The organism is Pseudomonas sp. GW821-FHT09C09 (assembly GCF_059418105.1).
On sequence record NZ_JBWKPF010000004.1, the window covers coordinates 56593 to 114263 of the forward strand.

General features: G+C 62.5%; 53 protein-coding genes and 1 pseudogene (2 of these 54 only partly in view). 34 read left to right on the forward strand and 20 right to left on the reverse strand.

The window, feature by feature from the left end; genetic code table 11:
• The 5 genes from AC07NR_RS13810 to AC07NR_RS13830 form a co-directional block, all read right to left on the reverse strand.
• Positions 1-1254, reverse strand: partial view of a pilus assembly protein TadG-related protein gene (locus tag AC07NR_RS13810; RefSeq protein WP_495078778.1) — the 5' portion only. 744 nt of this gene lie to the left of the window's left edge; the window shows 1254 of its 1998 coding nt (coding positions 1-1254); it begins with the start codon at positions 1252-1254; its stop codon lies off the left edge, out of view.
• A gap of 146 nt (positions 1255-1400) precedes the next feature.
• The gene (locus tag AC07NR_RS13815) at positions 1401-1958 is read right to left on the reverse strand and encodes a DUF4136 domain-containing protein (RefSeq protein WP_085711244.1); all 558 of its coding nucleotides are present in this window, start codon (positions 1956-1958) and stop codon (positions 1401-1403) included.
• 54 nt (positions 1959-2012) lie between these two features.
• Entirely contained in the window at positions 2013-2624 is a 612-nt protein-coding gene (locus tag AC07NR_RS13820; RefSeq protein ID WP_085732749.1) for a DUF4136 domain-containing protein, read from the reverse strand.
• A gap of 12 nt (positions 2625-2636) precedes the next feature.
• On the reverse strand, positions 2637-3386 hold the full coding sequence (locus tag AC07NR_RS13825; RefSeq protein WP_085711242.1) for a methyltransferase: 750 nt from the start codon (positions 3384-3386) through the stop codon (positions 2637-2639).
• Positions 3386-3688: a MazG-like family protein gene (locus AC07NR_RS13830; protein ID WP_011332275.1), complete on the reverse strand. Its 303-nt coding sequence runs from the start codon at positions 3686-3688 to the stop codon at positions 3386-3388. Before AC07NR_RS13830 ends, AC07NR_RS13825 begins: the two co-directional genes overlap by 1 nt.
• A gap of 145 nt (positions 3689-3833) precedes the next feature.
• Here AC07NR_RS13830 and AC07NR_RS13835 point away from each other — a divergent pair, with 145 nt between their 5' ends.
• Both AC07NR_RS13835 and AC07NR_RS13840 read left to right on the forward strand, forming a co-directional pair.
• Positions 3834-4127 carry a hypothetical protein gene (locus tag AC07NR_RS13835; protein ID WP_085711241.1) on the forward strand — a complete coding sequence of 98 codons (294 nt, stop codon included), beginning with the start codon at positions 3834-3836 and terminating at the stop codon, positions 4125-4127.
• A 37-nt stretch (positions 4128-4164) separates the two neighbouring features.
• The gene (locus AC07NR_RS13840) at positions 4165-5514 is read left to right on the forward strand and encodes an MATE family efflux transporter (RefSeq protein ID WP_495078779.1); all 1350 of its coding nucleotides are present in this window, start codon (positions 4165-4167) and stop codon (positions 5512-5514) included.
• On the opposite strand, the gene AC07NR_RS13845 is transcribed toward AC07NR_RS13840, so the two are convergent.
• From AC07NR_RS13845 to AC07NR_RS13895, 11 genes and pseudogenes are all read right to left on the reverse strand, one after another.
• Positions 5508-6383 carry an alpha/beta hydrolase gene (locus AC07NR_RS13845; protein WP_495078780.1) on the reverse strand — a complete coding sequence of 292 codons (876 nt, stop codon included), beginning with the start codon at positions 6381-6383 and terminating at the stop codon, positions 5508-5510. The genes AC07NR_RS13840 and AC07NR_RS13845 overlap by 7 nt on opposite strands.
• A 17-nt stretch (positions 6384-6400) precedes the next feature.
• On the reverse strand, positions 6401-7195 hold the full coding sequence (locus tag AC07NR_RS13850) for a DUF4123 domain-containing protein (RefSeq protein ID WP_495078781.1): 795 nt from the start codon (positions 7193-7195) through the stop codon (positions 6401-6403).
• Positions 7192-8535 carry a type VI secretion system Vgr family protein gene (locus AC07NR_RS13855; RefSeq protein ID WP_495078782.1) on the reverse strand — a complete coding sequence of 448 codons (1344 nt, stop codon included), beginning with the start codon at positions 8533-8535 and terminating at the stop codon, positions 7192-7194. The genes AC07NR_RS13850 and AC07NR_RS13855 overlap by 4 nt, the downstream gene beginning before the upstream one ends.
• Positions 8536-8767: 232 nt before the next feature.
• Positions 8768-10681 (reverse strand): arginine decarboxylase, encoded by a 1914-nt coding sequence (speA, locus tag AC07NR_RS13860; RefSeq protein ID WP_248738462.1) that lies wholly within the window; start codon positions 10679-10681, stop codon positions 8768-8770.
• A 219-nt stretch (positions 10682-10900) separates the two neighbouring features.
• Positions 10901-11272 carry a translation initiation factor Sui1 gene (locus AC07NR_RS13865; RefSeq protein WP_065260252.1) on the reverse strand — a complete coding sequence of 124 codons (372 nt, stop codon included), beginning with the start codon at positions 11270-11272 and terminating at the stop codon, positions 10901-10903.
• A 187-nt stretch (positions 11273-11459) separates the two neighbouring features.
• Positions 11460-12017, reverse strand: coding sequence for an NUDIX hydrolase (locus AC07NR_RS13870; protein WP_114881278.1), 558 nt, complete (start codon positions 12015-12017; stop codon positions 11460-11462).
• 3 nt (positions 12018-12020) lie between these two features.
• Positions 12021-13088, reverse strand: coding sequence for a DUF2333 family protein (locus AC07NR_RS13875; RefSeq protein WP_495078783.1), 1068 nt, complete (start codon positions 13086-13088; stop codon positions 12021-12023).
• A 136-nt stretch (positions 13089-13224) separates the two neighbouring features.
• Positions 13225-13701 carry a hypothetical protein gene (locus AC07NR_RS13880; protein WP_495078784.1) on the reverse strand — a complete coding sequence of 159 codons (477 nt, stop codon included), beginning with the start codon at positions 13699-13701 and terminating at the stop codon, positions 13225-13227.
• Positions 13698-14203 (reverse strand): annotated as a pseudogene (locus AC07NR_RS13885) (Hcp family type VI secretion system effector). Before AC07NR_RS13885 ends, AC07NR_RS13880 begins: the two are co-directional and overlap by 4 nt.
• A complete protein-coding gene (locus AC07NR_RS13890) occupies positions 14182-14901 on the reverse strand; it encodes a hypothetical protein (protein ID WP_495078785.1) in 720 nt (239 codons plus the stop codon). Before AC07NR_RS13890 ends, AC07NR_RS13885 begins: the two are co-directional and overlap by 22 nt.
• On the reverse strand, positions 14901-16049 hold the full coding sequence (locus AC07NR_RS13895; RefSeq protein ID WP_495078786.1) for a DUF2515 family protein: 1149 nt from the start codon (positions 16047-16049) through the stop codon (positions 14901-14903). The genes AC07NR_RS13890 and AC07NR_RS13895 overlap by 1 nt, the downstream gene beginning before the upstream one ends.
• A gap of 324 nt (positions 16050-16373) precedes the next feature.
• On the opposite strand from AC07NR_RS13895, the gene gcbA reads away from it, so the two are divergent.
• From gcbA to AC07NR_RS13960, 13 genes are all read left to right on the forward strand, one after another.
• Positions 16374-18044, forward strand: a complete 1671-nt coding sequence (gcbA, locus tag AC07NR_RS13900) for a diguanylate cyclase GcbA (RefSeq protein ID WP_085711233.1) — start codon at positions 16374-16376, stop codon at positions 18042-18044.
• A 954-nt stretch (positions 18045-18998) separates the two neighbouring features.
• Positions 18999-20042, forward strand: coding sequence for a methyl-accepting chemotaxis protein (locus tag AC07NR_RS13905; protein WP_412546962.1), 1044 nt, complete (start codon positions 18999-19001; stop codon positions 20040-20042).
• 174 nt (positions 20043-20216) lie between these two features.
• On the forward strand, positions 20217-20672 hold the full coding sequence (aroQ, locus tag AC07NR_RS13910) for a type II 3-dehydroquinate dehydratase (protein WP_064585783.1): 456 nt from the start codon (positions 20217-20219) through the stop codon (positions 20670-20672).
• 24 nt (positions 20673-20696) lie between these two features.
• Entirely contained in the window at positions 20697-21164 is a 468-nt protein-coding gene (gene accB, locus AC07NR_RS13915; protein ID WP_007951023.1) for an acetyl-CoA carboxylase biotin carboxyl carrier protein, read from the forward strand.
• 17 nt (positions 21165-21181) lie between these two features.
• Complete coding sequence (gene accC / locus AC07NR_RS13920) at positions 21182-22540, forward strand: acetyl-CoA carboxylase biotin carboxylase subunit (RefSeq protein ID WP_085711231.1); 1359 nt, start codon at positions 21182-21184, stop codon at positions 22538-22540.
• 166 nt (positions 22541-22706) lie between these two features.
• Positions 22707-23585: a 50S ribosomal protein L11 methyltransferase gene (prmA, locus tag AC07NR_RS13925; protein WP_495078787.1), complete on the forward strand. Its 879-nt coding sequence runs from the start codon at positions 22707-22709 to the stop codon at positions 23583-23585.
• Positions 23586-23615: 30 nt separating this feature from the next.
• A complete protein-coding gene (locus tag AC07NR_RS13930) occupies positions 23616-24887 on the forward strand; it encodes a DUF3426 domain-containing protein (protein WP_248738469.1) in 1272 nt (423 codons plus the stop codon).
• Positions 24888-25072: 185 nt separating this feature from the next.
• Positions 25073-26083, forward strand: a complete 1011-nt coding sequence (dusB, locus tag AC07NR_RS13935) for a tRNA dihydrouridine synthase DusB (RefSeq protein WP_085711228.1) — start codon at positions 25073-25075, stop codon at positions 26081-26083.
• Positions 26080-26400, forward strand: coding sequence for a DNA-binding transcriptional regulator Fis (fis, locus tag AC07NR_RS13940; RefSeq protein WP_003186237.1), 321 nt, complete (start codon positions 26080-26082; stop codon positions 26398-26400). The genes dusB and fis overlap by 4 nt, the downstream gene beginning before the upstream one ends.
• An 82-nt stretch (positions 26401-26482) precedes the next feature.
• Positions 26483-28090, forward strand: coding sequence for a bifunctional phosphoribosylaminoimidazolecarboxamide formyltransferase/IMP cyclohydrolase (gene purH, locus AC07NR_RS13945; protein WP_102688348.1), 1608 nt, complete (start codon positions 26483-26485; stop codon positions 28088-28090).
• A 189-nt stretch (positions 28091-28279) separates the two neighbouring features.
• Positions 28280-29572, forward strand: coding sequence for a phosphoribosylamine--glycine ligase (purD, locus tag AC07NR_RS13950; protein ID WP_248738471.1), 1293 nt, complete (start codon positions 28280-28282; stop codon positions 29570-29572).
• A 102-nt stretch (positions 29573-29674) separates the two neighbouring features.
• Entirely contained in the window at positions 29675-32452 is a 2778-nt protein-coding gene (locus AC07NR_RS13955) for a hybrid sensor histidine kinase/response regulator (protein ID WP_495078788.1), read from the forward strand.
• Between the two features lie 97 nt (positions 32453-32549).
• Positions 32550-33143, forward strand: coding sequence for a MarC family protein (locus AC07NR_RS13960; protein WP_119429392.1), 594 nt, complete (start codon positions 32550-32552; stop codon positions 33141-33143).
• Positions 33144-33200: 57 nt separating this feature from the next.
• On the opposite strand, the gene cobJ is transcribed toward AC07NR_RS13960, so the two are convergent.
• From cobJ to cobG, 4 genes are read right to left on the reverse strand one after another with little or no spacing between them, the layout of a single operon-like run.
• Entirely contained in the window at positions 33201-34904 is a 1704-nt protein-coding gene (gene cobJ / locus AC07NR_RS13965) for a precorrin-3B C(17)-methyltransferase (RefSeq protein WP_495078789.1), read from the reverse strand.
• The gene (locus AC07NR_RS13970) at positions 34904-35638 is read right to left on the reverse strand and encodes a precorrin-2 C(20)-methyltransferase (protein WP_372238685.1); all 735 of its coding nucleotides are present in this window, start codon (positions 35636-35638) and stop codon (positions 34904-34906) included. The genes cobJ and AC07NR_RS13970 overlap by 1 nt, the downstream gene beginning before the upstream one ends.
• Positions 35635-36261 (reverse strand): precorrin-8X methylmutase, encoded by a 627-nt coding sequence (locus tag AC07NR_RS13975; protein WP_423204816.1) that lies wholly within the window; start codon positions 36259-36261, stop codon positions 35635-35637. The genes AC07NR_RS13970 and AC07NR_RS13975 overlap by 4 nt, the downstream gene beginning before the upstream one ends.
• Positions 36254-37552, reverse strand: coding sequence for a precorrin-3B synthase (cobG, locus tag AC07NR_RS13980; protein ID WP_423204815.1), 1299 nt, complete (start codon positions 37550-37552; stop codon positions 36254-36256). Before cobG ends, AC07NR_RS13975 begins: the two co-directional genes overlap by 8 nt.
• A gap of 144 nt (positions 37553-37696) precedes the next feature.
• On the opposite strand from cobG, the gene cbiE reads away from it, so the two are divergent.
• The 19 genes from cbiE to AC07NR_RS14075 all read left to right on the forward strand — a co-directional run.
• On the forward strand, positions 37697-38908 hold the full coding sequence (gene cbiE, locus AC07NR_RS13985) for a precorrin-6y C5,15-methyltransferase (decarboxylating) subunit CbiE (RefSeq protein ID WP_423204814.1): 1212 nt from the start codon (positions 37697-37699) through the stop codon (positions 38906-38908).
• Positions 38901-39998 carry a cobalt-precorrin-5B (C(1))-methyltransferase gene (locus tag AC07NR_RS13990; protein WP_495078790.1) on the forward strand — a complete coding sequence of 366 codons (1098 nt, stop codon included), beginning with the start codon at positions 38901-38903 and terminating at the stop codon, positions 39996-39998. The genes cbiE and AC07NR_RS13990 overlap by 8 nt, the downstream gene beginning before the upstream one ends.
• Positions 39995-40723 carry a cobalt-precorrin-6A reductase gene (locus tag AC07NR_RS13995; RefSeq protein ID WP_495078791.1) on the forward strand — a complete coding sequence of 243 codons (729 nt, stop codon included), beginning with the start codon at positions 39995-39997 and terminating at the stop codon, positions 40721-40723. The genes AC07NR_RS13990 and AC07NR_RS13995 overlap by 4 nt, the downstream gene beginning before the upstream one ends.
• A 128-nt stretch (positions 40724-40851) precedes the next feature.
• On the forward strand, positions 40852-41163 hold the full coding sequence (locus AC07NR_RS14000) for a hypothetical protein (protein ID WP_134825329.1): 312 nt from the start codon (positions 40852-40854) through the stop codon (positions 41161-41163).
• A 47-nt stretch (positions 41164-41210) separates the two neighbouring features.
• On the forward strand, positions 41211-41612 hold the full coding sequence (locus AC07NR_RS14005) for a DUF2946 domain-containing protein (protein ID WP_262159158.1): 402 nt from the start codon (positions 41211-41213) through the stop codon (positions 41610-41612).
• A 48-nt stretch (positions 41613-41660) separates the two neighbouring features.
• Positions 41661-42140, forward strand: coding sequence for a copper chaperone PCu(A)C (locus AC07NR_RS14010; RefSeq protein WP_248738477.1), 480 nt, complete (start codon positions 41661-41663; stop codon positions 42138-42140).
• A 21-nt stretch (positions 42141-42161) separates the two neighbouring features.
• Entirely contained in the window at positions 42162-42602 is a 441-nt protein-coding gene (locus AC07NR_RS14015) for a DUF2946 domain-containing protein (protein ID WP_248738478.1), read from the forward strand.
• 84 nt (positions 42603-42686) lie between these two features.
• Complete coding sequence (locus AC07NR_RS14020; RefSeq protein WP_248738479.1) at positions 42687-44807, forward strand: TonB-dependent copper receptor; 2121 nt, start codon at positions 42687-42689, stop codon at positions 44805-44807.
• An 80-nt stretch (positions 44808-44887) separates the two neighbouring features.
• Complete coding sequence (locus AC07NR_RS14025; RefSeq protein ID WP_495078792.1) at positions 44888-46267, forward strand: PepSY-associated TM helix domain-containing protein; 1380 nt, start codon at positions 44888-44890, stop codon at positions 46265-46267.
• A 161-nt stretch (positions 46268-46428) separates the two neighbouring features.
• Complete coding sequence (locus tag AC07NR_RS14030) at positions 46429-48555, forward strand: TonB-dependent receptor (protein WP_495078793.1); 2127 nt, start codon at positions 46429-46431, stop codon at positions 48553-48555.
• Positions 48556-48567: 12 nt separating this feature from the next.
• The gene (locus tag AC07NR_RS14035; protein ID WP_495078794.1) at positions 48568-49356 is read left to right on the forward strand and encodes an ABC transporter ATP-binding protein; all 789 of its coding nucleotides are present in this window, start codon (positions 48568-48570) and stop codon (positions 49354-49356) included.
• Positions 49353-50300 (forward strand): ABC transporter substrate-binding protein, encoded by a 948-nt coding sequence (locus AC07NR_RS14040; RefSeq protein ID WP_495078795.1) that lies wholly within the window; start codon positions 49353-49355, stop codon positions 50298-50300. The genes AC07NR_RS14035 and AC07NR_RS14040 overlap by 4 nt, the downstream gene beginning before the upstream one ends.
• The gene (locus AC07NR_RS14045) at positions 50297-51307 is read left to right on the forward strand and encodes a FecCD family ABC transporter permease (protein WP_495078796.1); all 1011 of its coding nucleotides are present in this window, start codon (positions 50297-50299) and stop codon (positions 51305-51307) included. Before AC07NR_RS14040 ends, AC07NR_RS14045 begins: the two co-directional genes overlap by 4 nt.
• Positions 51308-51513: 206 nt before the next feature.
• Positions 51514-52779, forward strand: coding sequence for an urea ABC transporter substrate-binding protein (gene urtA, locus AC07NR_RS14050; RefSeq protein ID WP_085711205.1), 1266 nt, complete (start codon positions 51514-51516; stop codon positions 52777-52779).
• Between the two features lie 157 nt (positions 52780-52936).
• Positions 52937-54439: an urea ABC transporter permease subunit UrtB gene (gene urtB / locus AC07NR_RS14055; protein WP_248738486.1), complete on the forward strand. Its 1503-nt coding sequence runs from the start codon at positions 52937-52939 to the stop codon at positions 54437-54439.
• On the forward strand, positions 54439-55518 hold the full coding sequence (gene urtC / locus AC07NR_RS14060) for an urea ABC transporter permease subunit UrtC (protein WP_248738487.1): 1080 nt from the start codon (positions 54439-54441) through the stop codon (positions 55516-55518). Before urtB ends, urtC begins: the two co-directional genes overlap by 1 nt.
• Positions 55515-56387, forward strand: coding sequence for an urea ABC transporter ATP-binding protein UrtD (urtD, locus tag AC07NR_RS14065; RefSeq protein ID WP_248738488.1), 873 nt, complete (start codon positions 55515-55517; stop codon positions 56385-56387). The genes urtC and urtD overlap by 4 nt, the downstream gene beginning before the upstream one ends.
• Before the next feature lie 14 nt (positions 56388-56401).
• The gene (urtE, locus tag AC07NR_RS14070) at positions 56402-57100 is read left to right on the forward strand and encodes an urea ABC transporter ATP-binding subunit UrtE (protein WP_248738489.1); all 699 of its coding nucleotides are present in this window, start codon (positions 56402-56404) and stop codon (positions 57098-57100) included.
• A gap of 30 nt (positions 57101-57130) precedes the next feature.
• Positions 57131-57671: the 5' portion of an urease accessory protein UreD gene (locus AC07NR_RS14075; protein WP_248738490.1), read on the forward strand. The gene runs 299 nt beyond the window's last position; only the first 541 of its 840 coding nucleotides appear in the window; the start codon lies at positions 57131-57133; its stop codon lies off the right edge, out of view.

Below are 57671 nucleotides of genomic sequence, written 5' to 3' on the forward strand. Positions count from 1 at the left end.
ACCCACCGAATTCAGGGTGGCGACCAGGTTCAGACTGAGCAGCGCATTGAGCGTCGGGGTCAGGGTTCCGACCAGTCCCAGCACGGCGTTGGTCAACCCGGCCACCCCGGTCAACACCGGCAGATTCACCGAGAGCATCGTGCGAATCTGCGCAGTGCGCACATAAATCCGGTTCGGCCCGGTGGGGTTGGCCTTGGCCAGTGCCGGATCGCCAATGGCGGAAAACTGCGGCGGTTCGACGACCTTGACCCGCACCGTGACATTCGCCAGCCCCAGCACGCTGATCGGCAGGGTGGCGGCCACCGCGCTGTTGCTGTTGGCCAGCTGGATCACGCCCTGGATCAGTTGCAGCAATTGCAGATTGGCGTCGAGCCCGGCCGCCGTGGTGCCGGTCTGCAACTGCAGGATATCGCCCAGCTTGAGCGGCGCGGCATTGATCGCCGCCACTTGCAGTTGCCCCAGCGCGGTAATCACGTCGGCGGTTGCGCCATTGAGCTGGACCACCGTAATCGCGGCCTGGATCAATTGCGTCACGGTGGTCTGAGTATTGAGCAACTGGGTGTAATTGCCGGCGGCGACGTTGAGGTTGATCGCCAGTTGATTCAGGTAGCTGAGCAGGTTGATGTCGGTGTTGAGCAGGCCGTTCCAGCCCACCGCCGTCAGATTCACACTGCCGCCCAGCAGGCCGGAGACCAGTGGATTGAGGATGCTCGACTGGGCGGTGCTGATGTTGGCCAGGTTGCTGCGGATGTTCAGTTGGGCCACGGTCGGCTGGGGTTGCGCGGCCACGGCCGAGGCATAGAGCACGGTGTTCAGGCTCAACGGCGTGCCGCTGAAGAGTGACTGCACGCCGCCGGCGAAACTGGTGGTCACGGTGTGGTTGGCCGCGACCTTGACCGCCACCGCCTGGGTGGCGTCCACGCTGAACGTGCGCAAACCGCTGGAGGCCGTTACCAGCTTGCCGCAGTCGACCACCAGCACGTTATTCGCGTCCGTTACAAAACCGTTGCGTGTCGCACTTTGCCCCGCATAACTGGCCGCTGTAAGGCCCGGCAGACAATTGCCGCCACGGCTGACCGCTTCCAGTGCCGCGTTATCCACCAGTCGCTGCAACTTGCGTTGTTCCATGTACAGACGGCCGGTGTCCACCACCAGCAACATCAGGATCAGCGCGAGGCTGAGGGTCGCGGCCGCCATCAAGCCGATGGCCCCGCGCTGTCGGGCGGGGCCGCGACACTGCGAAAGACGCGACATGGCGCACTCCTTTGCCGGCGCACGGCCGGGCGCAAGCTCCATTGGTGGATGTCAGTGTAGACCCGGCGCAACGACACTGCTGGCAACGCGCCAGCCGCTTCTCCATAAAAAACGGGAGCCATTGGCTCCCGTTTTTGTGCGCAGGCTCAGCGCGGAGGGTAGTTCGACAGTATCCGCGTCACCGTTTCATGGATGGCGCTGCTGCGATCCGCCGGGTTCGGCGTGCGGCTGAGCATCTGTTCATCGCTGCCGCGCCATACCAGTTTGCCGTCCTTGCCGTCGAGCAAGTCGATCTGGATCGTCGCGACCTTGTAGGTGATGTTGCGGGTTTCGTTGTACATCGGTGCGCCCCAGTAACCGTTCCATGGGCCACCCCAACCACCGCCATAGTTGGTGGTGACCTGCTGCTGGCGATCCTCGACGATCAGGTAGGTTTGCACATTCAAGTCACCCTTGGTGCCCGCAGCGGCAGGACGCAGGCCGCGCTGGTCCAGTTGATCGGCGACGGACTGGCGAATCCGTTGTTCGGTCAGGTCGCTCTTGATCCGTGGATCGTCGGGGCGGTATTGCAGGGCGGGTTCTTTCCAGCTCCAGCTGCGGTAGGCGGCAAAGTCGCGGCTGGCGTCGAAGTCATGATTGACCTGGTTGGCGGCGCAGGCACTGAGCAGCGCGGCCATGGCCAGTAAAGCAAAACGGCGGAACATGGTTTTTCTCCGGTGGAAAACATGAACCTGAGGGAGCTTCCGGTTCACGGGAAGCTAACTGGGAGGATACGCCGACATGGCCTTTTCGACAGCCTCGCGGATCGCATCGGCCCGGTCACTCTGATTGCCCTGGGTGCCGGTTTCGGCGCTGGCACTCCAGACCGGCTGACCGGTGCCGGCGTCGAACAGATCGACCCGTACCACCACGACCTGCTCCTGATAAGTACGGACAATCGGCACGGTGTTGTACATGCCGTAACCGCGGCCGTAACGGTCATAGCCGCCGTATCCGCCGTAGTAACCGTAATCGTCCTGGACCTGACGCAAGCGGGTTTCCAGGCTCAGGTTGGCGCTGACAAAAAGGTCGGCCGGGCGATTGTCGTGCAACGGGCGCAAGCCCCGTTGATCCAGCGCACTGCTGACCGCCTCGGCCACTTGCGCCGAATCCGCCCAGGCACTGCCGGGTGGCAGGCGCCCGTTGAGCCACGCCCAACTGCGGTAGCGCCCGTAATCCCGTGGTGGCGCGGGGTAGGCGCTGCGGTCGAAGGTGGTCGCGGCTTGCGGTGGCGCCGGCGGCAACGGCCGCGACTGCGCCACATAAGGGTTGCTGCCCTGGCACGCGGCCAACCCCAGACAGATCAGCAATAACCCTGAATGACCTTTCATTTCACGCTCCGATCAGATCGGCCGGCAGATCCAGTGCAAGTAGCGCCCAAGCCCGGCGAAGCTTGGGTGACGACGGTGAGCGAGCTCCATCTCGAGCAAATCAATCAACTCGGCACGGGCCTGGAACTCCACCGGCATGTAATCGTGGAAAACCCGGATCCCGCTCTGGGTTTCGACCTGCCACAACCCGTCGAGTTGCGTGGCCAGTTCCCGAGGATCGAGCGGCTGCTGCGGGGTCAGGCTCTGCTTTTCGCCGGCCATGTCGTTCCTGCGCATTTTCTTGAAATGGCCTTTGAGCAGGTTGCGATAGACCAGCGCATCCCGGTTGTAGAACGCCAGCGACAGCCAGCCGCCGGGTTTGGTCAATTGATGCAGCACCGGCAGGATCGCGTGGGGTTCGGCGAGCCACTCAAGCACCGCATGGCAGATCACCACGTCATAGGGTTCGGTGAGTTGACCTAGCAGTTCCTGCCACGGCGCCTGAATGAACGTTGCGGTCTGCCCGGCCTCGGCGAAACGCTGGCGCGCGCCTTCGAGCATCGGCTCGGCCGGCTCGGTAAAGGTCACGTCGTGCCCGCGCTCCGCCAGCCACAGCGACATGTGGCCCAGGCCGCCACCGATGTCCAGCACCCGCAACGGACGATCCGGCAAGGCTTCGGCAAGATCGGCCTGCAACACCGCGAGGCGGATCGCGCCTTTGGCACCACCATAGATTTTTTCGGCGAAGCGGGTCGCCAACTGATCGAAATGACGGTCGCTCATCAGCTGAACCGCCGTTCGCTGTCGGCGAGCTTGCTGCGCACCACTTCATTCATGTCCAGCCCCAGCTCGCTGCACAGCAGCAACAGATAGAGGACGATGTCACCGACTTCCTGGCCGGCGTGGGCCAGTTTGTCCGCCGGCAGTTCGCGGGACTGGTCCTCGGTCAGCCACTGGAAGATTTCCACCAGCTCGGACATTTCCACGCTGGCGGCCATGGCCAGGTTTTTCGGGCTGTGAAATTGCCGCCAGTCATTGCGGTCGCGAATGGCGTGCAGGCGTTCGGTCAGTTCAACAAGGTTCATCGGGTTCTCCTGAAGGCGTATAGCTTCGGGGGGAAGCTGCGCGAAGGCAAGGGGCAGCCACCACCCGGCAAACCCTCTATGCTTGCAGGGAACTCGGCCGCCCCCGGCGCGGCCCAAGGCTCAGCTCTTTCATCAGGATGCAAACATGCAGGTAGAAAGCTTTTTCGAATGGCTGGGCCAGGCGCTCGGCTCGATCATCCGCTTCATCGTCGACGGCCTGAGCGGCCTGTTCAACGTGTTGAGCCATGCCGGCGGCAACTTCGTCGACGGGCTGGCGAAGGCCCTGGGCATGGACACCTCGATCATCAGCATCATTGCGTTGATCGTCGGCCTGATGCTGCTGTGGTCGGCAATCCGCGCGTTCATGAATGCGTCGATCATTGCCGGGATCATCTGGCTGCTGCTGGGCCTGTGGCTGCTGAGCTGGATCATTCACTGACGCCTCCCGCTACAATGCCGCTCCCCAAGGAGCCCGCATGTCCAACCTGATCGCCGACTGGCGCGACCGCCCGACCCATCGCCGGGTCTGGGCCCTCGCCGCCCCCATGATCCTTTCCAACATTTCCGTGCCGCTGGTGGCGCTGGTCGACAGCACCGTCATCGGTCATCTGCCCCACGCCCATCAGTTGGGCGCGGTGGCGGTCGGGGCCAGCCTTTACACCGTTCTGGCCTGGGCCATGGGTTTTCTGCGCATGGGCACCACCGGGTTCGCCGCGCAGGCCGCCGGACGCAGCGATGGTGCGGCGCTGCGGCAAATCCTGCTGCAAGGTTTGTTGCTGGCGATGGGGCTGGCGTTGCTGCTGGGAGCTGTGGGCGTGCCGCTGAGCGGGGTCGCCCTGCACTTCATGCAGCCGTCGCCAGAGCTCAATCAGTTGACCCGCGATTTCTTCCACACCCGCCTGTTCGGGCTGCCGGCGGCGCTTGCCAGTTATGCACTGGTCGGCTGGTTCCTCGGCACCCAGAACGCCCGGGCACCGCTGGCGATTCTGCTGACCACCAACCTGATCAACATCGTGCTGAACCTGTGGTTTGTGATAGGTCTGGACTGGGGCGTGGTCGGCTCGGCCCGGGCCTCGGTGGTCGCCGAATGGTGCGGCGCCCTGCTCGGTCTGGCGCTCACCCGCAAGGCCTTGCGCGCTTACCCCGGGCATATCGTCTGGGCGGCATTGAGGGTTTGGCAGAGCTGGCGGCCGCTATTGGGGGTCAACCGCGACATCTTCATCCGCAGCCTGGCGCTGCAATCGGTGTTTTTCCTGATCACCGTACAAGGCGCACGGCTGGGTGACGCTACGGTCGCGGCCAATGCGCTGCTGCTCAACGGTCTGCTGCTGACCGCCCATGCGCTGGACGGTCTGGCCCACGCGGTCGAGGCCTTGTGCGGGCATGCCATCGGCGCCCGAGACCGCATGGCCCTGCGGCGTTCGCTGGTGGTGGCCGGCGGCTGGTCGTTGCTGGCGAGCCTGGGTTTTGCTGCGTTGTTTCTGTTCGCCGGGCACTTGTTCATCGAAATGCAGACCGACATTCAGAGCGTGCGCGAAACCGCGTTCATCTATCTGCCCTACCTCGCCGTGCTGCCGTTGATTGCGGTGTGGAGCTACTTGCTCGACGGTCTGTTCATCGGCGCCACCCGCGCCCGGGAAATGCGCAATGGCATGCTGCTGACGGTCGCTCTGCTGCTGCCGTTCGCCTGGGCGTTGAGCGGGATGGGCAATCACGGGTTGTGGATATCTTTCCTGCTGTTCATGGTGCTGCGCAGCCTGACCCTCGGCACATTGGCCTGGCGACTGCGGCGCAACGACGGCTGGTTTGCCGGCGCAACTCACTGAGACGGCGTGTGCCGGATAAAACCAACAACCTGATCCAGTACCGGTGCCAGCCAACGTAATGGCCGAGACATTGTGGCCACCAGCGTCGCGTGGTTGGGCCGGGCATAGTACAAATCCTGTGCCGGCACGCCGGCCTCGCGCAGTGTTCGCGCCAGGCCGCCGGTATTGCGGGCCGGATCGACCAGGCTGTCGCGGCTCGCGGCAATCAACAGTGCCGGTGGCGCGCCGTGGCCGACATGCCGGATCGGCTGCGATTGCGGCGGTGAGTCCGGCCAGAAAAACACCGGACGCACCTCGGGATTCTTGATCGGCAGAAAGTCGTAAGGCCCGGCCAGACCGATCCAGCCACTCAGGTCGGCGGGGGACATCCCGACCGAGCCCAGCAGGCGCGAATCCAGCGCCAGCATCGATGCGTTGTAGGCCCCGGAACTATGCCCCATCAGGTACAGCCGCCGGGGATTGCCGGAATATTCATGGATATGGGCCTTGGTCCAAGCGACGGCGCGGGCTCCGTCCTCGAGAAACAATGGGTAACGCACCTGCGGGTACAACCGATAGTCCGCCACCACCGTCACGATGCCCCGGGAGGCCAGCGCCTCGCCGACAAACCGGTAATCGCCACGGTCGCCGCTGTTCCAGCTGCCGCCATAAAAAAACACCACCACCGGGGCGTCTTCGAGCAGATGGCGCGGCACGTAGACATCGAGCTTCTGACGCGGATCGTCTCCATAGGCAATGCTCGCGGTTTTGACGTAGCTACCGTCCGGTGTCAGGCCGTTGAGCATTTTCAGCGGCGAGCAACCACTGAGCAGCAACAGCAGAAAACCAGCGGGGATCGCGCAAAACCAATGCCGTAAAGAGTGGGCCATGCGCGCGAAACCTCGTCTCAGGGTGGGTTGTTCTGCCAGCGGCGACGCAGATGATCGAGCCGCTCTTGCTGGGTCAGCCCTTGTGGCGGTTGCACCAGTTCTGCGCGCGGATGCAGCAAGCGTAGCCACAACCAGTCGTCCAGCACCGTCCGTTCGCTGAAACCCAATGTCAGGCCTTGTTCAACGTGGGAGGACAGCGTGCGGTAAGAGGTTCCCGTCGATTGGCTCCAGCGCCAGATATGCTGTTCCAGCAGGCAGCGATGCAGGCGCTCGCGTTGATGACGGGTCAGCCCCTGTTCAACCTCCAGCGGCTCTACGTCCAGGCCCGGGTTGCGCAGTTGTTGCCAGCCCAGGCTGCCGCTTGCCCGATCGGCCCAGGTACCGCCGAACCAGCGCAGCCAGTTGATCGGCCCGAGCCAGCAGCTCAGTTGACGAGCATCGCAGGCGTCGAAAAAGTAGCTGGCTGTCTGCCGGTCGTAGTAATTGAGCAGCGCACGATGATTCAGGCCCACAGAAACTGTCAGCATCCGCTGTAAATGCGCACGCAGCGATTCGATCGTGGCATCGCTGCCCAGCAACAGCCCGCACCAGGTGTGCGGATCGGTGTGGCACAACGCCGACAGCACCGGGCTATCGCGCAGATCGATCAACAATGGCCCTTGCTCGCACACGGGCTGAAACTCCGTACCGTCAAACAGCCGCGAACTCGGCAAGCCAGCGAATCCCTGACGCAACACGCTCAACGCCTGTGGAGTGTGCACGGCATCCAGCAACAGCCATTGCGCACGCTGCCCCGGTACCTTGCCGCTCATCGTCCATCGCCAGGACTGAGTCCGGCGACCAGCCGGCAGCTGCAGACCGACTCCCGACAGTGCCGGTAGCTGCCGCCCCCTGGCATCAGACATAACAGCAGCAAAGGCTCGCGCGCACTCAGCCATGGCGCCAGGCCTTCAGTTGCCAGGGTGTCGGGCAGCGGCAGCGGCTCCTCATCCCCATGGACCTCGGCGGTTGCCGTCGGCTGCAGAACACCACTGATCACCGGTTGCTCGGGATCACCTTCGATAAAGCTCACGACCACCTCGACGCCTTCATGCAATGACCCCAATGCCGTCTCCGCCAACGCGGGCGCCAAAGGCAGCCAACAGTGGCTGGGCGCCGCGCCTTCGCCCTGATAGAGCCAGTCGAACTGCACCGCGACCGGGCGCGAGCGATCAGGCTGAGGTTCATCGACCGCCACCACCCAGGCCCGCTGCAGACTGCCCATGCTCAACACTGGGCGCTCGACAACCGGCCCGCACGCCTGCAGACCGTCGACCGCACGGAGCCGGTTGCTGTAGGGCGGTTCTAGCATCTGATCGGCCCGGTGCTCGATACGCGTCAGCAACCAGTGCCTGTCGCACTCGGCAAACGGCCGCGGGGACAGATTCAGCCACCGACCGCAACGCAAGGTTGGCATGTCCGAATGCCCCTGAGCCGTTCGGGAACGCATGGCAGCTTCAGAGGCCCCGCTGGCTTGCTCTCGAATCAGCCAGCGGCGTACCGCCGGTGCCGACGCCTGAGCATCGAATGGCACCTCCCCCGCTCGCGGCAACCGCGCCGGGTTGTCTCCAAACACCAGACAATGGCTATCGTGCCCATGCTCGAAGTGATAGTGGATCCGCGACTGCGCACACAGACGCTGCACCAGTTGCAGGTCCGATTCACCGTATTGGGTACAGAATCTGCGGGCCGGATGATCGGCCTGCAATTCGAACCGGCGCTGATGGCCGGTAATGCCGTGCTCCCTGAGCACTTGATCGAGAATCTGCGGCACCGATCGGCCACTGAACATTCGCTGGCTATGGCGCAGTCCCAGACAACCCAGCTTCGGACCCAGCCGCGCCCGGCACAACCGGACTCCGTCGCCATGTTCATGCTGGACGAGACTCTGCAATTGTCCGTGCACCCCATTGCCAGGAGGCCCGAAGCACAGGCGTGCCGAGCGATACAACAGACCGGCAAGGTCGAGATGAGGATCGTCGATCAACAGATCGATTTCGAACACAAAAGGCTCGCTGATCGCCTCGCAACCGGTAAAGGCCAGGACTTCGAGGGGGGCGGACAGACCCGCGACATCGAGACGAAACGACGACTCGTCGACTGGATCGAACATGGGCGATTCTCTACAGGAGGGGCGGCCGGGGATTCTCGCCGAGAGCCATGGCCGAGTAGAGAGCCGAAGTACAAATTAGGAAATGGCCTACGCGAAAAGCAGACGACATCACTTTTCTTGTGAGGATGAAGGTCATTTCGCTAACAGAAAAAGAGAAGTCGCATCAGGTCATCTGAAACTTCCGCTGCGTGCGGAACAATTTCAGACAACCTGATGGATTCGGAACCTGCCGTCAGGAAGACAGGTAGGAGGAACGGGTCAGACCCAGGCGCAATGCATCGAGGAACTGGGTGCGCTCGCTGGCACTGATACGGGCACTGGCGCACTTGTCGCGGTAGTGGGTCATCAGCTCTTCCGGCGACAGGTGCACGTAGCGCAGCATGTCTTCGATGGTGTCGTGGGTCTCGATCCCGGCGTGGTACACGCTGCCGTCGGCGTTCTGGTAGATGTTCACCGAGTCGGTGTCACCGAACAGGTTGTGCATGTCGCCGAGGATTTCCTGATAGGCGCCGACCAGGAACACGCCCAGCAAGTAGTCTTCACCTTCGTTCAGCCCGTGCACCGGCAGGCTGGTCTCGATGCTTTGCTCGTCGACGTACTGGTTGATCTTGCCGTCGGAGTCGCAGGTCAGATCCTGCAGCACCGCGCGACGCAACGGCTCTTCGTCGAGACGGTGCAACGGGATGATCGGGAGCACCTGATCGATCGCCCAGGTGTCCGGCAGGCTCTGGAACACCGAGAAGTTGCAGATGTACTTGTCGGCCAGCTTGTCGTTGAGCTCGTCCAGCACCTGACGGTGAGAACGCTGACGCGCCTTCAGCGAGTTGTGCAGGCGACGGCACACGGCGAAGTAGCACTGTTCGGCCAGGGCTTTCTCGGCCAGAGTCAGCTTGCCGTCGGCGTACTGGGCCGCCACGTCGCTCATGTAGTGGGTGGCGCGCCAGTAGGTTTCGGTGACCATTTCGATGTCGGTCGGGCCGAGCAGGTCGACCAGCCATTGCACGGTTTCCGGCAGCGACTCCTTGTTCTCGATCTGCGGCACGTCGTCGTTGTGCTTCTCGACGTCGGTCACCTGCACCACCAGCATCGCGTGGTGGGCGGTCAGCGAACGGCCGCTCTCGGAGAAAATGTGCGGATGCGGCAGGCTCTGCGCATCGCAGAACTCCTTGAGCATGCCGACCACGACACCGGCGTAGTCATCCATGTCGTAGTTGATCGAACTGGCGTTGCGCGAGTGGGTACCGTCGTAGTCCACACCCAGACCGCCGCCGACGTCGATGTGATCGACCGGCAGACCGAGGTTGCGCAGCTCGCCGTAATAACGGATCGCTTCCTTGAAGCCGTGCTGGTAGTCGGCCAGGTTGGCAATCTGCGAACCCATGTGGAAGTGCAGCAGACGGATGCCCTGATCCAGACCCGCCGCGCGGAAGCGCTCGACCACCGACAGCAGTTGCGCCGCCGACAGACCGAACTTGGATTTCTCGCCACCGGTATCCGCCCACTTCGACGAGGCCAGCGACGACAGGCGCACCCGCAGGCCGACCTGTGGCTTGACCCGCAGCGATGCGGCTTCTTCGATCACCAGACCGACTTCGGATTCTTTCTCGATCACGATGAACACGTTGTGGCCGAGCTTCTGGCCCATCAGCGCCAGACGGATGAACTCGCGGTCCTTGTAACCGTTGCAGACGATGGTGCCGCCCTTCGGCGCCAGCGCCAGCACGGCCAGCAGCTCAGGTTTGGAGCCGGCTTCCAGACCGATGGAGACGTTCTGGGTGGCGATGATGTTTTCGATCACCGCTTCCTGCTGGTTGACCTTGATCGGGTACAGCGCGGTGTATTTGCTCTGGTATTCCAGACGCTCGATGTTCGAGTCGAAAGCACCGGTCAGCTGACGCACGCGGTCTTGCAGGATGTCGGGGAAACGCACCAGCAACGGCAACGACAGGCCGCTCTTGCGCAACTGGTCGACCTGTTCGAACAAGTCGATCGGTGAACTGCTCGGGCCGTTCGGACGAACTTCGACGCGACCGGCGTCATTGATCGCGAAATACCCGGCCCCCCAATGGCGAATCCCGTAAACACTGCGGCTGTCCGCAACTGTCCATTGGCTGCCATCGTCTTTGCGTGTGCGTCGTACGGACATCGAAGTCCCCTATAAAGAAGTCATAGTGCGTCGCCTGATTGCAGGCCGGCGCAGTCTAAAGAATGAAAATGACGGTTCGTCAGCGGGGCGGTAGACCGCGCTGACAGCGTTGAGTTTAGAAACCGGTCATGAACAGGCTCTGTGAAAACCATGGAGACGCTGCCGGGACTGATGACAATCAGAGCCGGATCGAGCCGCTGGTGGTTTTCACAGAGGCTGCTAGCCGCCGGACTTCTTCGCCTTGAAACCGTGCTTGACCAACTCGGCCAAGAGTAGCTCGACATGATCGCCCTGGATCTCGATGACCCCGTCTTTCAACGCACCGCCGGTGCCGCAACGTTTCTTCAACGTTGTCGCCAGCTCTTTGAGTGCGTCTTCGGCCAGCGGCACGCCGGTGATAGTGGTCACCGTCTTGCCGCCACGACCCTTGCTCTCGCGGCGCACGCGGGCAATGCCGTCGCCGGCCGGGATCACGGTTTGTCTGCAGATACAGGCGTCCACCGGTTTACTGCATTCCGGGCAATGACGACCTGCGTCGGTGGAAAATACCAGGCCGCCCAGGGCGGCGAAGGATGCGGCTTTTTTGGCCACCGGCAATCCTCTCGGGAGGACAAAGACTGATCGCAGCCTTGGGCAAGGCTATCGACCGCGAAGCCCCACTCAGGCAGGGGCAGCGCTACTGCACCGGTTGCTCCTGTAAAGCAGGCCGGCACAGCTTGAAAAGGTCGCGCAGTGTAACGGCAAAAACGCCGATTGCTAAGTGCCAATCGGCGCCAATTTATGAGTTCTTTGCGACGTCGCTTCGTTGAGCCTTCAGATAGCGCTTCAAGGCTGCCAGAGAGTCCGGGCAATAAGGCTTTTGCTCGATTTCCAGCATCACCTGATCGACCGGAATGAAGCGTGCTTCGAGCACCTCTTCCGGCTGCAGGATCAGCGGCCCGTCCCACACGGCCGAGAACGCCGAACACCACAGGCGATTGCCGGGGTCCTCGAAGTAAAAATGGTCATGGGCCGTCAGCTCGACGCCGCTCACCCCCAACTCTTCTTCCAGCTCACGGGCCGCCGACTCGGCGTAGGTCTCGTTTGCCTGCACCATGCCGCCGGCCGCCACATCCCAGTAGCCGGGATAAATGGCTTTGCTCAGGGTCCGCCGATGGACACAGAGTTCACCGGCAGAGTTGAACAGCATGATGTAGGTGCCGCGCCCGATCAGCCCGCGCTCGCGCAGATCGGAACGGACAAGGGATCCGAGCAGGTTGTCCTGCTCGTCAACCCAGGCGATCTGTTCGGCATCCGAGGCGGCGCGGTGGGCCGCCTCTCTGGCGTTGTCGCTCATGACTCAGCCTTGATTGAGCAGTTGACGAAGATCGATCACGGCGGCGTTGGCCCGGGAAATATAGTTGGCCATCACCAGCGAGTGGTTGGCCAGAATGCCGAAACCGCTGCCGTTGAGAATCATCGGGCTCCAGACGGTTTCCTGGGAAGCCTCCAGCTCACGGATGATCTGACGCACGCTGACCGTGGCGTTCTTCTTCGCCAGCACGTCGGCGAAATCGACTTCGATGGCCCGCAACAGGTGCGACAACGCCCAGGCCTGGCCACGGGCTTCATAGAACACGTTGTCGATCTGCATCCACGGGGTCTCGACGACTTCCTCGTCGACCTGCGGCACTTCACCCACCGCCGGGACTTCGGTTTTCAGCGCTGTATTCAGTTTGACGCGACCGACACTGGCCGACAATCGTTGCGACAGCGAACCGAGACGCGTACCGACGTCGCCCAGCCAGTTGTTCAGGTTGTCGGCGCGGGCATAGAACAGCGCATTCTTTTGCGTCGGGTCAGACAGGCGTGCCTGATATCGGCTCAGGGAGTTGATGCCTTCCTGGTATTCCGACTCGCTGGACGGCAGGATCCAGCTCTTGTTGTCGAAGTTGAAGCGCGGCTCGGCCTTGGCCAGATCGGCGTCTTCAGCCGATTGCGACTGCGAGCGGGCGAAGTCCTTGCGCAAGGCACGAGTCAGGTCGCGGACCTGGACCAGCACGCCATATTCCCAGCTCGGCATGTTGTCCATCCACAGGCCCGGCGGGAAACGGTCGTTGGAAATGTAGCCGCCCGGCTTGTTCAGCAGGGTGCCGGCGACGGTCTTGAGGGTTTCGACGGTGGTGTAGCCGACCACCATCTGCTTGCCTTCTTTCTCGGCAGCCAGCTGGGCGTTCTGCGCCACGGGGAACAGGGCCGGCTCTTCGCTCCAGTACCAGCCAAGGGCGATGGTCACCAACAGGTAAATACCGACCAGCGTGGCCAGCGCGCGGCTGAACAACAGGCCGCCCACATAGCTGCGGGCGGCGGATTTCGGCTCGGCGGTACGTTCGGGCGCACTGCCCGCGCGATTCTTCCAGTCCAGCATGGCGATATCCTTTCAATCTTGGGTTCAACGGTTCGACAGCAACCATACAACAACGTGCCTCGACCCGGCACCCACGATCGGGCATCGAATTGAAACAACCGGGCACTGCCGGTGAGCGAAAGGATAGACGCACGCTTCAGATGTTGAAGATCCGCATCGAAATCTGCCGGACATCATCCGCCGTGAATAGATGTGCAATGCCCGAGGCGTCAGTGCGGCGCTGGGTGGGAATCCCGTCAACCGTTGCAATGTACGGCTGCTGTGCCAGCGGCTCGCCCGTCATGCTGTCGACCAGGCGAAAGATCCGCGGGGTTCGGGTTGGCTGAGGCGGAGGATTGTTCATCAGATCCAGCACCGCCTGATCGAAGACTGCCGCGGCGACCGGCCAGTCGCCAACCTCTGCGTCGACCATGAGCAACAGCCATTCACCCTGTTCGACCTGCTCCAGCACTTCGCTGTCCAGATCGATCGAAAGGCCGGCCCGCAACTGATCCAGACCTTCGAGCGGTTGCCGGTCAAGCAACACTTTGCATACCCTCTCCAGCGCCTGATCCACCGGATAAACCTGCCGGCGCTCGAGCGGGGTAACCTGCGAGCGATGAACCAGTCTCACGCCTGTCCCTCGCTCTGCCACTCATCGGAGCCCATCGTCCGGCTGATCTCGTGCCGCCAGTAGATGCGTCGATAGCTGAACTGGACCTTTTCCCGTTGCGTCAGGTGGGAAACGCCCGGGTCCTGACAATCCGGCATCAATACTTCGGCACTGACGATCAGCGCGTCCTCCAGCTCTATCGTATAGAAGTGCTCCTGAGTGCCGTGGGCCGATGTGCGATACAACTCCACACGACACTTGCTCAGCAGTTCACCGGAACACATTGCGATCTGGATCAACGGCGATGCCTTGTCGAGGGTTTTGGTGATGACCAGAGGCTTGTGCAGCCGTCGCCCGGCACCGGCGCCTCTGGGCACGACAATGCCATGACTCAGGGACTGAAGATGATCTTGTCCTCGCGCCCGGTCTGATAGCTGTTGCCCACCGATGCTTCGGTAAAGGCGCCGGCGCTGATCAGACCCTGGCGGCTGCCGTGGAGGGTCATGAAGGCAGGGGTTGGCATGGGAGCGCTCCTTTTTGCGGTTGAGGTGGGGGAAAGGGGTGAGGTACTACGTCGACGTGTTCCATTTCCCCGAATCGCCAGGGTTTGCTGAGTTCCAGGGTGATGAGATAGCGCTCCTGGTCGGGGTGTCTGGAATCGGCGAATCGTCCAAGGAACAACATCGCTTCGTACTGGTCGCCGGCCTTCCAGTAAGTGGTTCCAGTCCGTATCCCCGGTCTTAGATAGGCTCGCCACTCCGGGGTGTCCGCGATGGTGGGATGTAACGGGGTCCCCAGCGGCCTCCACCCTTTCGCGCACCATTGGGCTTGCAGATCGAGAACGACCTTCAAGGCATCATCGATCAACAGGGGCTCGACCTGAGGAGACATGCGGATATCACCGACCAGGTTGCCCTCGAACGTGAACGTAAAGAACCGCGCCTTCGGCGTTTCGAACCCGTACTGCGGATCGACAAATCGCAGGCGCGCATCAGCCTTGGAAGCTCCCCCCCAGATGCGCCTGCCAACATGGCCCCATATAACGAGGGGAGCGTTCGAATGGTCACGCATGTATTCATAGGTTCCGCCTATGGACATGGCGATCATGGAGTCGCCCCATAACGGCTGCGTCAACTGGCGTGCGGCTGCCACTGCCAAAACACCACAGAGCAGCAGCCACGCCCAACAACGCCATCTGGACAGACAGGATCGCCAGCGCATCAAGCGTCCTCCATGGCAGCGATCTCACGGATGGATTGCGCCAGTGCGTCTCTGTTGCTGTCATTGAGCATCTGGTGAAAACGGGCGGCAGCCCGCAGGACAAACGCCATTCGCTGATCGAGATCGGACAGGTCCGCCAACGGGTTGCGGCCGAAATCGATGGTGCGACCGTCATCGACTCGCTGACATTGACTGGTGAGCGTCAACTCGATTGCCTGGGCCACACCGGAAGGAAAGCCGGTCACGTAGGAAAAGTGGTTGCCACGCAACAACATCACTAATTGGCGGTTTTCGTAGATGCTCGGCTGGAGAATGTTTCGCTGTTCGTGCCAGGCCAGAGACTGCACGCTTGAGGCAATTTCCCCCGCCTCTATTGCCTTGAAGGCTTTCAGGATTTGTTCAAACGCTTGCCCAAAAGGAAGCGTTTCCTGGCCCACCGGCCAAAGCACTGGAAACTTTGCATGCCCATGAATGCCTACCCGTGTTTCCAAACACTTCTTCAACTCCTCCAACCCACGCACCGCATAAAACCGATGCAGCGGATAGACATCCAGAAACAATGTGGTATTGCCCATCGCCATCATGTCGTACACGTGGCGGTACTGTTGCTGCACCAACGACAGCTCTTCACCCGGTAAGCGCAGATCCAGCGCAGACACGGGATTGCGGCTCCTCGCCTCTTCGTAGTCACTCAAGGCCTCGGCCTGCCCGGGCATTCTCGCGGGGGTCAGCAGTCCGGACTCGCGGCGCCCGTCTCGCACTCGTTGCCGTGCTTCGTGCTCCTGACGAATCAGTTCGATGCTGTCGGCCGCATGCAGCAACCCGCAGCCCACCTGCTTCGAAGCAAACGCTGCAAGACCTGCCCACTGGAATCGCGCGTCATGCAGCCACAGCCGGGCATAGGCGGCGTTGATCGCCCGGTTGCGTTGCACCGGATCGGCAATCAGCACGCCATCGGGGGCGACAACGGCTTCGGCCTCCTGCTGAAAGCGGCGCCAGATGCACTGGCACGTCAGCACGGGTACCTCAGTCACCCGCATCTTCTCGCCATACAACGTTTCTTCGTTGCATTCACAATCTGCAACTGGCCGGGTGCTGTGATTCAGACGTTGGTTATCGCTGGTGTGCTCGTTGAAACACTGGCTCATATTCGGGGAATTTTTTGTAGGGGTTTCCCTGACCCTACCAGTCCGAAACTCTGTCGAAACCGACTTGGAGAAAAATCAGAATGCCCTGACAGACGAAGACCGCCAGGCACAAGGAAGCCTCCTCAAAAGCCTTGGGAAACGTCCTGAAGAACCCCGTTCACGGGTATTTGAGCGACGACAGAGTCCAAAATAAAACCAAACGGTCAGAAACTGAATAGTGACGTACCGCAGATTATTGACGTACGACACTCATGTAAGGGAAAAGAGGTGCTAGCATAGAGCCACCAGTCGATCTCAGCATGCACCCTAACTAGTAGTCAGGATATGACCGAGCCAGAAGACCCCAGCCGTGAGCGCCTCAAGCACCACTTTGCCCAGCGGGTAATTCATCAGGCACGTCAGATTCTTGAGATATGGCAGCGCCTGCAACGCAGTGAGTGGTCCACTGCCGACCTCGCCGAACTGAGCGAGGCCAATCTGCGCCTGCTGCGTTTTGCCGAGCGCTTCGAACAGCCCGAGCATACCCAACTGGCCCACCACATCAGCCAGTCGCTGGAAGCGGTGGATGCCAATCGCGGACGTCTGAGCAGCGGCCTGATCACCGACCTCAACCGTTTGATGCAGCGCTTGTCGCGTACCGGCCTGCGCCATGGCGATCAGCTCGACCAGACCTTTCTGCCGCCCCTGCGCAAACCGATCTACGTGATGCTTCAGGATCACGACCGCGCCGAACGGCTGGCCAAACAACTGGAATTCTTCGGTCTCAGTGCTCAGGCGCTGGACAGCGTGTCGGCGTTCCGCTCGTCGATGGTCGAGCGTCTGCCGGCCGCCATCGTCATGGACGTGGACTTCAGCGGCGCCGGCGTCGGCCTGAAACTCGCGGCCGAGGCCCAGCAAGGTCTGGAAGAACCGTTGCCACTGCTGTTCTTCAGCCTGCACGAAACCGACACTCCGACCCGCCTCGCCGCCGTGCGCGCGGGTGGTCAGGAGTTCCTTACCGGCACCCTCGAAGCCTCGAGCCTGCTGGAGAAAATCGAAGTCCTGACCTGCGTCGCCCAGTACGAGCCTTATAAAGTGCTGATCATCGACGACTCCCGAGCCCAGGCGATGCACACCGAGCGCCTGCTCAACAGCGCAGGGATCGTCACCCGCACGCTGATCGAGCCGATTCAGGCGATGGCCGAGCTGGCGGATTTCCAGCCGGACCTGATCATCCTCGACATGTACATGCCGGCCTGCACCGGCACCGAACTGGCCAAGGTCATCCGTCACAACGACCGTTATGTCAGCGTGCCGATCATTTACCTGTCGGCCGAAGACGACCTGGACAAACAGCTCGACGCCATGAGCGAAGGCGGCGACGACTTCCTGACCAAACCGATCAAACCGCGCCACCTGATCACCACGGTGCGCAACCGCGCCGCCCGCGCGCGCAACCTGAAAGCACGGATGGTCCGCGACAGCCTCACCGGCCTGTACAATCACACGCACATTCTTCAGTTGCTGGAGGACTGCTCGTTCCGCGCCCGCCGCGAAAACAAGCCGCTGAGTTTTGCGATGCTCGACATCGACCACTTCAAACGGGTCAACGACAGCCATGGCCATCCCATGGGCGACCGGGTGATCAAGAGCCTGGCGTTGTTTCTCAAGCAGCGTCTGCGCAAGACCGACTTTATCGGCCGTTATGGCGGCGAAGAATTCGCCATCGTCATGCCCGACACCGATATAGAAGCCGCACACAAAGTGCTCGACGAAATCCGCCAGCGCTTTGCCGAGATTCACTACCCGGCCCAGCCACAGGATCTGTGGTGCACGTTCAGCGCCGGGGTGGTGGAGATGCACGACGACTCCGACAGCCTGATGATGGCCAGCCAGGCCGATGAGGCGCTGTACCGCGCCAAGGGTGAAGGCCGCAATCGGGTGCAAACCGCGCGGGACTCAAAGCAAAGTGCCACTTTTTCACCGGAATCCACCGATTCGGTCATAACCCTGTAACAGAACCGCAATAAATTCAGGCGCTTACCATTTCTGCCGTTGGTAGCCGTCATGCGCCTGAAGTTGCTCACCAATCTCAACACGCTGTTGCTGGTCGCCGTCTGCGTGGCCCTCGGCGCCACGCTGTGGTGGTCGCAAAAAGCCCTCGAACGTCCGTATCTGTTGATGGAGCGCTACCTCGGGCTGTCCCAGCAATTTCAGAATGAAGTCGCGCGCAACGTCGAGGACTACCTCGGCAGCGGCGATGCCCTGCGTCTGAGCAGTGCCAGCCAGGCCATCGACAGCCTGCAGAAAGAACTCGGCGAACTGCCACCGGCGCTGGCCGAGACGCTGCGTCCGAGCCTGTCGGGCCTCGAAGAATTCAGCAAGACCGACCTCCTCGCTGCCGGCAAACTGGCCGGCGATCCGCAAGCCTTGCTGTTGCAGGCCGAACGGGAACTGAGTGCCAGTCTCGATCAGCTCAGCACTTATGCCGGCGGCAACGTGGCGTACCTGACACCGTTGCTCGCCGCCTCTCAGCATTTGGGCAAGCTGTCGCTGGCCAGGGACAAACTGGTCAGCAGCGGGCGCAGCGAGCTGGCCGCCGATGTCGAACGCGAGGTAACCAACATCCGCACCCAGGCTCAGGCAATCGATGCTCTGCCCTTGCTCGGCGTGGTCGCCAGCAGCGAATCCGGCAGCGACGATTTCGCCTCGATGATGGGCATTGAAAGCACTGAAAAGGCAGTCGCCGAAGACGCCGGCGTAGGCCTCAAACGCGACCTCAACAGCTTGCTCAATCGCTACCCGGCAGAACTGGCGCGAACCCGCGACCAGATCCAGAAACGCACCGATCTCAGCACCGCCACTCACCAGAAAATCGCTGCCGTGCAACAAGCCATCGCCGGACTGGAACCGGTGGTACGCGCCCAGCACGGCCAGATCCAGAGCGAAGTGCGTCTGATGCAAGGCGTGATGATCGGCCTGATTCTGTTGATCGCCCTGTTGATCGACACCCTGCAGCGACGCCTGGCCCGCACCTTGACCAACCTCGCCCCAGCCCTTTCGACTTGGGCCGAAGGTGACTTCAGCCGCGATATCCACCTGGGCAAGACCAACCGCGAGCTGCACGACATCGAAGCCTCGCTCAATCGCTTGCGAGCCTATCTGGTGGATCTGGTCGGAACCATTCGCGGCAATGCCGAACAAGTGGCGGGCAGCAGCCGCACCCTGGCGGAACTGAGCAACGACCTGCACAGCGGCGCCGAACATCAGGCTGGGGATACCGCACTGATCCGCGACTCCCTCAGCGAACTGGAAGCGACCATCCAGCAAGTGGCCGGCGATGCGCGTCAGGCTGCGGACGCCAGCCATCACGCGGGACAGGCTGTCGAGCATGGGCAAAAAGTCATCGGCCTGAGCCTCACCGGCCTGCATGCACTGGTAGAAGAAGTGCAAGGCAACGCGCAAATGATCGAGCATCTGGCCGAAGAGTCGGCCACCATCGGCGGCGTACTGACGGTGATCCGCTCGATTGCCGACCAGACCAACCTGCTGGCACTCAACGCGGCGATCGAAGCCGCCCGCGCCGGAGAAATGGGTCGTGGTTTTGCCGTGGTGGCCGAGGAAGTCCGCTCACTGGCGCAACGCACCGCTGGCGCCACCGCAGAAATCCAGACCTTGATCGCCGGCCTGCAAACCGCCGCCCGACAATCGGTCGAAGGCATGCGCGCCCAGGTCGAACACGCCGAAGCCACGGCCAATCAGGCGCAATCGGCGGACGGTGCGCTGGACAAGATCGTCGGCGCGATCCAGACCATTTCCGACACCGCGGTGCGCATTGCCGATGTCACCGCGCAGCAGAGCGGCGCGGTCAGCGAAATCCGCGATCACAGCGAACGGATTCACCAATTGGGTGGGGATAACCTGCTGCGCATCGGTGAAGGACGCGAACAGGGGGAGAATCTGCTGGTATTGGGCGGGCAACTGCATACAGCGGTGCAGGCATTCCGCGTCTGATAGCGATTGTGCCGGGTTTGGCGGTGTGAATGACCGGATCTGATCACTCAGTCACATATTTCGCGCAAACATCGGAGATCGTGCTGGCTATTGCAGAGAACTGGACAGTCACAAAGTCTTTGCGGCATAGTCGCCGGGTTCTGACGAGGCTCACCCATAACAAGGAACACGCAGATGGCAACGCTACTGGTGCTGCATGGCCCCAACCTGAACCTGCTCGGCACCCGGGAACCCGGGACCTACGGGTCGACCACCCTGGCGCAGATCAATCAGGATCTGGAGCGCCGCGCCCGCGAAGCCGGCCATCATCTGCTGCACCTGCAAAGCAATGCCGAGTACGAATTGATCGACCGTATCCATGCCGCGCGCGGCGAAGGCGTGGACTTCATTCTTATCAATCCGGCAGCTTTTACGCACACAAGTGTCGCATTACGTGACGCGCTGCTGGGAGTGAGCATCCCATTCATCGAAGTGCATTTGTCCAACGTGCACAAACGCGAACCTTTCCGCCATCACTCTTACTTCTCCGACGTAGCGGTGGGAGTGATCTGCGGCCTTGGCGCCAGCGGTTACCGACTGGCCCTGGAGGCTGCACTAGAGCAGCTTGAACAACAAGCTATACGCCCCTGACCGACCCTTGGGAGTTGATGATTCATGGATATCCGTAAAGTTAAGAAACTGATCGAATTGCTGGAAGAGTCCGGCATCGACGAGCTCGAGATCAAGGAAGGCGAAGAGTCCGTACGCATCAGCCGTCACAGCAAGACTCCGGCGCAGCAGTACTACGCTCCGGCGCCAATGCAGGCTCCGGCCGCTGCACCTGCCGCCGCTGCCGCTCCGGTTGCTGCTGCCGCCGCTCCAGCTGCCGCTGCTGCTCCAGCGCTGAACGGCACCGTTGCCCGTTCGCCGATGGTCGGCACCTTCTATCGCAAATCTTCGCCAACCTCGCCGTCTTTCGTTGAAGTCGGCCAGACCGTGAAGAAAGGCGACACCCTGTGCATCGTCGAAGCCATGAAGATGATGAACCACATCGAAGCTGAAACCAGCGGTGTGATCGAGTCCATCCTCGTCGAAGACGGCCAGCCGGTTGAGTACGACCAACCGCTGTTCACCATCGTTTGAACTGCGGAGAGCCTTTGATGACTGCGAAGTTGGAAAAAGTTCTGATCGCTAACCGCGGTGAGATCGCCCTGCGGATTCTGCGTGCCTGCAAAGAGATGGGCATCAAGACCGTCGCCGTTTACTCCAAGGCCGACAAAGAGCTGATGCACCTGGGTCTGGCAGACGAATCCGTCTGCATCGGCCCGGCTTCTGCCGCGCACTCCTACCTGCACATCCCGGCAATCATTGCAGCCGCTGAAGTGACTGGCGCTACCGCCATTCACCCAGGCTACGGTTTCCTCGCGGAAAACGCCGACTTTGCCGAGCAGGTCGAGAACTCCGGCTTCGCTTTCATCGGCCCGAAAGCCGAGACCATTCGCCTGATGGGCGACAAGGTATCGGCCAAGCACGCGATGATCGAAGCGGGCGTTCCAACCGTTCCAGGCTCTGACGGTCCACTGCCGGAAGACGAAGAAACGGCGCTGCGCATCGGTCGCGAAGTCGGTTATCCGGTGATCATCAAGGCCGCCGGCGGCGGTGGTGGTCGCGGCATGCGCGTGGTGCACAAGGAAGAAGACCTGATCGCCTCGGCGAAACTGACCCGCTCCGAAGCTGGCGCGGCGTTCGGCAACCCGATGGTCTATCTGGAAAAATTCCTGACCAACCCGCGTCACGTCGAAGTGCAGGTACTGTCCGACGGCCAGGGCAACGCCATCCATCTGGGCGACCGCGACTGCTCGCTGCAGCGCCGTCACCAGAAGGTTCTCGAAGAAGCGCCGGCACCGGGCATCGACGAGAACGCGCGCAAGGAAGTCCTCGCTCGCTGCGTCAAGGCGTGCATCGACATCGGCTACCGTGGCGCCGGCACCTTCGAGTTCCTGTACGAGAACGGTCGTTTCTACTTCATCGAAATGAACACTCGTGTTCAGGTGGAGCACCCGGTTTCGGAAATGGTCACCGGTATCGACATCGTCAAGGAGATGCTCAGCATCGCCGCTGGCAACAAGCTGTCGTTCACTCAGGATGACGTGGTTATCCGCGGTCACTCGCTGGAATGCCGGATCAACGCTGAAGATCCAAAGACCTTCATGCCGAGCCCGGGCACGGTCAAGCATTTCCACGCTCCAGGCGGCAACGGCGTTCGCGTCGATTCGCACCTGTACAGCGGTTATGCGGTTCCGCCGAACTACGACTCGCTGATCGGCAAGCTGATCACTTACGGCGCCACCCGCGACGAAGCCATGGCACGCATGCGCAACGCCCTGGACGAAATCGTGGTTGACGGGATCAAGACCAACATCCCGCTGCACCGTGATCTGACCCGCGACGAAGGCTTCTGCAAAGGGGGCGTGAACATTCACTACCTCGAGCACAAGCTGGCTGGCGACAAGCACTAAGCTCAAGCCCGCACATGACAAGGCCGCCTTCGGGCGGCCTTGTTGTTTCTGCAGGTTTCATCTGCTCACACATTCCCCGCTCCCACAAAACCGTCGCGCTCGCGTAAACTTGCGCGCTTCTCGCAGGCCGCTAGGCTGCAATCAATCTTTTTCACAGGTGCCCGCCATGCCTTGGCTGCAAGTCCGTCTCGCCATCAGCCCAGAACAAGCCGAAACCTACGAAGACGCTTTCCTTGAAGTGGGCGCCGTTTCGGTGACCTTCATGGACGCCGAAGATCAGCCGATCTTCGAACCGGAACTCAACACCACCCCGCTGTGGGCGCACACTCACCTGCTGGCCCTGTTCGAGGGCGGCACCGAAGCCGCTCCGGTACTGGCCCATCTGGAACTGCTGACCGGCAGCCCGCTGCCCGAGCATCACAGCGAAGTGATCGAAGACCAGGACTGGGAACGCAGCTGGATGGACGGTTTCCAGCCGATACAATTCGGCCAGCGCCTGTGGATCGTGCCGAGCTGGCACGCCGCGCCGCAACCTGACGCGGTCAACCTGCTGCTGGATCCGGGTCTGGCCTTCGGCACCGGCACCCACCCGACCACCGCCCTGTGCCTGGAATGGCTGGACGGTCAGGACCTGAAAGATTGCAACGTGCTCGACTTCGGCTGTGGCTCGGGGATTCTGGCCATCGCCGCCCTGCTGCTCGGCGCGAAAGAAGCGGTCGGTACCGACATCGACGTTCAGGCGCTGGAAGCTTCCCGCGACAACGCCGGTCGCAACGGCATTGCCGACGAGCTGTTCCCGCTGTACCTGCCGGAGGATCTGCCGCAGGTCAAAGCCGACGTGCTGGTGGCCAACATCCTGGCCGGCCCGCTGGTTTCCCTGGCACCGCAACTGTCTGGTCTGGTCAAGTCCGGCGGCCGTCTGGCGCTGTCCGGGATCCTCGCCGAACAGGGCGAAGAAGTCGCCGCCGCCTACGCGCAGGACTTCGATCTTGACCCGATCGCCAATCGTGATGGCTGGGTGCGCATCACTGGCCGTCGGCGCTAGAATGACCGCCTGCTCAATCCGGATCGCCGCATGACCGACAGCTTCGTCACCCAGTGCCCGCATTGCCAAACCAGTTTCCGCGTCAGCCACACTCAATTGAGCGTGGCCCGCGGGGTGGTTCGTTGCGGCTCCTGCCTGCAAGTGTTCAACGCCGCCAAACAGCTGCTTGAGCAACGCGCAGGCAAGGAAGCAGTCACGCCGGTAGCGCCAGCCATTGTCGAACCGGCACCGGTTATCGAAGCGCCGGTCGTCGCCAGACAACCGGAGCCAATCGAACCACCCGAACCTCGCGCCATCAGCCAGAAGCAGTGGAGTGCGGCCGAGCTCGATCTCGACAGCCTTGATCTGGACGAAGAACTGGCCCGCCTCGAGCAGCGGGAAATCCAGCCGACCACCGAATTCGGCCGTGCACGCGAGGAATCCCTCAGTGCTCGCCGCGACAGCCATGAACCGGAAGACGAGCCGTGGTCAGGCAGCCTGTTCAGCGAACCGGCGGACGAGCGGACCATCGAGTCTGAACACACAGCCGAAGTCGCCGATTTCGAACCGGTGAAACCGGAACGCACCGAGCCTTCGCTGTCGCTGGAACCGGTAGACCTCGACGACGAGCCTCCCATTCCGCAACTGCGCCTGCACGATCCGATCGACCCTTCCGCCCGCCATGAGCGCCTGTCGGCCAGCGAAGACGTCGACGACGATCTGCCTGCAATCGAACCCCCACGCAAAAAGCGCGAACGTGACGAACCCGGCGTGCGCGCCGAGGTTTTGCAGGACCTGACCGACGATCCGTTGCAACTGGACTGGCAAAAACGCCGCTCGCCCTGGGGCCGACGCCTGCTGTGGCTGTTGCTGGTATTGCTGGCTGCCGCCGGTCTCGCCGGCCAGTACATCGCCTATCACTTCGACGAACTGGCCCGCCAGGACCAGTACCGCCCGTGGTTCCAGCAACTGTGCCCGCAAGTTGGCTGCACGGTGCCGTCCAAGGTCGATATCGCCAAGATCAAGAGCAGCAACCTGGTGGTACGCAGCCACCCGGAATTCAGCGGTGCGCTGGTAGTGGACGCGATCATTTACAACCGCGCCCCGTTCTCGCAACCGTTTCCGCTGCTGGAGTTGCGCTTTGCCGACCTCAACGGCCACCTGATCGCCAGTCGCCGATTCAAACCCGGTGAATACCTCAACGGCGATCTCGAGGGCATGGCGGAAATGCCGCCGCAAACGCCCATCCACATCGCTCTGGACATCCTCGATCCGGGGCCGAAAGCGGTGAACTACAGTCTGAGTTTCCACTCCCCCGAGTGAAACACTTCAGCGCTCCAGGATTGACGGCAGTTTTCTGACTTTGCCCTGCACGACCAAACCGCAGGCAATAACGAAATGACTGTTCAGATTTTGTTCAATTCAGCCTTTATCCAGTCATCGAGAGCGGGTATCATGCCAACCCTTTTTCGAACTCTCATGATCCGGCCCCACTTCAGGGAAGTCCTATGTCGGCGGTACGCATCGGCCCATATACATTGCAGAACGGCTTGATCCTCGCCCCCATGGCGGGTGTCACCGACCAGCCCTTTCGTCAGTTGTGCAAGCGATTGGGCGCAGGGCTTGTAGTCTCGGAAATGGTCACCAGCGACATGAGCCTGTGGAATACCCGCAAGTCGCGCATGCGCATGATCCACGAAGGCGATCCCGAGCCACGCTCGGTACAGATTGCCGGTGGCGACGCGCAGATGCTGGCGGATGCGGCCCGGGCCAACGTCGAGCTGGGCGCACAGATTATTGATATCAACATGGGTTGCCCGGCGAAAAAGGTCTGCAACAAGGCCGCCGGCTCCGCATTATTGAAGGATGAAGCACTGGTTACCGAGATCCTGCACGCCGTGGTGGCTGCGGTTGATGTGCCGGTAACCCTGAAGATCCGCACCGGATGGGATCGCGACAACAAGAACGGCCTGACGGTGGCGAAGATCGCCGAGCAGGCCGGAATCACGGCGCTGGCGGTGCATGGCCGCACCCGCGCCGACCTGTACACCGGCGAGGCCGAGTACGACACCATTGCCGCGATCAAGCAGGCGGTGTCGATTCCGGTCTTTGCCAACGGCGACATCGTATCGCCGGAAAAGGCCCGCTACGTGCTCGACGCGACCGGTGCCGATGGCCTGTTGATCGGCCGGGCTGCCCAGGGGCGGCCGTGGATTTTTCGTGAGATCGAACACTTCCTGCGTACCGGCGAAAAACTGCCGGCGCCGGAGCTGTCCGAGGTGGAACGCATTCTGCTTGAGCATCTGGCTGCCCTCCACGCCTTTTATGGGGACGTGATGGGCGTACGCATTGCCCGAAAGCATGTGGGCTGGTATCTCGCAACCTTGCCGGGCGCCAAGGAGTTTCGCGCCCGTTTCAATCGTTTGGATGGTACGGAAACACAATGCGCCAACGTTCGGGAGTTCTTCGCCGAACGTTACAAGAGCCTGACAGGGGACGGAGAAGGGGTGGCCGCATGACGATGATGACCGAGACTTTAGTGAGTGGAACAACACCCGTGAGCGACAACGTGAATTTGAAACAGCACCTCAATACCCCGAGCGAAGAAGGCCAGACCCTTCGCGGGAGTGTCGAGAAGGCGCTGCACAATTATTTCGCCCACCTTGAGGGCGCAGCCGTCACGGACGTGTACAACCTGGTGCTCTCCGAAGTCGAGGCTCCCCTGCTCGAAAGCGTGATGAACTACGTCAAGGGCAACCAGACCAAGGCCAGCGAGCTGCTCGGACTCAACCGCGGCACGCTGCGCAAGAAACTCAAGCAGTACGATCTGCTGTAAGCATTCAATCCAACCAGAAAGGCGCCCGCGTAAAACCGGTCGCCTTTTTTGCTGACTTCCCTTGCTTTTGATGGAAATTGAGATGACCGACCAGACTACCCGCCTGCCGATCCGCCGCGCCTTGATCAGTGTTTCCGACAAGACCGGGATCCTCGAATTCGCCAGGGAGCTGGAAGCCCTGGGCGTGGAAATCCTTTCCACCGGCGGGACCTTCAAACTGCTGCAGGACAACGGCGTGGCCGCAGTGGAAGTCGCGGATTACACCGGTTTCGCAGAAATGATGGACGGTCGGGTGAAAACCCTGCACCCGAAAATCCACGGCGGGATCCTCGGTCGTCGCGGTATCGATGACGCCATCATGAACGAGCACGGCATCAAGCCGATCGATCTGGTAGCGGTCAACCTGTACCCGTTCGAAGCCACCATCAGCAAGCCAGGCTGCGACCTGCCGACCGCGATCGAGAACATCGACATCGGCGGCCCGACCATGGTCCGTTCCGCTGCCAAGAACCACAAAGACGTGGCCATCGTGGTCAATGCCAGCGACTACGCCAACGTCCTGGAAAACCTCAAGGCCGGCGGCCTGACCTACGCTCAGCGTTTCGACCTGATGCTCAAGGCGTTCGAACACACCGCCGCCTACGACGGCATGATCGCCAACTACATGGGCACCGTGAACCAGGCTGCTGACACCCTCAGCACTGAAGGTCGCAGCGAATTCCCGCGCACCTTCAACAGCCAGTTCATCAAGGCCCAGGAAATGCGTTACGGCGAGAACCCGCACCAGAGCGCGGCGTTCTACGTGGAAGCCAAGCCTGCCGAAGTCGGCATCGCCACCGCCACCCAGCTGCAAGGCAAAGAGCTGTCGTACAACAACGTGGCCGACACCGACGCCGCGCTGGAATGCGTGAAGAGCTTCGTCAAACCGGCCTGCGTGATCGTCAAGCACGCCAACCCGTGCGGCGTGGCCGTAAGCCCGGACGCCGAAGGCGGCATCCGTCAGGCCTACGAACTGGCCTACGCCACCGACACCGAGTCGGCATTCGGCGGCATCATCGCCTTCAACCGTGAACTGGATGCCGAGACCGCCAAGGCCATCGTCGAGCGTCAGTTCGTCGAAGTGATCATTGCTCCAAGCGTCAGCGAAGAAGCCCGCGCCATCGTTGCAGCCAAGGCCAATGTACGCCTGCTGGCCTGCGGCGAGTGGTCGGCTGATCGTGTTCCGGCCTGGGACTACAAGCGCGTCAACGGTGGCCTGCTGGTCCAGAGCCGCGACATCGGCATGATCGGCGCCGACGACCTGAAAGTGGTGACCAAGCGTGCCCCGACCGAACAGGAAGTCCACGACCTGATCTTCGCCTGGAAAGTGGCCAAGTTCGTCAAATCCAACGCCATCGTCTACGCCAAGAACCGTCAGACCATCGGTGTCGGCGCCGGCCAGATGAGCCGCGTGAACTCGGCGCGTATCGCCGCGATCAAGGCTGAGCACGCCGGTCTGCAGGTGGCCGGCTCGGTGATGGCATCGGACGCGTTCTTCCCGTTCCGCGACGGTCTGGACAATGCGGCCAAGGTCGGTATCACGGCGGTGATCCAGCCGGGTGGTTCGATGCGTGATGCTGAGGTGATTGCTGCTGCTGATGAGGCTGGCATCGCGATGGTGTTCACCGGAATGCGCCACTTCCGTCACTAATCAGACAACGGCCGCACTGAAGCCGGCATCTGCTGCGTTGGAGCCGACCTCGATGATGCTCATTGCCAAAAGGCAACTCCGCTCACCGAGGTCGACTCCGCCTTGCATCTACCGACTTCATTGCGACCTCCTGGAGCGTGAAGCGCTTCAGGTTCTAAAACAGAATTAGCGTCATCCGAGGTTTTTGAAATGAATGTTTTGATCATTGGCAGCGGTGGCCGCGAACACGCACTGGCCTGGAAAGTGGCTCAGGATCCGCGTGTGCAGAAGGTTTTCGTGGCTCCAGGCAACGCCGGCACCGCGATTGAAGCCAAGTGCGAGAACGTCGCCATCGACGTGCTGGCCCTTGAGCAGCTCGCTGACTTCGCCGAGAAGAACGTCTCCCTGACCATCGTCGGCCCGGAAGTTCCGCTGGTTGCCGGCGTCGTCGACCTGTTCCGCTCCCGTGGCCTGGACTGCTTCGGTCCGACTGCCGGTGCCGCGCAGCTGGAAGGCTCGAAAGCCTTCACCAAGGACTTCCTGGCTCGCCACAAGATCCCGACCGCCGATTACCAGAACTTCACCGAGATCGAGCCTGCTCTGGCTTATCTGCGTGAAAAAGGCGCGCCGATCGTGATCAAGGCCGACGGCCTCGCCGCCGGCAAAGGCGTGATCGTCGCCATGACCCTGGCCGAAGCCGAAGACGCCGTGCGCGACATGCTCGCCGGCAATGCCTTCGGTGACGCCGGTTCCCGCGTCGTGATCGAAGAATTCCTCGACGGCGAAGAAGCCAGCTTCATCGTCATGGTCGACGGCAAGAACGTTCTGCCGATGGCCACCAGCCAAGACCACAAACGCGTCGGCGACGGCGACAGCGGCCCGAACACCGGCGGCATGGGCGCTTACTCCCCGGCTCCGGTTGTCACCGCCGACGTGCACCAGCGCGTGATGGACCAGGTGATATGGCCGACCGTGCGCGGCATGGCCGAGGAAGGCAACGTCTACACCGGTTTCCTGTACGCCGGTCTGATGATCGACAAGGCCGGCAATCCGAAGGTCATCGAGTTCAACTGCCGCTTCGGCGACCCGGAAACCCAGCCGGTGATGCTGCGCCTGCAGTCGAGCCTGGTGCTGCTGGTCGAAGCGGCACTGGCCCAGGCGCTGGACAAGGTTGAAGCGCAGTGGGATCCACGTCCGAGCGTCGGCATCGTGCTGGCCGCCGGCGGTTACCCGGGCGACTACGCCAAGGGCGCGCCGATCAACGGTCTGGACGCAGCCGCCGCACTGGAAGGCAAGGTCTTCCACGCCGGTACTGCGCTCAAGGACGGCAAGGTCGTGACGGCCGGTGGTCGGGTGCTTTGCGCCACCGCCATGGGTGCCAGCGTTGGCGCTGCCCAGGAGCAGGCCTACAAACTGGCCAAGGCCATCGACTGGGAAGGCTGCTTCTACCGCACCGACATCGGCTACCGTGCCATTGCCCGTGAACGCGGCGAAAACCGGTAATAAGCTACGCTGTGTTTCCGGCAAGGGCCCTTGGTCCTTGCCGGACTGTTCCGACGCTGCGCATCGTTATATTCTGGCATCAACCTACGAAGGGATTTCGCCGTGCGCTGGCTCAGGATTGCCATAGGTTTCACCGTCACACTGTTGACCTTGCTCTGCATGCTCCCGGCCCAGGCCGCGCAAGGCAGTGGCTGGTCGGTATTGCTCGACGATCAGGGCAACCTCCAGCTGAGCGACATTCGCTCCGCCCGCTACACCAATCAATTCAGCCCCATCGAGCTTGACCGCCTCACCGCGGCCGAACCCGACGGCGCATTATGGCTGCGCTTCAGACTGGCGCCCGGCAAGCACGAACAAGTGCTGCGCATCTTCGCCCCCGACCTGTCACACCTCAACCTGTACGTGCTCGACGGCGACCGGCTGATCGAACAGCGGGAAACCGGCACCACCCAGGCTCAGATCGAACGTCCGCTGCCCAGCAGCGACTTCCTGTTGCCGTTGCCGCAAAGTGACAAGTCCCTCGACGTCTATCTGCGACTGGTCTCCGACCACCAGTTGCGTCCGTACATCACCCTGCAATCGGCGGTGATGGGCGCGGCCAACCATAACCAGACGCTGATCTACGGTTTGCTGTTCGGCTGCCTCGCCATGCTGATCCTGCACAACCTGATCCGCTACGCCTACACCCGTTCGCGCAGCAGCCTGTGGCTGGCGGTGTGTGAAGGCCTGCTTAGCCTGAGCCTGCTGCTGTTGCTCAACCTCGCCGGCCCCTGGCTGCCGAACTGGCATGCGATCCAGACCCCTGGCGCCTACCTGGCCCTGCTGTTGACCGCACCGGCCGGCCTGATGTTCGCCTACCGCTTCTTTGCCCCGCTCGGCCCTCATCCGCTGAACAAGCTGCTGCTGGGCGATATCCTGTTCATCGTGATCTGCAGCCTGCTGTTGCTGTTCGTCAACACCCTGCCGCTGAACATCATCACCTACGCGCTGGTGGCTCTGGCCGGGCTGAGCATGTTGCTGGTGGCGTTCTATCACTGGCAGAAAGGCTACCGCCCTGCCCGGCTGTTCGTCGCCGCGATGGTGGTGTTCAACATTGGCACGCTGATCATCCTCCCGGCCTTGCTGGGGCTGACCCTGGTGGCGCCGCAAGGCCTGATCATGACCCTGATGGGATTCATCTGCATCAGTGGCCTGCTGATGAGCATCGCCCTCGGCGAGCGCCAGCGCAGCATCACCGAAAGCCGTTTCAGCATCAGCCGCGACCTCGCCGCGAGCAACGCCGAGATCAATGCCAAGGCCGAATTCCTGGCCAAGATCAGCCACGAGATCCGCACCCCGATGAACGGCGTGCTGGGCATGACCGAACTGCTGCTCGGCACGCCGCTGTCGGTCAAGCAGCGCGACTACGTGCAGACCATTCACAGCGCCGGCAACGAACTGCTGACCCTGATCAACGAGATCCTCGACATCTCTCGCCTCGAGTCCGGGCAGATCGAGCTGGACGACGTGCAGTTCGACCTCAACGCGTTGATCGACGACTGCCTGAGCATCTACCGCGCCAAGGCCGAGCAGCAGAACGTCGAGCTGATCAGCTTCATCCAGCCACAAGTGCCACGGGTCATCAGCGGTGACCCGACGCGTCTGCGCCAGACGCTGCTGAGCCTGCTGGAAAACGCCCTGAAGAAAACCGAAGAAGGCGAAGTGCTGGTGGTGGTCGCCCTCGATGAGCGCAGCACCAAGCCGCGCCTGCGCATTGCCGTGCAGGACAGCGGCCAGCCGATGGACCAGGAAGAGCGCGATGCGCTGATGCACGCCGAGCTGCACAGCAAGCACTTCCTGTCGGCCAACCGGCTGGGCGGCAATCTCGGGCTGGTGATCGCACGGCAACTCATCCGCCTGATGCAGGGCGAGTTCGGCATCAAGAGCGGCGCCACCCAGGGCAGCACGCTGTGGCTGACCCTGCCGCTGGACCCCGATCGCCTGGAGCACCCGACCTCCGATCTCGACAGCCCGCTGCAAGGCGCTCGAGTACTGGTGGTCGATGACAACGACACCTGCCGCAAAGTGCTGGTGCAACAGTGCAGCGCCTGGGGCCTGAACGTCAGTGCGGTGCCGTCGGGCAAGGAAGCGCTGGCCCTGCTGCGCACCAAGGCGCACCTGCGGGATTACTTCGACGTGGTCCTGCTGGACCAGAACATGCCCGGCATGACCGGCATGCAACTGGCGGCCAAGATCAAGGAAGATCCGAGCCTGAACCACGACATCCTGCTGATCATGCTCACCGGCATCAGCAATGCGCCGAGCAAGATCATCGCGCGCAATTCGGGGATCAAACGCATCCTGGCCAAACCGGTGGCCGGCTATACCCTCAAGACCACGCTGGCCGACGAATTGAACCAACGCAATCGCGGCCAGGCGGTATTCCAGCCACAACCGACCGGCCCGGCCACGGCCGTCAAGGTTCCGAGCGATTTCCGCATTCTGGTCGCCGAAGACAACACGATTTCCACCAAAGTGATTCGCGGCATGCTAGGCAAACTCAACCTGCAACCGGACACCGCCAGCAATGGCGAAGAAGCCTTGCAGGCCATGAAGGCCCAGCGCTACGACCTGGTGCTGATGGATTGCGAAATGCCGATCCTCGATGGCTTCTCCGCCACCCAGCAACTGCGGGCCTGGGAAGTCGGCAATCAGCGCATCCGTACGCCGATCGTCGCACTGACCGCGCACATCCTCGCCGAACACAAGGAGCGTGCGCGCCAGGCCGGCATGGACGGGCACATGGCCAAACCGGTGGAACTGTCGCAACTGCGCGAGCTGATCGAGCACTGGGTGGCCCAGCGTGATCAGCAAAATCGCACGACGGCACGAACACCCTGATCTCGGCGAGCGGCCACCTTCCCAACGGATCTTGCCGTGATGACGCCAGATCCGCCTGATAGACTCCGTTCAACTTCCGCCCGCGCGAGTTTTAACCATGCTCCATGTGTTGTTCAGCGTTTACCTGAAGATGCTGGTGCTCTACAGCCCGTTCTTCGTGTTGTCCTGCTTCATCAGCCTGACCCGGGGTTATTCGCGCAAGGAACAACGGCGCCTGGCCTGGAAAGTAGCGATCGCCACCCTGGTATCGAGCGTGTTGCTGTACCTGTTCGGGCGGGTGATCTTCGACGTGTTCGGCATCACCGTGGATGCCTTCCGCATCGGCGCCGGCAGCGTGCTGTTCATCTCGGCGCTGGGCATGGCCCAGGGCAAGTCGGCAGTGCAGGCCGACAATGTGCAGCAGGACGTGACCATCGTCCCGTTGACCATCCCGCTGACCGTCGGCCCCGGCACCATCGGTGCGCTGCTGGTGATGGGCGTCAGCCAGCCGCACTGGGATGACAAGCTGATCGCGATCATGAGCATCGCGCTCGCCAGTTTTACCGTCGGCGTGGTGTTGTATCTGTCGAACCGGATCGAGCGGATTCTTGGCGATCAGGGGTTGCAGATCGTCAGCCGGCTCATGGGATTGTTTGTCTGTGCACTGGCTGCGCAGATCATCTTTACCGGGGTGAAGGGTTATCTTGGCTGACCCGCCACCCATGACATGAAATGAAAAAGCGGCTCCGAAGAGCCGCTTTTTCATGTCTCAGGTATTGGGTTTCTCGCCATACCAACGCGGCGTATATACCCACTCCCCGCCTTCGGCCCGAGGGAACGTGCAGGTGGTTGACGAACCGATCAGCACCATCGTGCGCATGTCCACCTGATCCGGTGTCAGCGCACCCAACGTCGTCACCCGCAGTGTCTGCCCCGGACGACCGATATCACGACCCAGCACCACCGGCGTTTGCGGCGCGCGATGCTGCGCGACGATTTCCAGCGCGCGCCCCAGTTGCCACGGACGGGCGCGGGAGATCGGGTTGTAGAACGCCAATGCCAGATCGGCCTCGGCAGCGAGATCCAGACGCTTTTCGATGATCGACCACGGTTTGAGGTTGTCCGACAGCGACATCACGCAGAAATCGTGCCCCAGCGGTGCACCGGCCTGAGCGGCGGTGGCAAGCGACGCGGAAACACCCGGCAGGATTTCCAGGTCGACGCTGTGCCAGGCCGGATCCGTCGATTCGTGCAACGCTTCGAGCACCGCCGCCGCCATGGCGAACACGCCTGGATCGCCCGACGAAACCACAATCACCGAACGACCCTCGGCGGCCAGCCTGAATGCATGGCGGGCGCGCTGCATTTCTTCGCGGTTGTCGGTGCAATGCTGCACCTGATCGTCGCGGAACGGGCCGGCCATGCGCACATAGGTTTCGTAGCCGAGAACGTCGGTGGCTCGGGCCAGTTCGGCTTTCACCGCCGGCACCATCAGCTCCGCCGCACCAGGGCCAAGGCCGATGACTGCCAGACGTCCGCGCGGACGACCGACCTGTGAAACGTCCAGCGGCTGTTCGGCCACGGCGATGGCAAGGTCTTGGGCCGTCGAAATGATTCGGGCCCCGGGGACGGCATGATGGGCAAGCTCACCGATGTCACTCGCTGGCGCAACAAAGCGTAGAGGCACCGCCAATTCAAGCGCAGCTTCACGCAATGCCGGACTGGCCATCTGAACATCGGCCGCCACCAGACAGGCCAGCGATTGAATCGCCACCCCGGCCTGCTGCAACGCATCGCGAATCGAGCCCGGCAGGTCAGTCACTTCTGAACCGACCGCAACCGCCACGCTGCGCGGATAAATCAGCAACTCACTGGAACTCGCCACGCGAGCATCGCTGCCGACATGAATCGAGCGCTGCGCCTGTGGATCTTCCGGCAACTGCGCCTGAACCAGCCAGGGTGCGGCGCCATCGATGCGCACGCTGTGACCGGCGAGCAGATCGGAGACAAAGCGTTTGCCCTGCTCCAGATCGCCAAGGGCATAACCGCCGGGCGGGTTAAGCAGGCAGGTGCCGAAACGCAGTTCGCCACTGGTGGTGATCGCCGCTGCGACTTCAAGCGCAGACGCAATCTCGCGGGCCATGACATTCACCCCGCCGAGGCCGCCGAGCAACGGCACCACGGCGCTGCCGTCTTCAGCCACGGCGAGCACCGCTGGCTCGACGCCCTTCTCCAGCAACAGCGGCGCCAGGGTACGAATGACAATGCCGGCCGCGCACAGGGCAATGATCGGTGTGTCCTGCTGATACAGCTCGCGCAGGGTCGCGCCGAACTCGCTGTAAGTCAGGTCGGCACCTTCGACGCGCCCGGAGAGGCCATGAATCTGCGCGCCCGGATAGACCTGTTGAAGACGACGGGCCGTGGCCAGCGCGCCCTGGCCGAGAATGACGATGGCCGGTGTGGAGTGAGTCATCAGCCTTGCCACCGTTCGCCGGGAACAATGATCAGCGAGAAGTACGGCGACGACATCGGCTCGACCTCGTCCAGCGGCACGATCTTCTGGTTGGCCATGGTCGCGCGCTCGACGTACAGCGCACGCTCGGCCAGACCCAGTTCTGCCAACACGTCGCGCACTTTCGGGAAATTGCGCCCCAGCTTCATGATCACCGCCGCATCGGCATCCGCCAGGCGGCGCTTGAGCTCGTCATGAGGCAGCACACCGGACAGCACCGACAGGCTCTGATTGCGATACACCAGCGGCGCGCCCAGCACCGAAGCGCCGCCAAGCATCGAGCAGACGCCCGGCACCACTTCGGCTTCGTAACGGCTGGCGAGGCGATCATGCAGGTACATGTAGGAGCCGTAGAAGAACGGATCCCCTTCACAGATCACCGCCACGTCGCGACCGGCATCCAGATGCGCGGCCACTTCCTCTGCCGCGTCATCGTAGAAATCGCTGATCACCTGTTCGTAGGACAGCGGCGCCGGCAGCACTTCGGTGGTCACCGGGTACACCAGCGGCAACAGATTCTGCGCGTCCTGCAGGTGCGCTTCGATGATGCCGAATGCGTTGCCCTTCTTGCCCTTGGCCACGAAATACGCCACCACCGGCGACTCGCGCAGCAGGCGCAGGGCCTTGACGGTAATCAGTTCCGGATCTCCGGGACCGACGCCCAGGCCGATCAAACGTCCCTTGGCCTGCATCATTCGATCTCCGTGGCGAGGGCATTGACCGCAGCGGCGGCCATGGCGCTGCCGCCGAGGCGGCCCTGCATGATCACGAACGGCACGCCACGGCTGTTGGCTGCCAGCTCGGCCTTGGATTCGGCAGCGCCGACAAAGCCCACCGGGAAGCCGAGGATCAGCGCCGGTTTCGGCGCGCCGGCGTCGAGCATTTCCAGCAGATAGAACAGCGCGGTCGGCGCATTGCCGATCACCACCACGCTGCCTTCCAGATGCGGACGCCACAGTTCCAGAGCGGCAGCGGAGCGAGTATTGCCCAGCTCGCGCGCCAGCTCCGGCACGCGGTCGTCGCGCAGGGTGCAGATCACCTCGTTGTTGGCCGGCAGGCGCGCACGGGTCACGCCTTCGGAAACCATCCGCGCATCGCACAGAATCGGCGCACCGGCAGCCAGCGCATCGCGCCCGGCCTTGCCCGCGCCCTCGGAGAATTGCAGCCCGTCGATGGCCTCGACCATGCCGCAGGCGTGGATTACCCGCACCGCGAGTTTTTCCAGGTCGGCCGGGATGCGAGCCAGGTTGGCCTCGCTGCGAATGATCGCGAAGGAGTTGCGATAGATCTCCTGACCGTCGCGGATGTAATCAAGCATCAAGGGGGCTCCGTGAGCGGGCGGCGAGCAAGGTCGCGGCCGCTTCGATAGTAAGGTTGTGAGCGTGCAGCGCGCCGAAACCGGGCGTCGCTGCATCGCGAAAATAGAGATCGTAGTGACCGGGAGCGACCGCCAGCAAAGTCACTGCAGCCCGGTGCGCAGCGGCGCAGGAACGCGGGCAGCCGGACAAGTGCACATCCACGGCGTGTGGCAACAGCGTAGCCAGCAGGCGGGCATCGTGTTTGGTGTCGGCCAGGCCTTTGCCGCAGCCGTTGGAGCCGGTACAGGCGATCAGGTGCGACAGCGGGTCGTCAATCTGGGTCAGCAGGTTCAGCTTGCTCAGTGCATCGAGCACTTGAGCGGCATCCGCCTCACGCACATTGGGCAACAACAGACTCTGCCAAGGGGTGAAACGCAGGCTGCCATCGCCAAAGGTTCTGGCCAGTTGCGCGGCGCCACGCAGCATGGCCGGATCGAGACGACCAAGCACTGGTGCGGCACCGATATACACCTGACCAATCCATTGCTGAGGATGAACGCCGAGTTGCAAGCCTTCCGGCGCGGATTCACGCTGCCACTCGCCGACGCTTTGCAGGCTGATCCGCTGACCGAGTTTTTCGAGGAACACCGGCACCGGGCATTCATCCAGCAGATGACGCATCCGCGTCTGCTCCGGTCGGGCCAGTTCGAGGAACAACTCCAGCACCGCGACCACCAGCGCATGTCCGTCCGCAAGCGCCACAGCAGCCAGCGGTCGATCCGTCGGACAACCCGCCAGACCGAACGCCAACAACGTGTTTTCACCGTTTCTGAATGCCGACAACCACAGATCATGGGGATGTTCGAGCATCGCCAGTGCTTCACCGCCGTCCAGTTGCACGGCGAATTTGGCACTCAGTTCATGGAAACGGGGATGGCTTTGCAGGGTCTCGAGGATCTGCCCGGCCAATGGACGGGTATCGAAGCGCATCTGTCGGTCGATGCCGGCAGCCGGGCTGAGCATCAGGTTGCGCACGTCGTCGCCCGCTGCGGTTCGCGGCCCGAGACCGGCGGCCAACAGGCTGTCGATCAGCGCTGCGGACTGGTCGCCGATGCCGCGGATCTGCAGATTGCCCCGGTTGGTCGCCTCGATCACCCCGCCGGCAAACCGCCCGGCGGCATTGGCCACCGCATCGGCCTGATCGGCCGTGATCGAACCGCCATCGAGCTTGATCCGGCAGATACCGCCATCCAGCGCCTGGACGATACGCAGCAACCCCGGGCAGGCCGAGGGGCGTATGGCATTGGACATCGGGCGTTCGTTCAAGGGCTGGCAGCTCTGTGGGAAAGGCGCTTCGCGGGCGAAGGCGCGGTATTATGCCTGCTTTGTCCGACGGCATGAAAAGTCTGCCCGTCGGAACGGCGCGTTTGCGGACACTTTTTTGAGGGGCTACAGATGTCACCCTGGCTGACAGTAGTAGGAATCGGTGAAGACGGCTTCAAGGGCCTGGGCAAGAATGCCCGGCGCGCCCTGATAGGCGCCTCGCGGATCATCGGCGGTCAGCGTCAGCTGGATCTGTTGCCAGTGTGCATCCGTGGCGAGCGCCTGTTGTGGCCGAGCCCGTTTTCCCTGGCCCCGGTTCTCGAACGGCGTGGCGAAGCGGTGTGTGTGCTGGCCAGTGGTGATCCGATGTTCTACGGCGTCGGCGCGAGCCTCGCGCGGCAGGTTCCAGGCACCGAAATGCTGGTGCTGCCGGCGCCGTCCTCATGTTCTCTGGCGGCGGCCCGACTGGGCTGGCCGTTACAGGAGATCAGCATTCTTTCGCTGGTGGCCCGACCGCTGGTGGCCCTCAATGGTCAGTTGTCCAGCGGCCTGCGCCTGTTGCTGCTGAGCAATGACAGTCAAAGCCCGGCGGCTGTTGCCACGTTACTGCGTGAGCGTGGATTCGGTGCCAGTCGCCTGAGCGTTCTGGAGCATCTGGGCGGCAGCGCCGAACGCCGGATCGACGGCACCGCCAACGACTGGAACGATCCGGTCATTGCCGATCTCAACGTGATCGCCATCGAGTGCCTCGCCGATCCGCAGACACCACGCCTGTCGCGCCTGGCCGGCCTGCCGGACTCGGCCTTCAAACATGACGGGCAATTGACCAAACGCGACGTGCGCGCCATCACCCTTGCCCGCCTCGCGCCGACGCCGGGCGAACTGCTGTGGGACGTCGGCGCCGGCAGCGGTTCGATCGGCATCGAATGGATGCGCGCTCACCCGAGCTGTCGCGCCCTGGCCATCGAGGCTGACGACGGTCGACAACAGTTGATCGAACACAACCGTGACACGCTGGGTGTTCCCGGCCTGCAACTGGTTCGCGGCAGCGCACCCCAGGCCCTCGCCGGGCTGGAACGTCCGGACGCGATTTTCATCGGCGGCGGAGTGACCCGTGAAGGCGTGCTGGAAACCTGCTGGGAACAACTCAAACCCGGCGGCCGACTGGTGGCCAACGCCGTAACCCTGCAAAGCGAAATGACCTTGATGAGCTGGCGCGAACGCCACGGCGGCGAACTGACCCGCATCCACATTGCCCAGGCACAACCACTGGGCGAGTTCGATACCTGGCGCCAGGCCTTGCCGATCACCCTGCTCGATCTGGTCAAACCCCTCGATGCGTGACGAAACCGCCGAACAACCCGCGCCCCTGCGCAGCGGCCTGACCACCGGCAGCTGCGCCACGGCCACCAGCCTCGCCGCTGCCCGCCTGTTGCTCGGCGGAGTGGTGGCTGACGCCGTGCAGATTGTGTTGCCAAAGGGCAAACAGGTGCAGATGCGTCTGGAGTTCTGTCGGCTGACCGATGACGGCGCCGAAGCGGGAACGATAAAAGATGCGGGCGATGACCCGGACGTGACGCACGGCGCCCTGCTCTACTCCCGCGTGCAGCTGATGGCCGAGCTGGGCATCCGCTTCATCGCCGGCAAAGGCGTCGGCACCGTGACCCGACCGGGGCTGGTGCTGGGCGTCGGCGAACCGGCGATCAATCCGGTGCCGCGCAAGATGATCAGCGATCACCTGACATTGCTCGCCGAGGAAACCGGCTATCGCGGCGGCTTCGAGGTGACGGTTAATGTCGAGGGCGGCGAAGCTCTGGCATTGAAAACCATGAACCCGCGCCTGGGGATTCTCGGCGGGCTGTCGATCCTCGGCACCAGCGGCATCGTCCGGCCGTTTTCCTGCGCGGCGTATATCGCCTCGATCCATCAAGGCATCGACGTGGCGAAAACCAACGGCTACCTGCACATCGCCGCCTGCACCGGCAACGCCAGCGAAGACACCATGCGCCGGGTCTACGACCTGCCGGAAATCGCCCTGATCGAAATGGGCGACTTCGTCGGCGCGGTGCTCAAACATCTGCGCAAGGTGCCTGTGGATAAACTCAGCCTGTGCGGCGGCTTCGGCAAGATCAGCAAACTGGCCGCCGGGCACATGGATTTGCACTCGCGCCATTCGAGCATCGACCTGCCGCAACTGGCCGAATGGGCGGCAGCGATTGGTGCCGACGATGCGTTGCAGCAAGCCATTCGCGGGGCGAACACCAGCCAGCAGGCGTTGGCGATGGCCAGTGCGGCGGGTGTTGCGCTGGGTGATGAAGTTTGCCGTCATGCACTGGAATTCGCCCGCAGCGTGGTGCCGGCGCAGGTGCAGGTCGAGGTGTTTGCGATTGATCGTCAGGGCGGCATCGTCGGCCATGCGGGGGCTTTTGCATGAAACGGATTCTGTTGCTGGGTGGCGTGACTGAAGCGTTGGCCATCGCGCGCACTTTGGGGCCGGAACACATTTACAGCCTGGCTGGAGTGGGCCGGGTGCCGACCGATCTTACGTGCCAGGTGCGCGTCGGCGGTTACGGCGGTGCCGAAGGGCTGGCGCAGTTCATTCGCGACGAAGGCATCACACTCCTGCTAGACGCGACCCATCCCTACGCCGCACAAATCAGCCAGAACGCCGCCACCGCTGCACAACTCACCGGCATCCCCTGCTGGGCCCTGCGTCGTCCTGCGTGGCAACCACAACCGGGCGATGACTGGCGCGAAGTTGCCGACTGGGCCGAACTGATCACGGCCCTCGCCCCCTTCCGCCGCCCGCTGTTCACCCTTGGCCGCGAACCGCTGCAACATCTCGACGAAATCCCCGTGCACCAGTTCTGGACCCTGCGCGCCCTCGACGTCTACCCCGGCAACGAACGCTGCGAAGTCATCGGTGCCCGTGGGCCGTTTCTGCTGGAGGATGAACGGATGCTGTTCGAACGCCGGCAGATCGACGTGCTGATCAGCAAGAACAGCGGCAGCACCGCGACCGAGCCGAAACTGGAAGTGGCGCGGGCGCTCGGGGTGCCGGTGATGGTGTTGAAGCGGCCGGTGTTGGCGGAGGTTGATCGGGAGTTTTCGACGATTGATGAAGCCATCGCTGCCCTAACGGCCGAAGTCCGACCGTGAAAAACAAAAAGCTCAAGTCCTACTGAGTGCTAGGACACTGCCCACAAGAATTTAAAGATTCGCTGACTATCTGTGTGAGCTGCCCAGGCTTACGTTTAGCGTTTCATCGGATTTGTGAGCACGTTCCAATGACCGGAAAATTCACCCGCTTCGACATCAAGGACTTTCTCCACACGCCTGCTGAACTGGTGCACTACGTCAAGGCATGTTCGGAACTGGACTCAGGCGATGGGCGATTCAACCGCGTGGCGCTCCGAGACTATAAGCAGACCATCCGATTGAGAATTCAATCCGATCCGGATTTCGCACAGGCATTGCGAATCGAAGCCGCTACACTCTTTCATAACGGCGAGACGCAACTGGCAAGCATGCTACTCGCGCAATTGCATGTAGCGCTGCGACACCAAACCGCACGACGCTTTTTTACTTATCGGCCCTGATCAGGCTAAATAGCCGCGCCTGATCGCCCACCCAACGGACCTGTCCCATGAACCGACACCGGCTTGCATTTGCCTGGATCGCCTGCTTCGCAGTGCTGTTCAACATGCTCGCCATGCCGTTGACGGGAGCGATGGCGCAAGCGGCGCAGACGCCGGCCGAGCAGTTGCTGTGGAGCAGTTTCTGCACCGGCAGCGGCACGAAGATGGTGGCGATCGACATCGGCAGCCTCGATCAGAAAGCGCCGCAAAACGGTGACAATCATTCGACCATGCAGCATTGCTGGTGCTGTTCCGGATCGGCGCCCGTGGTGGCGTTGCCGGGGCATTCACCGCAGCTGTACTTCGCCCGATACGAAAGCAATCGCAGTGTGGCGCCCGCCTTGCTGCAAACCCCGACACCGCGCCAGCAATGGCCGAGCCTCAATCCCCGCGCCTCTCCTCTGGTTTGATTTGTTCCCGCATTTGACCTGCGTTTCAAATCGTTCTGGAGAACTGCCATGTTGAACAAATTCATCGTCATCGCTGCGCTGTTGCTGCCTGCGTGCTTCGCCCATGCCCACGAATACAAGGCCGGCGAGCTGGAAATCGCCCACCCGTGGTCGCAGGAACTGCCGCCGAATGCGCCGACGGTTGCCGCGTATTTCATCATTCACAACGGTGGCAAAACCGCTGACCGCCTGCTCAGCGTCGACTCGCCCATCGCTCCGAAAGCCGAACTGCACGAACACGTGATGCAGGGTGATCTGATGAAGATGCAACAGGTGCCGAACGTGGCGATCCCGGCCGGTGGAAACGTGACTTTCGCGCCGATGGCCTATCACGTGATGTTGATGAATCCGACCGACCGCAGCCTGCTGACCGACGGCAAGCGCTTCCCGCTGACGATGCACTTCGAGAAGGCCGGTGACGTGACCGTCGAAGTCGCCGTGCAGAAGAAACCACCGCAGGACATGCCGGAACACGCGCACGCCCAATAACCGTTCCGGCAGACTCCGCCCGTGCGCCCGCGCAGCGCCAGGGCATCCATGCAACGCCGTCAGACCGAACACCTGACACGCGGCAGCTGGATCGCCCTGTTCGCCATGTTGATGATCTTCATCGGCCCGCTGATTTCTCAGTCGATGCCGATGGATCAGCACGCCTCGCCTTCCATGCCCATGGACATGTCGATGGCCATGGCGGGCATGGATCATTCCGCGCATGAAGCGAAACCCTCGGCCGAACACTGCCCGCCGCAATCCTCGCACCATGTGCTGTGGGAAAAGTGCGGCTATTGCAGCCTGCTGTTCAACTGCCCGGCGCTGACCGGTGGCGGCACTTTTGCCACGTTCAGCATCGCCCACATCAATACCTTCACCCCGCCCTCCCCGCGTCTGGGCCATGCCCGGCAGACCTTCTTCCCCGGCGCCCGCACCCGCGCCCCGCCCGTCGCAGCGTAAACACCCACCTCTGATTGCACACGGTTGAGAAGACAGCTTCAGGCTGCCGGCCGTGTCGTTTACGACTGTTTGATGGAAATTGTCATGTCCAGGTTTTCTGCTGTCCCACGCTCGGGTTCTGCCCCGGCGTCCTTCGCCCTGAACGAATCGCGCATCCGTTTCAGGCACGCTACCGCCGTCCTTTGCGGCGTCCTGCTGTCCCCGCTGGTCCACGCCGATGAACATGCCGGCCACGCTGAAGAACTGAGCCCGACGGTGATCACCGCCATCGCCCCGAGTTCGCCGCTGACCATCGTCACCAACCCGAAAGACCCGCGCCAACCGGTGCCGGCCAGCGATGGCGGCGACTACCTGAAGACCATTCCCGGCTTCGCCCTGGTGCGCAACGGCGGCACCAACGGTGATCCGGTACTGCGCGGCATGTTCGGTTCGCGCCTGAACATCCTCACCAACGGCAGCATGATGCTCGGCGCCTGCCCCGGCCGGATGGACGCGCCGACCTCATACATCTCGCCCGAGACCTACGACAAACTCACCGTGATCAAAGGCCCGCAAACCGTGCTCTACGGACCGGGCGCCTCGGCCGGCACAGTCCTGTTCGACCGCGAACCGGAAAGCTTCGGCGAACTCGGCACCCGCGTGAATGCCAGCGTGCTGGCCGGTTCCAACGGACGCTTCGACAAAGTAGTCGATGCGGCGGCCGGCGGCCCGCTGGGCTACGTGCGGGTGATCGGCAACACCGCACATTCCGACGACTACCGCGACGGCAACAACGACACCGTTGCCTCGCGCTACGACAAGTGGAATGGCGACGTGGCGCTGGGCTGGACCCCGGATGCCGACACCCTGATCGAACTCACCGCCGGCAAGGGTGACGGCGAGGCGCGCTACGCCGGACGCGGCATGGACGGCTCGCAGTTCTTGCGCGAAAGCCTCGGCTTGCGTTTCGAGAAATCCAACATCACCGACGTGCTGGAGAAGCTCGAAGCCCAGGTCTACTACAACTACGCCGACCACGTGATGGACAACTACACCCTGCGCACGCCGTCCGGCACCGGGATGATGGCAGGTCCCATGGCGTCCAACGTCGACCGTCGCACCCTCGGCGCGCGGATCAAGGCTACCTGGCGCTGGGCCGATATCCAGCTGATCACCGGCCTCGATGCGCAGACCAACGAACACCGTCAGCGCAGCGGCATGGGCATCGATACTTACAAGGATCAGCCGTACACCAAGGACGCCGATTTCCATAACTACGGCGTGTTCAGCGAAATGACCTGGTACGCCGCCGACCGCGACCGGCTGATCACTGGTGCCCGGGTCGACCGCGCCTCGGCCAGGGATTTCCGGCAGACCACCGGATCGGGAATGATGTCCCGGCCGAATCCGACCGCCGGCGATACCCGCGCCGACACCCTGCCAAGCGGCTTCGTGCGTTACGAGCATGACCTGGCCGACAGTCCGACCACGCTCTACGCCGGCCTCGGTCACTCACAACGATTCCCGGATTACTGGGAGCTGTTTTCGCCCAAGTCCGGCCCGGCGGGTTCGGTCAATGCGTTCGATTCGATCAAACCGGAAAAGACCACCCAACTCGACTTCGGCGTGAACTACAAGGACGCCGACCTCGAAGCCTGGGCCTCGGGCTACATCGGCGTGGTGCGCGACTACATCCTGTTCGACTACACCCCGACGATGATGGGCATGAGCACCTCTCGCGCCGAGAACATCGACGCGCGGATCATGGGCGGTGAACTTGGTGCCGCCTACAAGCTCACCGACAACTGGAAAGCCGATGCGACCCTGGCCTACGCCTGGGGCAAGAACAGCAGCGACGGCAAGGCCCTGCCGCAGATGCCGCCGCTGGATGCACGTTTCGGCCTGACCTACAGCGAAGACAACTGGAGCGCAGGCGCACTGTGGAGAGTGGTTGCCGCGCAAAACCGGATCGACCAGAACAAGGGCAACGTGGTCGGCAAGGATTACGACAAGAGTTCGGGCTTCGGCGTGTTCTCGCTCAACGGTGCCTACCGGATCAACAAGAACTGGAAGGTCAGTACCGGCGTCGACAACCTGTTCGGCAAGGCTTACGCCGAACACCTCAACCTGGCGGGCAACGCCGGGTTCGGCTACCCGGCCAACGACCCGCAAGCCATCAATGAGCCGGGGCGCACGCTCTGGACCAAGGTGGACATGAGTTTCTAACCCTCAAGGGCACTCGCTCCCCTTGAGGGAGCGAGTGACAACAGACAACTAGAAGATCCAAGCCAAGCGGAGCACTCGTGATGAAACAGCCCAAACCGAATTTCTACAACCTGGCCTGGCGTTGGCATTTCTATGCCGGATTGTTCGTCGCGCCTTTCATGGTGATGCTGGCCCTGACCGGCATCATTTACCTGTTCAAACCGCAGCTCGATTCGCTGATGTACAGCAGCCTGCTGAACGTCCCGGCCGGGCATCACACCGTGCCGGCCGATGACCTGCTGCAAAAGGTCAAAAGCGCTTATCCACAGGGACAGGTCACCCAGTACCTGCCACCCGCGAACGTCGAGCGCAGTGCGCAATTCGTGGTGAAGAATGCCGGCCATGAGCTGAACGTGTTTGTCGATCCGTACCACGGCGACATCCTCGGCGAGCAGGATGCCAAGCAGAACCTGCAAGCACTCGCCCGGGCGATCCACGGCGAATTGATGATCGGCACCGTCGGTGACCGACTGATCGAACTGGCCGCCGGCTGGGGCGTGGTGCTGGTGGTGTCCGGGGTTTTCCTGTGGTGGCCGCGCGGTCAGGCCGCGGGGATTTTGTGGCCGCGGTTGAACAGTCGCGGTCGTGTGCTGTGGCGTGACCTGCACGCGGTCACCGGATTCTGGGGCGCGGCGTTGCTGCTGGTGATGCTGCTCAGTGGCATGACCTGGACCGGATTCTGGGGCAAGCAGTACGCCCAGGTGTGGAACGTGTTCCCGGCGGCGATGTGGAATAACGTGCCGACCTCCGACGTCGAGGCCGGCAGCCTCAACAACGCCGCCCGCCAGACCGTCCCGTGGGCCATGGAAAACACGCCGATGCCGATGTCCGGCGACCACGCCGAACACATGGCCCACGGCGGCATGCAACACGGCCCCGCCGCGCCGATCATCAGCCTGCAGGACGTGCAGAACATCGCCGTCGAGCGCAAGGTCGAGCCGGGCTACAGCATCACCCTTCCGACCACCGCCACCGGCGTGTTCACCATCGCCGTATTCGCCGACGACCCGCGCAACGACGCCACGCTGCATGTCGATCAGTACACCGGCAAAGTGTTGGCCGACGTGCGATTCGAGCACTACGGCGCCGTGGCCCGGGCCACGGAAATCGGCGTGATGCTCCACGAAGGCAAGATGTTCGGCACCTTCAACCAGATCGTCGTGCTGCTGATCTGCCTGATGATCCTGCTCAGCGCCGTCAGCGGCGTGGTGATCTGGTGGAAGCGTCGCCCGCAGGGCAAGTTCGGCGTGCCGCCGCTGCGTCACGATCTGCCGAAGTGGAAAACCGGGGTGGCGATCATGCTGGTGCTGGCGGTGGTGTTTCCGCTGGTGGGGGCTTCACTGGTGGTGGTGTGGTTGCTGGATCGGCTGCTGTTGTCGCGTCTGGGCCGGCAAACTGAATCTGCCTCAACTTCATCATGAAACAGGCGAGATGCGCGACCTAGACAGATCTTTAAACTGCCGGGGCTTAAACTCCGGCAATTTTTAGTGTTACTGTATAACACTAATTGCTGCTCTGCCCGCAGCCATGCATGGTCATGAGCCTGCGGGCTTTTCATTTGAAGAAGTGATCCACCGCCCCGATGAACAAGTACCTCTTGTCCAGCCTCTGTCTGTTCGCCCTGAACAACAGCGCCCATGCCGACAGCGCGCCGCTGACGTTGCCCACCGGCACCATCACCGCCCTGGCCAATGACGACCAGAACGTCAGCCTGACCACGCCGACCAGCGCCGGCTCGCGCCTGAACCTCAGCGCCATGGAAACTCCGGCCAGCGTCGAAAGCCTCAGCGGCGAGCAGGTCCGCGCCCGTGGTGATCGCAGCGTGCAGGACGCGGTGTCGCGCAGCACCGGCATCAGCCGCACCGGCACGCCGGGCGATGGCGGCACTTCGTTGCAGGCCCGGGGATTTACCGGGCAGAGTTCGGTGATGCAGTTGTATGACGGCAACCGCATGTACACCGGCATGGGCACCGTGACGTTCCCGGTCGACACCTGGTCGGTGGAGCGCGTCGACGTGCTGCGCGGTCCGGCCTCGGTGCTGTACGGCGAAGGCGCGACCGGCGCGGTGGTCAACGTGATCCCGAAAAAGCCGTTCGAAGGCGACATCGAAAACCACGTGCGCGTCGGCTACGGCTCGTTCGACCGCCAGCAGCAGGCGTTCGACAGCGGCGGTTCGCTGACCGACACCCTGAGCTACCGCCTCAACCTCAATCGCCTGCGCAGCAACGGCTGGATCGATCGCGGTGATTCGTCCAGCGACTTCATCAGTGCCACCCTGCGCTGGCAGGCCACCGACAATCTGGCCTTCACCCTCGCCCACGATTACGGCGACCAGCGCCCGCAGAACTACTTCGGCACGCCGCTGATCAACGGCCAGTTGAAGGACAGCCTGCGCGACAAGAACTACAACGTGCGCGACGACAAGCAGCACTACAACGATCAATGGACGCGCCTGTCCACGGATTGGCAGCTCAACGATGCGGTCAGCGCCAGCAACGAGCTGTACTACCTCAAGGCCCAGCGCCGCTGGCAGAACGCCGAGAACTACAACTTCGACGCCGACAGCCAACAACTCAGTCGCGGCGGCTACTTCGGCATCGGCCACAAACAGGAACAGGTCGGCGACCGCCAGACCTTCACCTTCAAGCACTCGCTGTTCGGCCTCGACAGCCAGACCGTGACCGGCGTTGATTACAACCGCATCCGCTTCCAGCTCGACAGCAACTCGCCGTTCAATGACGTATTGCCGAGCGGCCAGCCGCTGGACCTGTACCACTCGCAGGCCGGCTATTTCGAGAGCGCCAACCCGTACCGCGACCAGTTCGACAGCACCACCAAGCAGATGTCGGTATTCGCCGAAAACCGCACGCAACTGAGCGAGCGCTGGTCGCTGGTGACCGGTGTGCGACGCGACTACGTGCACGTGGATCGCACCAATCTGGTCGACGACAGCCAGAGCGACAAGACCCTGACCGGCAACAACTGGAAGGCCGGCCTGGTGTTCGCGCTGACCCAGGACACTTCGTTCTACGGCCAGGTCGCTACCAGCACCGATGGCATCGGCGGGCTGATTTCCCTGAGCCCGAGCCAGCAGCAATACGACTTGTCCACCGCCCGGCAAACCGAGATCGGCATGAAGCAGCTGTTCTGGGATCAGCGCGGCGAGTTCACCCTGGCGGCGTATCGCATCGTGAAGAAGAAGCTGCTGACCGACGACCCGGGCAACCCGACGCTCAAGCAGCAGGTCGGCCAGCAATCGTCGAACGGCCTGGAAGCCAGCCTCGATCTGCAACTGCCGAACGCCTGGCAACTGCAAGCCAACGCCGCCATCGTCAAAGCCAAGTACGACGATTTCGAAGAGGTGGTCGGTGGCGTACCGGTGTCGCGCAACGGCAATCGCCCGGTGGACGTGCCACGTCGCACGGCGAACCTGTGGCTGAGCAAGGCGCTGACCGATGACCTGAAGGCCGGTGCCGGCGTGCGTTATGTCGATGCGCGCTACGCCGACATGGCCAACCGTAACGAGCTGCCGAGCTACACCGTGGTCGATGCGACGCTGTCGTGGAAAGCCCTGCGCAACACGACGCTGGGGTTGCAGGTGAACAATCTGTTTGACCGGACGTATGCGCAAAGCCAATACAATGAGGGCCAGCAGTGGATTCTGGGTGAGCCTCGTTCGTTCTTTGTCACGGCTGATTACACCTTCTAGAACAGGAACGAAATGACCTCACTGTCCCTCACCGATCTCGCCTGGACACCCCTAGGCCACGGCCACTGCCATCACCAGTTCCAGCTGCGTGACGCCTCGTTGCACGTGGCCGCCGGTGAGTTCGTCGGGCTGATCGGACCCAATGGCAGCGGCAAGACCAGCCTGTTGCGCTGCGCCTACCGTTTCAGTCAGCCGGAGCACGGTGAGGTCAGACTCGGGCACCACAACGTCTGGAAGCAATCCTCACGCTGGTGCGCGCAACGCATCGCGGTGGTGCTGCAGGAGTTCCCCGACGCCTTCGGCCTGACCGTCGAAGAAGTGGTCGCCATGGGCCGCACACCGCACAAGGGCCTGTTCGACGGCGACACGCTGGAAGACCGCCAGCTCGCCACTCAGGCACTGAAGTCAGTAGGCCTCGACGGCTTCGAAGATCACGCGTTCGCCACACTGTCCGGCGGTGAAAAACAGCGGGTGATCCTGGCCCGCGCCCTGACCCAGCAACCGCAACTGCTGATCCTCGACGAGCCGACCAACCACCTCGACCCGCGTTATCAACTGGAACTGCTGCAACTGGTCAAGCGTTTGCAGATCGGCACGTTGGCGAGCATCCACGACCTGAACCTGGCCGCCGCATTCTGCGATCGCTTGTACGTGATCAATCACGGACAAATCGTCGCCAGCGGCACACCGCAAGAAGTGCTCACTGTTGAATTGCTGCGCGACGTGTTCGGCGTCGAAGCATTGATCGATCCACACCCCCTCCACGGCTACCCGCGAATCACCTGGATTACCCGACCATGACTGTGCGCTCCCTGCTTTGCCTTGCTCTGCTGCTGGGCACCACCCACGCCTTCGCCGAGGCCACGAAGTACCCGCTGACGATCCAGAGCTGCAACCGCGAAGTGACCTTCAATGAAGCACCGAAACACGCGGTCAGCCACGACATCAACATGACCCAGATGATGCTCGCCCTCGGCCTCAAGTCGAAGATGGCCGGCTACAGCGGCGTCAGTGGCTGGAAGTCGGTGACCCCGGAAATGCAGAGTCTGCTCGACGGTTTGCCGGAACTGGCAGCCAAATACCCGTCGGTGGAAACGTTGCTCAACGCCAACGTCGATTTCTTCTTCGCTGGCTGGGATTACGGCATGCGCGTCGGTGGCGACCTTACCCCGCAGACCCTGCAACCGCTGGGCATCAATGTCTATGAACTGACCGAGTCCTGTGCCTTCGTGATGAAGCGCCCGGCCGCCACGCTGGACGACACCTACAACGACCTGCGCAACCTCGGAAAGATCTTCGACGTGCAGGACCGCGCCGACGCGTTGATCGCCGACATGCAAAGCCAGGTCGCGGAAATCCGCAAAGACCTGCCCGCCGAAAAACCGCGAGTGTTCCTGTACGACAGCGGCGAGGACCGCGCCATGACTTCCGGCCGCCTCGGCATGCCGCAAGCGCTGATCGACGCCGCCGGCGGGCGCAATATTCTCGACGACGTCGATGCGAGCTGGACCCGGGTCAACTGGGAAACCGTGGTCGAGCGCAACCCGCAGGTGATCGTCATCGTCGACTACAGCGAAATCACCGCCGAGCAGAAGATCGAATTCCTGTTGAAGAACAAGTCCCTGCAGTCGGTGGACGCGATCAAGAACCAGCGCTTTATTGTCATCCCTTACGTGCAGGCCACGCCGGGGATCGACAACGTGCTGGCGGTTGAAACTCTGGCCAAAGGGTTCCACGGCGAATGATCAATCGTCGTTACGGCTGGCTGCTGATTGCCCTCGGCGCGGTGCTGCTGGTGTCGTGCGTGGTGTCGCTGGGCTTCGGCCCAGCGCGGGTGCCGGTGGACATTGTGTGGCGGATTCTGCTGCACAAGTTGTTCGGCCTCGGCGTGCCGGACTGGAGCGCCGGCCAGGAGCACATCGTCTGGCTGATCCGCGTGCCGCGCATGTTGCTCGGTGCGCTGGTTGGGGCTGGACTGGCGTTGATCGGCGCGGTGCTGCAAGCGGTCACGCGCAATCCGCTGGCCGATCCGCATCTGCTCGGTGTCACTTCCGGTGCGACCCTCGGTGCAGTGATCGTGGTGCTGCACGTCGGTGAAATCGTCGGTCTGCTGACCTTGCCGATTGCCGCGTTCATCGGCGCGTTGTTGAGCATGTTTCTGGTGCTGGGCATCGCCAACCGTCACGGCCGACTGGACAGTGATCGCCTGCTGCTATGTGGCGTGGCGGTGTCGTTCGTGATGATGGCGATCGCCAATCTGCTGCTGTTCATGGGCGATCACCGGGCGAGTTCGGCGGTGATGTTCTGGATGCTCGGCGGCCTCGGTCTGGCGCGCTGGGAGTTGTTGGCGGTGCCGGCGCTCTGCGTGTTGCTCGGGCTGATTCTGCTGCTGGGCATGGCCCGTCCGCTGAACGCCTTGATGGCCGGCGAACAGACTGCGGTCACCCTTGGCCTGAATGCCCGGTCGGTGCGCCTGCGGGTGTTCGTGATCGCCTCGCTGATGACTGGAGTGCTGGTGTCGATCAGCGGCTCCATCGGTTTTGTCGGGTTAATGGTGCCGCACATTGCCCGGCGCCTGATCGGTGCAGAACATCGACGCCTGCTGCCGGTGTGCGTGTTGCTCGGCAGTGTGTTTCTGGTGTGGGTCGATGTCGCCGCCCGCACGCTGATCGCTCCCGAGGACCTGCCCATCGGCGTCGCCACCGCAGCGCTTGGCGGGCTGTTTTTCATCGGCCTGATGCGCCGCCGCTGAACCCACGGGGTCGCGCCCCAATCTGGCGCACCCCGCTGCACCCTTGCCTGCAACACGTCCCTTCATGGTGCGCCGGTTCTGCGCGCAACCGCTCTAAACCGACATTTCCCTGCCCGATCCCGACCGGGCACAGCCCTTGCAAAACACCCTTCAGTCGTTCGCATCTGCCAACCATAAAAAACTTTAACGTTCGTGGAGATCGCACAATGAAGCGTCGCAGTTTGATCAAGGCTTTCACACTCACGGCATCCATTGCCGCGATGGGCATGACCTGGACGGTACAGGCCGCCGAGACCATCAAGGTCGGGATTCTGCATTCGTTGTCCGGCACCATGGCGATCTCCGAAACATCGCTCAAGGACATGGCGTTGATGACCATCGACGAGATCAACGCCAAGGGCGGGGTGAACGGCAAGATGCTCGAACCGGTGGTGGTCGACCCGGCGTCGAACTGGCCGCTGTTCGCGGAGAAGGGCCGGCAACTGCTGACGCAGGACAAGGTCGCGGTGGTGTTCGGCTGCTGGACTTCGGTGTCGCGCAAATCGGTGCTACCGGTGTTTGAAGAACTCAACGGTCTGCTGTTCTACCCGGTGCAATATGAAGGCGAAGAAATGTCGCCGAACGTGTTCTACACCGGCGCCGCGCCGAACCAGCAGGCGATCCCGGCGGTTGAATACCTGATGAGCGAAGAAGGCGGCGGCGCCAAGCGCTACTTCCTGCTCGGCACCGATTACGTCTACCCGCGCACCACCAACAAGATCCTGCGTTCGTTCCTGCATTCCAAAGGCGTCGCGGACAAAGACATCGAAGAGGTCTACACCCCGTTCGGTCACAGCGACTATCAAACCATTGTCGCCAACATCAAAAAATTCTCGGCCGGCGGCAAGACTGCGGTGATCTCCACCGTGAATGGCGACTCCAACGTGCCGTTCTACAAGGAGCTGGCCAACCAGGGCCTGAAGGCAACCGATGTACCGGTGGTGGCGTTCTCGGTGGGCGAAGAAGAACTGCGCGGCATCGACACCAAACCGCTGGTGGGCAACCTCGCGGCATGGAACTACTTCGAGTCGGTGGAGAACCCGGTGAACAAGAAGTTCGTCGATGACTGGAAAGCCTACGCGAAGAAACACAACCTGCCGGGCGCCGACAAAGCCGTGACCAACGACCCGATGGAAGCCACTTACGTCGGCATCCACATGTGGGCGCAGGCGGCGGAGAAAGCCAAATCCACCGACGTCGACAAGGTCCGCGAAGCCCTCGGCGGCCAGACCTTCGCCGCGCCGTCCGGCTACACCCTGACCATGGACAAGACCAATCACCACCTGCACAAACCGGTGATGATCGGCGAGATCCAGGCCGACGGTCAGTTCAACGTGGTGTGGCAGACCGAAGGGCCGATCCGTGCGCAGCCGTGGAGCCCGTTCATCCCGGGTAACGACAAGAAGCCGGAGTATGCGGTCAAGAGCAACTGAGCCATTGGATGCCCGTCTCGATACTTGAGGCGGGTACAAATCCCTGTGGGAGCGAGCGTGCTCGCGATGACGGCAGCACATTCAACATCACTGTGACTGAACCACCGCTATCGCGAGCAGGCTCGCTCCCACAATAGTCCGAGCAAGGCGACTCTCCATGCCCACTGCCCTTTACCGCTTGATCCTGGCCCTCGTATTTTTACTGCCGATGGCCGCCCACGCCAGCGACGCCGAAGACTTCGTCGCCGCCAACCCCGTGCAACAGGCAAAACTGCTGGAAGCCTGGGCCGCGCAGCCCGACCCGGCCCGCATCGAGCTGATCAACGCCCTGCAACAAGGCGAACTGACCATCGACGGCCAACCCAAAACCCTGCGCCTGAACAACCGCCTGCGGGGTCTGATCGACACCGCTCTGGCCAGCCACCAATTGCTCGCCGCCGACGCCAAAACCCGTCTGACCGCCGCGCAGCAATTGCAGAAAAGCGCCAAACCGGCGCAGCTGAAATTCCTCGACCGGCAACTGGCTGGCGAACAAGATGAAAACGTCCATGCCGCCCTGAGCCTGGCGCTGGCCAACCTGCAACTGGTCGACACGGACCCGGCGGTGCGTCTCGCGGCCGTGCGTCTGCTCGGTGAAACCGGCGACCCGCTGGCCCGCACTCGCCTCGAAGGCCTGCTCGAACCCGGCGTCGAAACCGATGCCAATGTGCGCACCGCCGCCGAAACCAGCCTCGCCCAGGTCAAACGCAAACTGCTGATCGGCGAACTGCTCGGCCAGGCCTTCAGCGGCATGTCCCTCGGTTCGATTCTGCTACTCGCGGCACTCGGTCTGGCGATCACCTTCGGCCTGCTGGGTGTGATCAACATGGCCCACGGCGAGATGCTGATGCTCGGCGCCTACTCGACCTACGTCGTGCAGTTGATGTTCCAGCGCTACGCACCGCAGGCCATCGAGTTCTATCCGCTGATCGCGCTGCCGGTGGCGTTCTTCGTCACCGCCGCCATCGGCATGGCCCTGGAGCGCACGGTGATCCGTCACCTCTACGGCCGCCCACTGGAAACCCTGCTCGCGACCTGGGGCATCAGCCTGATGCTGATTCAACTGGTGCGTCTGGTGTTCGGTGCGCAGAACGTTGAAGTGGCGAACCCGGCGTGGCTGTCCGGCGGGATTCAGGTGTTGCCGAATCTGGTGCTGCCGTACAACCGCATCGTGATCATCGCTTTTGCGTTGTTCGTGGTGGTGCTGACCTGGCTGCTGCTGAACAAGACTCGTCTGGGCCTGAACGTGCGCGCCGTCACCCAGAACCGCAACATGGCCGCCTGCTGCGGCGTGCCCACCGGGCGCGTCGACATGCTCGCCTTCGGCCTCGGCTCGGGCATTGCCGGGCTCGGTGGCGTAGCCCTGAGCCAGATCGGCAACGTCGGCCCGGACCTCGGCCAGAGCTACATCATCGACTCGTTCCTGGTGGTGGTGCTCGGCGGCGTCGGGCAACTGGCCGGTAGCGTGTTCGCCGCGTTCGGCCTGGGCATCGCCAACAAGATTCTTGAACCGCAAATCGGTGCGGTGCTCGGCAAGATCCTGATCCTCGCGCTGATCATTCTGTTCATCCAGAAACGTCCGCAAGGCCTCTTCGCACTGAAAGGACGGGTGATCGACTGATGAATCAGCCTCTGCTAGTCACGGCCACACAAAAGGCCGGCCCCAAAGTCACCCTCGTCATCGGCGCGGTGGTCCTAGCGCTACTGATCGCCCTGCCGCTGCTGTCGCTGTTGCCCTCGGACAGTGCGCTGCACGTCTCGGCCTACACCCTGACGCTGGTCGGCAAGATTCTCTGCTACGCCATCGTCGCCCTGGCGCTGGATCTGGTCTGGGGTTACGCAGGTCTGTTGTCGCTGGGCCACGGTCTGTTCTTCGCCCTCGGCGGTTACGCGATGGGCATGTACCTGATGCGTCAGGCCGCCGGTGACGGCTTGCCGGCGTTCATGACCTTCCTGTCGTGGACCGAGTTGCCGTGGTACTGGAGCGGCACCGGCAACTTCCTATGGGCGATGTGCCTTGTGGTGCTGGCGCCCGGATTGCTGGCGCTGGTGTTCGGTTTCTTCGCCTTCCGTTCGCGGATCAAGGGCGTGTATTTCTCGATCATGACCCAGGCCCTGACGTTCGCCGGGATGCTGCTGTTTTTCCGCAACGAGACCGGCTTTGGCGGCAACAACGGCTTCACCAATTTCCGCACGATCCTCGGTTTCGGCATCACCGAACCCGGCACTCGTGCGGTGCTGTTTCTGGCGACGGTGCTGTTGCTGGTGGCGAGCCTGCTCATCGGCTGGCGCCTGGCCCGCAGCAAGTTCGGCCGGGTGCTGACTGCCCTGCGCGATGCGGAGAATCGCCTCATGTTCTGCGGCTACGACCCGCGCGGCTTCAAGCTGTTCGTCTGGGTGTTGAGCGCGGTGTTGTGTGGTCTGGCCGGTGCGCTGTACGTGCCGCAAGTTGGGATCATCAACCCGAGTGAAATGTCGCCGACCAACTCGATCGAAGCCGCCGTGTGGGTGGCCCTTGGCGGACGCGGCACGCTGATCGGCCCGCTGCTCGGCGCCGGCGTGGTCAACGGCATGAAGAGCTGGTTCACCGTGGCGTTCCCCGAGTATTGGCTGTTCTTCCTCGGCGCGCTGTTCATCGTCGTGACGTTGTACCTGCCCAAAGGCGTGATCGGTCTGCTGAAGAAACGAGGTGAATCATGAGAGTCACGGCGAGCGCTGAATTCATGCTGGAACCGGCCTTCTTCCCGCCGCTGGAACCGAACAAGGACGCCGGCACCAGCCGTGATGCCCTCGGTCTCGGCCAGCGTGTGGAGCCTGGGCTGAACACCCGTCACGGCACGATCCTGACCCTGGAAGACATCAGCGTCAGCTTCGACGGCTTCCGGGCGCTGAACGCTCTGAACCTGTACATCGGCGTCGGCGAACTGCGCTGCATCATCGGCCCCAACGGCGCGGGCAAGACCACGCTGATGGACGTGATCACCGGCAAGACCCGGCCGAGCCACGGCAAGGCGTGGTTCGGCGAAACCCTCGACCTGACGCAGATGAGCGAAGTGCAGATCGCCCAGGCCGGCATCGGTCGCAAGTTCCAGAAACCGACGGTGTTCGAAGCGTTGAGCGTGTTCGAGAACCTGGAGCTGGCGCAGAAAACCGACAAGTCGGTGTGGGCCAGTCTGCGGGCGAAGTTGAGCGGCGAGCAGAAAGACCGGATCAGCGAAGTGCTCGACACCATTCGCCTGACCACCTCGGTCAATCGCCCGGCGGGGTTGCTGTCCCACGGGCAGAAACAGTTTCTGGAAATCGGCATGCTGCTGATGCAGGACCCGCAATTGCTGCTGCTCGACGAACCGGTGGCCGGCATGACCGACGCCGAAACCGAGTTCACCGCCGAGCTGTTCAAGTCGCTGGCGGGCAAGCATTCGCTGATGGTGGTGGAACACGACATGGGCTTCGTCGGCTCGATTGCCGACCACGTCACCGTGTTGCATCAGGGCAGCGTGCTGGCCGAAGGATCGCTGGAACAGGTGCAGGACAACGAGCGCGTGATCGAAGTCTATCTCGGGCGCTGAAGAGGAATTCCAACATGCTGCAAGTCGAAAAACTTCATCAGTACTACGGCGGTAGCCACATCCTGCGCGGCCTGAGCTTTGACGTGAAGGTCGGCGAAGTGACCTGCCTGCTCGGCCGCAACGGCGTGGGCAAGACCACGCTGCTCAAATGCCTGATGGGCCTGCTACCGGCCAAGGAAGGCGCGGTGAACTGGGAAGGTAAACCGATCACCACGTACAAGCCGCATCAACGGGTACACGCCGGGATCGCCTACGTGCCGCAGGGCCGGGAAATTTTCGGCCGGCTGACCGTGGAAGAAAACCTGCTGATGGGCCTGTCGCGTTTTCCCGGCAGCGAAGCCAAAGAAGTTCCGGCATTCATCTACGAACTGTTCCCGGTGCTGCTGCAAATGAAACAGCGCCGCGGCGGCGACCTGTCCGGCGGTCAGCAACAACAGCTCGCCATCGGCCGCGCACTGGCCAGCCGCCCGCGCCTGCTGATTCTCGACGAGCCCACCGAGGGCATCCAGCCGTCGGTGATCAAGGAAATCGGCGCAGTGATCAAGAAGCTCGCGGCCCGGGGCGACATGGCGATTCTGCTGGTGGAACAGTTCTACGATTTCGCCGCCGAACTGGCCGATCAGTACCTGGTGATGTCCCGGGGCGAGATCGTGCAGCAGGGCCGTGGAGAAAATATGGAAAGCGAGGGTGTGCGCGGACTGGTTACGATCTAACCTGTAGCGTCCTAACGATAATCAGAAAACATGAACTTACCTTTAGCGACTGCCTTGTTTACCCCGAGCTGGCATGCGGAGCTGGAGCTGGCCTATGCCCGCTTCGGCGATTGCACGCGCCCGACCCGTCGTCGCCACCTCGGCCCGCTGCGGGTGCAAAAGCATCTGTACGCCGAAGGGCCCGAGGTCTGCCAGCACATCATCGTCCACCCGCCGGGCGGCATTGCCGGCGGTGACCGGTTGAACATCAGCGCCCGCGTGGAACCGGGCGCCTGGGCACAGATCACCAGCCCCGGCGCGGCCAAGTGGTATCGCGCGGCGGGCCCCGCTTATCAGTCGCTGGACCTGCGCGTCGCTGACGGCGCGACACTGGAGTGGCTGCCCCAGGAAACCATCGTCTACAGCGCCGCCCAGGCGGAACTCTCGACCTCGATCGAGCTTGAAGGCGATGCGCGGCTGTTCTACTGGGACGTGGTGGCCCTCGGGCGCCCGGCCAGTGGCGAGCGTTTCGACCTCGGGCATTTCCAGGCGCATCTGGATATTCGCCGCGATGGCCGGTTGCTGTGGCATG

Coding starts and splice junctions, on each gene's coding strand:
- AC07NR_RS13815 (WP_085711244.1), bottom strand. CDS start 1,958: ATGTTCCGCCGTTTTGCTTTACTGGCCATGGCCGCGCTGCTCAGTGCC.
- AC07NR_RS13820 (WP_085732749.1), bottom strand. CDS start 2,624: ATGAAAGGTCATTCAGGGTTATTGCTGATCTGTCTGGGGTTGGCCGCG.
- AC07NR_RS13825 (WP_085711242.1), bottom strand. CDS start 3,386: ATGAGCGACCGTCATTTCGATCAGTTGGCGACCCGCTTCGCCGAAAAA.
- AC07NR_RS13830 (WP_011332275.1), bottom strand. CDS start 3,688: ATGAACCTTGTTGAACTGACCGAACGCCTGCACGCCATTCGCGACCGC.
- AC07NR_RS13835 (WP_085711241.1), top strand. CDS start 3,834: ATGCAGGTAGAAAGCTTTTTCGAATGGCTGGGCCAGGCGCTCGGCTCG.
- AC07NR_RS13840 (WP_495078779.1), top strand. CDS start 4,165: ATGTCCAACCTGATCGCCGACTGGCGCGACCGCCCGACCCATCGCCGG.
- AC07NR_RS13845 (WP_495078780.1), bottom strand. CDS start 6,383: ATGGCCCACTCTTTACGGCATTGGTTTTGCGCGATCCCCGCTGGTTTT.
- AC07NR_RS13850 (WP_495078781.1), bottom strand. CDS start 7,195: ATGAGCGGCAAGGTACCGGGGCAGCGTGCGCAATGGCTGTTGCTGGAT.
- AC07NR_RS13855 (WP_495078782.1), bottom strand. CDS start 8,535: ATGTTCGATCCAGTCGACGAGTCGTCGTTTCGTCTCGATGTCGCGGGT.
- speA (WP_248738462.1), bottom strand. CDS start 10,681: ATGTCCGTACGACGCACACGCAAAGACGATGGCAGCCAATGGACAGTT.
- AC07NR_RS13870 (WP_114881278.1), bottom strand. CDS start 12,017: ATGAGCGACAACGCCAGAGAGGCGGCCCACCGCGCCGCCTCGGATGCC.
- AC07NR_RS13875 (WP_495078783.1), bottom strand. CDS start 13,088: ATGCTGGACTGGAAGAATCGCGCGGGCAGTGCGCCCGAACGTACCGCC.
- AC07NR_RS13890 (WP_495078785.1), bottom strand. CDS start 14,901: ATGCGCTGGCGATCCTGTCTGTCCAGATGGCGTTGTTGGGCGTGGCTG.
- AC07NR_RS13895 (WP_495078786.1), bottom strand. CDS start 16,049: ATGAGCCAGTGTTTCAACGAGCACACCAGCGATAACCAACGTCTGAAT.
- gcbA (WP_085711233.1), top strand. CDS start 16,374: ATGACCGAGCCAGAAGACCCCAGCCGTGAGCGCCTCAAGCACCACTTT.
- AC07NR_RS13905 (WP_412546962.1), top strand. CDS start 18,999: ATGATCGGCCTGATTCTGTTGATCGCCCTGTTGATCGACACCCTGCAG.
- aroQ (WP_064585783.1), top strand. CDS start 20,217: ATGGCAACGCTACTGGTGCTGCATGGCCCCAACCTGAACCTGCTCGGC.
- accB (WP_007951023.1), top strand. CDS start 20,697: ATGGATATCCGTAAAGTTAAGAAACTGATCGAATTGCTGGAAGAGTCC.
- accC (WP_085711231.1), top strand. CDS start 21,182: ATGACTGCGAAGTTGGAAAAAGTTCTGATCGCTAACCGCGGTGAGATC.
- prmA (WP_495078787.1), top strand. CDS start 22,707: ATGCCTTGGCTGCAAGTCCGTCTCGCCATCAGCCCAGAACAAGCCGAA.
- AC07NR_RS13930 (WP_248738469.1), top strand. CDS start 23,616: ATGACCGACAGCTTCGTCACCCAGTGCCCGCATTGCCAAACCAGTTTC.
- dusB (WP_085711228.1), top strand. CDS start 25,073: ATGTCGGCGGTACGCATCGGCCCATATACATTGCAGAACGGCTTGATC.
- fis (WP_003186237.1), top strand. CDS start 26,080: ATGACGATGATGACCGAGACTTTAGTGAGTGGAACAACACCCGTGAGC.
- purH (WP_102688348.1), top strand. CDS start 26,483: ATGACCGACCAGACTACCCGCCTGCCGATCCGCCGCGCCTTGATCAGT.
- purD (WP_248738471.1), top strand. CDS start 28,280: ATGAATGTTTTGATCATTGGCAGCGGTGGCCGCGAACACGCACTGGCC.
- AC07NR_RS13960 (WP_119429392.1), top strand. CDS start 32,550: ATGCTCCATGTGTTGTTCAGCGTTTACCTGAAGATGCTGGTGCTCTAC.
- cobJ (WP_495078789.1), bottom strand. CDS start 34,904: ATGACTCACTCCACACCGGCCATCGTCATTCTCGGCCAGGGCGCGCTG.
- AC07NR_RS13970 (WP_372238685.1), bottom strand. CDS start 35,638: ATGATGCAGGCCAAGGGACGTTTGATCGGCCTGGGCGTCGGTCCCGGA.
- AC07NR_RS13975 (WP_423204816.1), bottom strand. CDS start 36,261: ATGCTTGATTACATCCGCGACGGTCAGGAGATCTATCGCAACTCCTTC.
- cobG (WP_423204815.1), bottom strand. CDS start 37,552: ATGTCCAATGCCATACGCCCCTCGGCCTGCCCGGGGTTGCTGCGTATC.
- cbiE (WP_423204814.1), top strand. CDS start 37,697: ATGTCACCCTGGCTGACAGTAGTAGGAATCGGTGAAGACGGCTTCAAG.
- AC07NR_RS13990 (WP_495078790.1), top strand. CDS start 38,901: ATGCGTGACGAAACCGCCGAACAACCCGCGCCCCTGCGCAGCGGCCTG.
- AC07NR_RS13995 (WP_495078791.1), top strand. CDS start 39,995: ATGAAACGGATTCTGTTGCTGGGTGGCGTGACTGAAGCGTTGGCCATC.
- AC07NR_RS14000 (WP_134825329.1), top strand. CDS start 40,852: ATGACCGGAAAATTCACCCGCTTCGACATCAAGGACTTTCTCCACACG.
- AC07NR_RS14005 (WP_262159158.1), top strand. CDS start 41,211: ATGAACCGACACCGGCTTGCATTTGCCTGGATCGCCTGCTTCGCAGTG.
- AC07NR_RS14010 (WP_248738477.1), top strand. CDS start 41,661: ATGTTGAACAAATTCATCGTCATCGCTGCGCTGTTGCTGCCTGCGTGC.
- AC07NR_RS14020 (WP_248738479.1), top strand. CDS start 42,687: ATGTCCAGGTTTTCTGCTGTCCCACGCTCGGGTTCTGCCCCGGCGTCC.
- AC07NR_RS14025 (WP_495078792.1), top strand. CDS start 44,888: ATGAAACAGCCCAAACCGAATTTCTACAACCTGGCCTGGCGTTGGCAT.
- AC07NR_RS14030 (WP_495078793.1), top strand. CDS start 46,429: ATGAACAAGTACCTCTTGTCCAGCCTCTGTCTGTTCGCCCTGAACAAC.
- AC07NR_RS14035 (WP_495078794.1), top strand. CDS start 48,568: ATGACCTCACTGTCCCTCACCGATCTCGCCTGGACACCCCTAGGCCAC.
- AC07NR_RS14040 (WP_495078795.1), top strand. CDS start 49,353: ATGACTGTGCGCTCCCTGCTTTGCCTTGCTCTGCTGCTGGGCACCACC.
- AC07NR_RS14045 (WP_495078796.1), top strand. CDS start 50,297: ATGATCAATCGTCGTTACGGCTGGCTGCTGATTGCCCTCGGCGCGGTG.
- urtA (WP_085711205.1), top strand. CDS start 51,514: ATGAAGCGTCGCAGTTTGATCAAGGCTTTCACACTCACGGCATCCATT.
- urtB (WP_248738486.1), top strand. CDS start 52,937: ATGCCCACTGCCCTTTACCGCTTGATCCTGGCCCTCGTATTTTTACTG.
- urtC (WP_248738487.1), top strand. CDS start 54,439: ATGAATCAGCCTCTGCTAGTCACGGCCACACAAAAGGCCGGCCCCAAA.
- urtD (WP_248738488.1), top strand. CDS start 55,515: ATGAGAGTCACGGCGAGCGCTGAATTCATGCTGGAACCGGCCTTCTTC.
- urtE (WP_248738489.1), top strand. CDS start 56,402: ATGCTGCAAGTCGAAAAACTTCATCAGTACTACGGCGGTAGCCACATC.